At 71.1% G+C, this 45,057-nt stretch carries 45 protein-coding genes; 26 read left to right on the forward strand and 19 right to left on the reverse strand.

Features of this window, described 5'->3' with window-relative positions; translation table 11 throughout:
• On the reverse strand, positions 1 to 777 hold a 777-nt coding region (locus tag ACFVYN_RS09440), incomplete at its 3' end, for a hypothetical protein (protein WP_389994879.1).
• Positions 770 to 1,330, reverse strand: a complete 561-nt coding sequence (locus tag ACFVYN_RS09445) for an RNA polymerase sigma factor (RefSeq protein WP_389994882.1) — start codon at positions 1,328 to 1,330, stop codon at positions 770 to 772. The genes ACFVYN_RS09440 and ACFVYN_RS09445, both read right to left, overlap by 8 nt.
• Positions 1,331 to 1,472: 142 nt before the next feature.
• Here ACFVYN_RS09445 and trpS point away from each other — a divergent pair, with 142 nt between their 5' ends.
• Both trpS and ACFVYN_RS09455 read left to right on the forward strand, forming a co-directional pair.
• Positions 1,473 to 2,486 (forward strand): tryptophan--tRNA ligase, encoded by a 1,014-nt coding sequence (trpS, locus tag ACFVYN_RS09450; RefSeq protein WP_389994885.1) that lies wholly within the window; start codon positions 1,473 to 1,475, stop codon positions 2,484 to 2,486.
• Between the two features lie 187 nt (positions 2,487 to 2,673).
• Entirely contained in the window at positions 2,674 to 3,258 is a 585-nt protein-coding gene (locus tag ACFVYN_RS09455; RefSeq protein ID WP_389994888.1) for a 2'-5' RNA ligase family protein, read from the forward strand.
• Positions 3,259 to 3,297: 39 nt separating this feature from the next.
• Here ACFVYN_RS09455 and ACFVYN_RS09460 read toward each other — a convergent pair whose 3' ends face one another.
• Both ACFVYN_RS09460 and ACFVYN_RS09465 read right to left on the reverse strand, forming a co-directional pair.
• Entirely contained in the window at positions 3,298 to 4,053 is a 756-nt protein-coding gene (locus ACFVYN_RS09460; protein ID WP_389994891.1) for a decaprenylphospho-beta-D-erythro-pentofuranosid-2-ulose 2-reductase, read from the reverse strand.
• 37 nt (positions 4,054 to 4,090) lie between these two features.
• Positions 4,091 to 5,464, reverse strand: coding sequence for an FAD-binding protein (locus ACFVYN_RS09465; protein WP_389994894.1), 1,374 nt, complete (start codon positions 5,462 to 5,464; stop codon positions 4,091 to 4,093).
• A 216-nt stretch (positions 5,465 to 5,680) separates the two neighbouring features.
• On the opposite strand from ACFVYN_RS09465, the gene ACFVYN_RS09470 reads away from it, so the two are divergent.
• A complete protein-coding gene (locus ACFVYN_RS09470; RefSeq protein WP_389994897.1) occupies positions 5,681 to 6,592 on the forward strand; it encodes a YihY/virulence factor BrkB family protein in 912 nt (303 codons plus the stop codon).
• Here ACFVYN_RS09470 and ACFVYN_RS09475 read toward each other — a convergent pair.
• Positions 6,537 to 7,832 carry a D-alanyl-D-alanine carboxypeptidase family protein gene (locus ACFVYN_RS09475; RefSeq protein WP_389994900.1) on the reverse strand — a complete coding sequence of 432 codons (1,296 nt, stop codon included), beginning with the start codon at positions 7,830 to 7,832 and terminating at the stop codon, positions 6,537 to 6,539. The genes ACFVYN_RS09470 and ACFVYN_RS09475 overlap by 56 nt on opposite strands.
• Before the next feature lie 91 nt (positions 7,833 to 7,923).
• On the opposite strand from ACFVYN_RS09475, the gene ACFVYN_RS09480 reads away from it, so the two are divergent.
• The 4 genes from ACFVYN_RS09480 (at position 7,924) to ACFVYN_RS09495 (ending at position 11,530) form a co-directional block, all read left to right on the forward strand.
• Positions 7,924 to 8,184 (forward strand): SCO4848 family membrane protein, encoded by a 261-nt coding sequence (locus ACFVYN_RS09480; RefSeq protein ID WP_389994902.1) that lies wholly within the window; start codon positions 7,924 to 7,926, stop codon positions 8,182 to 8,184.
• Positions 8,185 to 8,190: 6 nt separating this feature from the next.
• On the forward strand, positions 8,191 to 9,477 hold the full coding sequence (locus ACFVYN_RS09485; RefSeq protein WP_389994905.1) for a metallophosphoesterase: 1,287 nt from the start codon (positions 8,191 to 8,193) through the stop codon (positions 9,475 to 9,477).
• Positions 9,478 to 9,671: 194 nt separating this feature from the next.
• A complete protein-coding gene (locus ACFVYN_RS09490) occupies positions 9,672 to 11,228 on the forward strand; it encodes an ABC transporter substrate-binding protein (RefSeq protein WP_389994907.1) in 1,557 nt (518 codons plus the stop codon).
• Positions 11,229 to 11,266: 38 nt separating this feature from the next.
• The gene (locus ACFVYN_RS09495) at positions 11,267 to 11,530 is read left to right on the forward strand and encodes a hypothetical protein (protein WP_389994910.1); all 264 of its coding nucleotides are present in this window, start codon (positions 11,267 to 11,269) and stop codon (positions 11,528 to 11,530) included.
• A gap of 25 nt (positions 11,531 to 11,555) precedes the next feature.
• Here the strand turns inward: ACFVYN_RS09495 and ACFVYN_RS09500 are convergent, their stop codons facing one another.
• Together ACFVYN_RS09500 and ACFVYN_RS09505 are read right to left on the reverse strand one after the other, a co-directional pair.
• Complete coding sequence (locus ACFVYN_RS09500; protein WP_389994912.1) at positions 11,556 to 13,010, reverse strand: ATP-binding protein; 1,455 nt, start codon at positions 13,008 to 13,010, stop codon at positions 11,556 to 11,558.
• Positions 13,007 to 13,732, reverse strand: coding sequence for a response regulator transcription factor (locus tag ACFVYN_RS09505; protein WP_389994915.1), 726 nt, complete (start codon positions 13,730 to 13,732; stop codon positions 13,007 to 13,009). Before ACFVYN_RS09505 ends, ACFVYN_RS09500 begins: the two co-directional genes overlap by 4 nt.
• 165 nt (positions 13,733 to 13,897) lie before the next feature.
• Here ACFVYN_RS09505 and ACFVYN_RS09510 point away from each other — a divergent pair, with 165 nt between their 5' ends.
• Positions 13,898 to 16,306, forward strand: a complete 2,409-nt coding sequence (locus ACFVYN_RS09510; protein ID WP_389995130.1) for an MMPL family transporter — start codon at positions 13,898 to 13,900, stop codon at positions 16,304 to 16,306.
• 5 nt (positions 16,307 to 16,311) lie between these two features.
• On the opposite strand, the gene ACFVYN_RS09515 is transcribed toward ACFVYN_RS09510, so the two are convergent.
• Together ACFVYN_RS09515 and ACFVYN_RS09520 are read right to left on the reverse strand one after the other, a co-directional pair.
• The gene (locus ACFVYN_RS09515) at positions 16,312 to 17,064 is read right to left on the reverse strand and encodes a TetR family transcriptional regulator (RefSeq protein WP_389994918.1); all 753 of its coding nucleotides are present in this window, start codon (positions 17,062 to 17,064) and stop codon (positions 16,312 to 16,314) included.
• Positions 17,065 to 17,091: 27 nt separating this feature from the next.
• A complete protein-coding gene (locus ACFVYN_RS09520) occupies positions 17,092 to 17,502 on the reverse strand; it encodes a VOC family protein (protein WP_389994920.1) in 411 nt (136 codons plus the stop codon).
• A 125-nt stretch (positions 17,503 to 17,627) separates the two neighbouring features.
• Between ACFVYN_RS09520 and ACFVYN_RS09525 the strand changes: the two genes are divergently transcribed.
• Both ACFVYN_RS09525 and ACFVYN_RS09530 read left to right on the forward strand, forming a co-directional pair.
• On the forward strand, positions 17,628 to 18,071 hold the full coding sequence (locus ACFVYN_RS09525) for a TM2 domain-containing protein (RefSeq protein ID WP_389994923.1): 444 nt from the start codon (positions 17,628 to 17,630) through the stop codon (positions 18,069 to 18,071).
• Complete coding sequence (locus tag ACFVYN_RS09530) at positions 18,043 to 18,495, forward strand: DUF2752 domain-containing protein (RefSeq protein WP_389994926.1); 453 nt, start codon at positions 18,043 to 18,045, stop codon at positions 18,493 to 18,495. The genes ACFVYN_RS09525 and ACFVYN_RS09530 overlap by 29 nt, the downstream gene beginning before the upstream one ends.
• 172 nt (positions 18,496 to 18,667) lie before the next feature.
• On the opposite strand, the gene ACFVYN_RS09535 is transcribed toward ACFVYN_RS09530, so the two are convergent.
• The gene (locus ACFVYN_RS09535) at positions 18,668 to 19,453 is read right to left on the reverse strand and encodes a hypothetical protein (RefSeq protein ID WP_389994928.1); all 786 of its coding nucleotides are present in this window, start codon (positions 19,451 to 19,453) and stop codon (positions 18,668 to 18,670) included.
• 123 nt (positions 19,454 to 19,576) lie between these two features.
• Between ACFVYN_RS09535 and ACFVYN_RS09540 the strand changes: the two genes are divergently transcribed.
• Positions 19,577 to 19,759, forward strand: a complete 183-nt coding sequence (locus ACFVYN_RS09540) for a hypothetical protein (RefSeq protein WP_389994931.1) — start codon at positions 19,577 to 19,579, stop codon at positions 19,757 to 19,759.
• A gap of 63 nt (positions 19,760 to 19,822) precedes the next feature.
• Here ACFVYN_RS09540 and ACFVYN_RS09545 read toward each other — a convergent pair whose 3' ends face one another.
• The 5 genes from ACFVYN_RS09545 to ACFVYN_RS09565 all read right to left on the reverse strand — a co-directional run bounded on the left by ACFVYN_RS09545 (position 19,823) and on the right by ACFVYN_RS09565 (position 24,002).
• Positions 19,823 to 20,602 carry a succinate dehydrogenase iron-sulfur subunit gene (locus ACFVYN_RS09545; protein ID WP_389994934.1) on the reverse strand — a complete coding sequence of 260 codons (780 nt, stop codon included), beginning with the start codon at positions 20,600 to 20,602 and terminating at the stop codon, positions 19,823 to 19,825.
• Positions 20,602 to 22,356 (reverse strand): succinate dehydrogenase flavoprotein subunit, encoded by a 1,755-nt coding sequence (sdhA, locus tag ACFVYN_RS09550; protein WP_389994937.1) that lies wholly within the window; start codon positions 22,354 to 22,356, stop codon positions 20,602 to 20,604. The genes ACFVYN_RS09545 and sdhA overlap by 1 nt, the downstream gene beginning before the upstream one ends.
• 19 nt (positions 22,357 to 22,375) lie before the next feature.
• Entirely contained in the window at positions 22,376 to 22,858 is a 483-nt protein-coding gene (locus ACFVYN_RS09555) for a succinate dehydrogenase hydrophobic membrane anchor subunit (RefSeq protein WP_389994940.1), read from the reverse strand.
• A gap of 5 nt (positions 22,859 to 22,863) precedes the next feature.
• Entirely contained in the window at positions 22,864 to 23,244 is a 381-nt protein-coding gene (sdhC, locus tag ACFVYN_RS09560; protein ID WP_389994943.1) for a succinate dehydrogenase, cytochrome b556 subunit, read from the reverse strand.
• 245 nt (positions 23,245 to 23,489) lie between these two features.
• Entirely contained in the window at positions 23,490 to 24,002 is a 513-nt protein-coding gene (locus ACFVYN_RS09565) for a 2-oxo-4-hydroxy-4-carboxy-5-ureidoimidazoline decarboxylase (protein ID WP_389994946.1), read from the reverse strand.
• A gap of 155 nt (positions 24,003 to 24,157) precedes the next feature.
• Here ACFVYN_RS09565 and ACFVYN_RS09570 point away from each other — a divergent pair, with 155 nt between their 5' ends.
• The 6 genes from ACFVYN_RS09570 to ACFVYN_RS09595 all read left to right on the forward strand — a co-directional run bounded on the left by ACFVYN_RS09570 (position 24,158) and on the right by ACFVYN_RS09595 (position 30,208).
• Positions 24,158 to 25,810 carry a family 20 glycosylhydrolase gene (locus tag ACFVYN_RS09570; RefSeq protein WP_389994949.1) on the forward strand — a complete coding sequence of 551 codons (1,653 nt, stop codon included), beginning with the start codon at positions 24,158 to 24,160 and terminating at the stop codon, positions 25,808 to 25,810.
• 140 nt (positions 25,811 to 25,950) lie between these two features.
• Positions 25,951 to 26,715 carry a DUF4328 domain-containing protein gene (locus tag ACFVYN_RS09575; RefSeq protein ID WP_389994952.1) on the forward strand — a complete coding sequence of 255 codons (765 nt, stop codon included), beginning with the start codon at positions 25,951 to 25,953 and terminating at the stop codon, positions 26,713 to 26,715.
• Between the two features lie 86 nt (positions 26,716 to 26,801).
• The gene (locus ACFVYN_RS09580; protein ID WP_389994955.1) at positions 26,802 to 27,314 is read left to right on the forward strand and encodes a hypothetical protein; all 513 of its coding nucleotides are present in this window, start codon (positions 26,802 to 26,804) and stop codon (positions 27,312 to 27,314) included.
• A 76-nt stretch (positions 27,315 to 27,390) separates the two neighbouring features.
• The gene (locus ACFVYN_RS09585) at positions 27,391 to 27,996 is read left to right on the forward strand and encodes a hypothetical protein (protein WP_389994958.1); all 606 of its coding nucleotides are present in this window, start codon (positions 27,391 to 27,393) and stop codon (positions 27,994 to 27,996) included.
• A 212-nt stretch (positions 27,997 to 28,208) separates the two neighbouring features.
• Entirely contained in the window at positions 28,209 to 28,646 is a 438-nt protein-coding gene (locus tag ACFVYN_RS09590; RefSeq protein ID WP_389994961.1) for a hypothetical protein, read from the forward strand.
• 89 nt (positions 28,647 to 28,735) lie between these two features.
• Complete coding sequence (locus ACFVYN_RS09595) at positions 28,736 to 30,208, forward strand: MFS transporter (protein ID WP_389994963.1); 1,473 nt, start codon at positions 28,736 to 28,738, stop codon at positions 30,206 to 30,208.
• Positions 30,209 to 30,212: 4 nt separating this feature from the next.
• On the opposite strand, the gene ACFVYN_RS09600 is transcribed toward ACFVYN_RS09595, so the two are convergent.
• Positions 30,213 to 32,462, reverse strand: a complete 2,250-nt coding sequence (locus ACFVYN_RS09600) for a peptidoglycan recognition protein (protein ID WP_389994966.1) — start codon at positions 32,460 to 32,462, stop codon at positions 30,213 to 30,215.
• A 270-nt stretch (positions 32,463 to 32,732) separates the two neighbouring features.
• Between ACFVYN_RS09600 and ACFVYN_RS09605 the strand changes: the two genes are divergently transcribed.
• From ACFVYN_RS09605 to ACFVYN_RS09615, 3 genes are all read left to right on the forward strand, one after another.
• Entirely contained in the window at positions 32,733 to 33,350 is a 618-nt protein-coding gene (locus ACFVYN_RS09605) for an RNA polymerase sigma factor (RefSeq protein ID WP_389994969.1), read from the forward strand.
• The gene (locus tag ACFVYN_RS09610; protein WP_389994972.1) at positions 33,347 to 34,228 is read left to right on the forward strand and encodes a hypothetical protein; all 882 of its coding nucleotides are present in this window, start codon (positions 33,347 to 33,349) and stop codon (positions 34,226 to 34,228) included. The genes ACFVYN_RS09605 and ACFVYN_RS09610 overlap by 4 nt, the downstream gene beginning before the upstream one ends.
• A 245-nt stretch (positions 34,229 to 34,473) precedes the next feature.
• Positions 34,474 to 37,407, forward strand: coding sequence for a BTAD domain-containing putative transcriptional regulator (locus ACFVYN_RS09615; RefSeq protein ID WP_389994975.1), 2,934 nt, complete (start codon positions 34,474 to 34,476; stop codon positions 37,405 to 37,407).
• A gap of 25 nt (positions 37,408 to 37,432) precedes the next feature.
• Here the strand turns inward: ACFVYN_RS09615 and ACFVYN_RS09620 are convergent, their stop codons facing one another.
• From ACFVYN_RS09620 to ACFVYN_RS09630, 3 genes are all read right to left on the reverse strand, one after another.
• Complete coding sequence (locus ACFVYN_RS09620) at positions 37,433 to 38,017, reverse strand: sigma-70 family RNA polymerase sigma factor (protein ID WP_389994978.1); 585 nt, start codon at positions 38,015 to 38,017, stop codon at positions 37,433 to 37,435.
• Positions 38,018 to 38,198: 181 nt separating this feature from the next.
• The gene (locus tag ACFVYN_RS09625; protein ID WP_389994981.1) at positions 38,199 to 39,077 is read right to left on the reverse strand and encodes a hypothetical protein; all 879 of its coding nucleotides are present in this window, start codon (positions 39,075 to 39,077) and stop codon (positions 38,199 to 38,201) included.
• A gap of 11 nt (positions 39,078 to 39,088) precedes the next feature.
• Positions 39,089 to 39,925 (reverse strand): lytic transglycosylase domain-containing protein, encoded by an 837-nt coding sequence (locus ACFVYN_RS09630; protein ID WP_389994983.1) that lies wholly within the window; start codon positions 39,923 to 39,925, stop codon positions 39,089 to 39,091.
• Positions 39,926 to 40,358: 433 nt separating this feature from the next.
• Here ACFVYN_RS09630 and ACFVYN_RS09635 point away from each other — a divergent pair, with 433 nt between their 5' ends.
• The 6 genes from ACFVYN_RS09635 to ACFVYN_RS09660 form a co-directional block, all read left to right on the forward strand.
• A complete protein-coding gene (locus ACFVYN_RS09635) occupies positions 40,359 to 41,009 on the forward strand; it encodes a hypothetical protein (RefSeq protein WP_389994986.1) in 651 nt (216 codons plus the stop codon).
• Positions 41,006 to 41,287, forward strand: coding sequence for a hypothetical protein (locus tag ACFVYN_RS09640; protein ID WP_389994989.1), 282 nt, complete (start codon positions 41,006 to 41,008; stop codon positions 41,285 to 41,287). Before ACFVYN_RS09635 ends, ACFVYN_RS09640 begins: the two co-directional genes overlap by 4 nt.
• An 80-nt stretch (positions 41,288 to 41,367) precedes the next feature.
• Positions 41,368 to 41,649: a hypothetical protein gene (locus tag ACFVYN_RS09645; protein WP_351990107.1), complete on the forward strand. Its 282-nt coding sequence runs from the start codon at positions 41,368 to 41,370 to the stop codon at positions 41,647 to 41,649.
• Positions 41,649 to 42,419, forward strand: a complete 771-nt coding sequence (locus ACFVYN_RS09650; protein WP_389994992.1) for a hypothetical protein — start codon at positions 41,649 to 41,651, stop codon at positions 42,417 to 42,419. The genes ACFVYN_RS09645 and ACFVYN_RS09650 overlap by 1 nt, the downstream gene beginning before the upstream one ends.
• A gap of 1 nt (position 42,420) precedes the next feature.
• Positions 42,421 to 43,659, forward strand: coding sequence for a hypothetical protein (locus tag ACFVYN_RS09655; protein ID WP_389994994.1), 1,239 nt, complete (start codon positions 42,421 to 42,423; stop codon positions 43,657 to 43,659).
• A gap of 157 nt (positions 43,660 to 43,816) precedes the next feature.
• Positions 43,817 to 45,057 (forward strand): SCO6880 family protein (locus ACFVYN_RS09660; RefSeq protein ID WP_389994997.1); only part of this gene is annotated, 1,241 nt, incomplete at its 3' end.

Raw genomic sequence — 45,057 nt, forward strand, 5'->3', positions numbered from 1 at the left:
CGTCGGCCCGGCGGTGCGCTGCTCACGGGTGTAGTGGGAGCCGGCCGCGTCCACCAGCCAGAAGCTCAGCAGGTGGGGCCGCGGAAACCACAGAGCGGTGTCATTGACCGCCCCGGTGTCCGAGGGGTCCGAGGAGGCCCTGTGCAGCGAGAGCCACTCCGGCTGCTCCCGCACGCTCTTGGTGAAGCCGATGTCCAGACGGGCCGGATACTCGTCCAGCCGGACGGCGCGCCCCCGCTCACGCCAGCACAGGCTCACCAGGGACCGCCCCCGCGGCTCGGCCGTCACCGTCACCACGTCCGGAGCGCCGAGCGCCACCGGCACCAGCGGCTCGAACCCCGCCTGCCGCCCGGCCTGTCCCAGCGACACCGAGCGCCCGCAACCGGGCACCTCGGCCCCCGGCGAGGGCACCGCCGACGGGTCGTACCGCACCTCGACCCCGCCGAAGTCGAACCAGTCCAGGACCGCCGCCCGCACCGGAGGCGTGAGCGCGAGGACCGCCAGCAGCCCGCACAGCGTCGCGGTCAGCGAGCGCCACCGCGCCCGCGTCCACCGCCGCACCGCCCGCAACCGCTCACCGGGGCGCGGCGCCTGGGCCACCGGGACCGGCAGCCGCTCGGCGAGTATCTGCTCCAGCACCCGCTCCACCATCGACTCCGACCCGCCCGCACCCGACGCGTCCAGCGAACGCCCGAACGCCCGCAGCTCCTCGGGCAGCCGGGACGCACGCTTACGCGCGCTTCCGTCGGCGCCCGCACCGTCGTAGGGCTCACTCACGCTCATCACCCCCTTCCCGGGGTTCGGCATCGGGCAGCAGCTTGCCGAGCTTGCGCAGCGCGCGGTTCAGCCGGGACTTCACCGTCCCCCGGGGCCAGCCCAGGGCCTGGGCGGTCTCGGACTCGTCCATCTCCAGCAGATAGCGGTAGGTGACGACCAGACGGTGTTCCTCGCTCAGCCTCTCCAGCGCGGACTCCAGTGCGGCGCGGCGCTCTGTCTCCACGGCCGCGACCGCCGGGTCCGCCGATTCCGGTATCAGCGGCTCCGCCTCCGCGAAGGCCGCCTCGCGACCGGCGAGGGTGCGCTGGCGTGCCGCCGCGCGCACTGTGTTCCTCGTCTCATTGGCCACGATCGACATGAACCACGGCTTGAACGCCGAGCCCTCCCTGAAACGGCCCAGCGAGCAGTACGCCTTGACGAAGGCCTGCTGCACCACGTCCTCCGCGTCCGCACCCGCCCCGAGCGCGGTGGCCGCTCGCATCGCCAGGCCCGTATGGGCCCGCACCAGCTCCGCGTACGCCTCCGGATCCCCGGCGCGTACGCGTGCGATCACCGCGGCCTCATCGACGATGCGGCCCCCCTCCCGCGTCCTCACACGATGGATACACCACCCGGACCGAATCGGTTCCCACCCGTGGCACATCTGTTTCCGACTGGTTCCGGATCGCCCCCCGGCACCTGAGAGAATGGTGAGCATGGCCTCTGATCGACCCCGCGTGCTCTCCGGAATCCAGCCCACCGCCGGCTCGTTCCACCTCGGCAACTACCTCGGCGCCGTCCGCCAGTGGGTGGCCCTGCAGGAGACCCACGACGCGTTCTACATGGTCGTCGACCTGCACGCGATCACGATTCCGCAGGACCCGAAGGAGCTCACGGCCAACACCCGCCTGGCCGCCGCGCAACTCCTCGCCGCGGGCCTCGACCCGGAGCGCTGCACGCTCTTCGTCCAGAGCCACGTCCCCGAGCACGCCCAGCTCGCCTGGGTCATGAACTGCCTCACCGGCTTCGGCGAGGCCTCCCGCATGACCCAGTTCAAGGACAAGTCCGCCCGGCAGGGCGCCGACAGCGCGAGCGTCGGCCTGTTCACTTACCCGATCCTCCAGGTCGCGGACATCCTGCTCTACCAGGCCAACGAGGTCCCGGTCGGCGAGGACCAGCGTCAGCACGTCGAGCTGACCCGCGACCTCGCCACCCGCTTCAACGGCCGCTTCGGCGAGACCTTCACCATCCCGAAGCCGTACATCCTCAAGGAGACGGCGAAGATCTACGACCTCCAGGACCCGTCGATCAAGATGAGCAAGTCGGCCTCCACGCCGAAGGGCCTCATCAACCTCCTCGACGAGCCGAAGGCCACCGCCAAGAAGGTCAGGAGCGCGGTCACGGACACCGACACCGTCATCCGCTACGACGCCGAGAACAAGCCGGGCGTCAGCAACCTGCTCACCATCTACTCGACCCTGACCGGCACCGGCGTCCCGGAGCTGGAGCAGCAGTACGAGGGCAAGCTCTACGGCGCGCTCAAGACGGACCTGGCCGAGATCGTCGTCGACTTCGTCACGCCGTTCCGGGAGCGGACCCAGCAGTACCTGGACGACCCGGAGACGCTGGACTCGATCCTGGCCAAGGGCGCCGAGAAGGCCCGCGCGGTCGCCGCGGAGACCCTCTCCCAGACGTACGAGAAGGTCGGCTTCCTGCCCGCCAAGCACTGAACGCCGCCCCGGCCCGTCGGCACCTGCGGCGGGACACCGGGCGTACCACCGCACACCAGCACCACCGGACAGAGCGCTGCACATCACTATGCCTGCGCCTGCCCACAGCACAGCCGTGGCCGTACAGTCGATAGGCGGACGGCCGGGAACGAATCCGACAGGGCGACAGGGACGAACAGGAGACGACGTGGGGACCGTAACGATCGGTGTGTCGATCGCGGTCCCGGAGCCTCACGGCAGCCTGCTCCAGGAGCGGCGCGCGGGCTTCGGCGACGCCGCGGCTCACGGCATCCCCACCCATGTCACCCTGCTGCCGCCCACAGAGGTCGCGGACACCGCGCTGACCGCCATCGAGGCGCACCTCACCGAGGTCGCCGCGGCGGGCCGGCCGTTCCCGATGAAGCTGTCCGGCACCGGCACCTTCCGGCCGCTGTCCCCCGTCGTCTTCGTCCAGGTCGCCCAGGGCGCCGAGGCCTGCACCTGGCTCCAGAAGCAGGTCCGTGACGCCTCGGGGCCGGTCGCGCGGGAACTCCAGTTCCCGTACCACCCGCACGTCACGGTGGCCCACGGCATCGACGAGGCGGCCATGGACCGCGCCTTCGAGGAGCTCGCCGACTTCGAGGCCGAGTGGCCGTGCACCGGCTTCGCGCTCTACGAGCAGGGCGCCGACGGGGTGTGGCGCAAGCTGCGCGAGTTCACCTTCGGGAGATCGGCCGTACCGCCTCAGGCGGGGCACGTGGAGCGCGGTTCCCTGCCCACGAGTCAGCTGTAACTCCTGGTACAGCCGCAGATCCACCAGCCATACCAGCAGTTACAGCGGCAGCCGCCGGAACACCGCCCGCGGCACATGCCGCATCGCCGACATCACCATCCGCAGCGCCCCGGGCACCCACACCGTCTCCGAGTGGCGCCTCAGACCCAGTTCGATCGCCGTCGCGACGGCCTCCGGAGTAGTCGCGAGGGGCGCCTCCGCGAGACCGGCCGTCATCCTCGACCGCACGAATCCCGGCCGTACGACCATCACGTGCACGCCCGTGCCGTGCAGGGCGTCGCCGAGCCCCTGTGCGAACACGTCGAGGCCGGCCTTGCTGGAGCCGTAGATGAAGTCGGCGCGGCGGGCACGCTCGCCGGCGACCGAGGAGAGCACGACGAGCGAGCCGTGCCCCTGGGACTGCAAGGCGCGCGCGGACACCAGACCGGCCGAGACGGCGCCCGTGTAGTTGGTCTGCGCCACCCGCACCGCGGCGACCGGCTCCCGCTCGTCGTGGGCCTGGTCGCCGAGGATCCCGAAGGCGAGCAGCACCATGTCGATGTCGCCCTCGGCGAACACCTTCCCGAGCACCGCCTCGTGGGACTCGGGGTCCAGTGCGTCGAAGGCGACGGTGCGGACCTCGGCCCCCAGCGTGCGCAGTTCGGCGGCGGCCGACTCCAGGCCGGGGGAGGGGCGTCCCGCGAGCCACACCGTGCGGGTACGGCGGACGACGAGACGGCGGGCGGTGGCCAGCGCGATCTCGGACGTACCGCCGAGGACGAGCAGGGACTGAGGGAGGCCGAAGGCGTCCTTCACGAGCAGCTCCTTGGGAGGGCCGGGGATCTTCACGGACTCAGAGGGCGAGACGGCGGGACAGGTCGGAGGTGAACACCCCGCGCGGATCGAGCTCGGCGCGCAGCGCACGGAAGTCGTCGAGGCGCGGGTACATCGCGGCGAGCAGCTCCGGCCGCAGCCGGGAGTCCTTGGCGAGGCAGACCCGCCCGCCGGCCGCGGCCACCTCCTCGTCGAGTTCGTCGAGGAGGGCGCCGAGGCCCGGCAGCCCGGCCGGGATGTCCAGGGCCAGGGTCCAGCCGGGCACCGGGAAGGAGAGCCATCCGGGATCGGCGTCCCCGAACCGCTTGAGGACAGCGAGGAAGGACGGGCACCGCTGCCCGCAGACCCGCCGCACGATCCGGCGCAGCGACTCCTCCTGGCCGTCTCCCACGACGAACTGGTACTGCACGAGGCCGCCGCGGCCGTAGACCCGGTTCCAGTGGGGCACGCCGTCCAGGGGGTGGAAGAAGGCGGAGATCCTCTGCAGCCGGCCGGTACGCGCGCGGGGTGCCCTGCGGTACCAGAACTCGTTGAACAGCCCCACGGTCGTGCGGTTGACGAGCCCCTCGGGCAGGAAGGCGGGCGGGGCCGGGAAGCGCGCGGGCCGAAAGGCCAGCGGGTCTCTACGCGCGCGCGTGCCCCCGCCGAGAAGGCCCGGCGTCCGCAGCGCCTTGAGCGGCGCGTGGTTGCCCCGGGTCAGCACCGCCCGCCCCGTCGCGGCCCCGCGGGCCAGCAGGTCGATCCAGGCGGCCGAGTAGCGGTAACCGCGATCCCCGGTCGTCAGACGGACCATCAGGTCGTCGAGGTCCCGGGCGCGTTCCGTGTCGACCGACATCAGCGAGGTCTCGACCGGCTGGAGCTGGACCGTCGCGGTGAGGATCATCCCGGTCAGGCCCATGCCGCCGGTGGTCGCGTCGAACAGGGGCGTGCCGCGGCGCACGGTGCGGATCCCGCCGTCGGCGGTGAGGAGTTCGAACGACAGCACATGGCGGGAGAAGGAGCCGGACACATGGTGGTTCCCGCCGTGGATGTCCGCGCCGATCGCCCCGCCGACCGTGACGTAGCGGGTGCCGGGCGTCACCGGCACGAACCAGCCGAGCGGCAGCAGCACCTCCATGAGCCGGTGCAGGGAGACGCCCGCGTCGCACAGCACGGTGCCGCCCTCGGCGTCGATCGCGTGGACACGGTTCAGAGCGGTCATGTCGAACACCGCGCCGCCGGCGTTCTGCGCCGCGTCCCCGTAGGCCCGCCCCAGGCCCCTCGGGATGCCGCCGCGGGCCCCGCAGCCCCGGACGGCGGCCACGGCCTCCTCGTAGCTCCGCAGGCGGATCGAGCGGGCCGCGGTGGGGGCGGTGCGGCCCCATCCCGTGACGGGAACGGTGTCGGCAGACATGCCGGTGACCGTATCGCCGCTATAGGGGCGATCAGCTCATAAACCCTGTCTCTCTACCCGCAATGGGTGATTAATGGGATGTCACTCCATATGGTCGGAGTTCCGAACGGGGGACATGACGCGTGCGGGACGGCAGGGAACGCGGCACACCCGCCGGCCCGACTTCCGAAGCGGTACTCACACATCGGTCATCCACACGGAGGGCAAGATCCGCTCATGGACTGGCTGAAGAGACTCCCCGTCGTCGGGCCGCTCTGGGTGCGCCTGACGGCCACGCACGCGTGGCGGTCGTACGAGCGGCTGGACCGGGTGAAGTGGACCCGGCTGGCCGCGGCGATGACGTTCTCCAGCTTCGTCGCGCTGTTCCCGCTGCTCACCGTGGCCGCCGCGATCGCCGCCGCGACGCTCAGCACGAAGCAGCAGAACGACCTCCAGGACAAGATCGCCGACCAGGTCCCCGGCATCTCCGACCAGCTGAACATCGGCGACCTGGTGCAGAACGCCGGCACCGTCGGGCTCATCGCCGCGGCCGCCCTGCTGTTCACCGGCATCGGCTGGGCCGGGTGGATGCGCGAGTGTCTGCGCGCGGTGTGGGAGCTGCCCGACGAGGACGAGAACCCGATCCTGCGCAAGGGCAAGGACCTGGGCATCCTGGTCGGGCTCGGCGGCGCCGTCCTGGTCACGCTCGCCATCTCCACCGTCGCCTCCGCGCTGGTCGACTGGATCGGCGGTGAACTGGGCCTCCAGGAGGGCGGTGCGGGCCGGTTCCTGCTGCGCATCGCCGCGTTCGTCATCGCCGTACTCGCCGACTTCCTGCTCCTGCTGTACGTCCTGACCCTGCTGCCCGGGGTCGAGCCGGCGCGCCGCCGGCTGTCCGTGGCCGCACTGACCGGCGCGGTCGGCTTCGAACTGCTGAAGCTGCTGCTGAGCGGCTATATGCAGGGCGTGGCGACGAAGAGCATGTACGGCGCGTTCGGCGTCCCCGTCGCCCTGCTGCTGTGGATCAACTTCACGGCGAAACTGGTGCTGTTCTGCGCCGCGTGGACGGCGACGGGGAGCAAGGAGCAGGAGCTCACGGACGAGGCGAGCGACGACGTACCAGATCCGGCAGCGGCCAGCGGCGGTTGACGAGGAACGCGGCGCCCGCGAGCAGCACGACGAGCCCCCCGGCGATCGCGAAGGCGGTCTCCATGCCGCGGGAGCCGCCGTCGGCCGTGGCGGACGCGACGTGCTTCGCCGAAGCCCCCTGACCCGCGGACTGTCCGGAGCCGCCGGACCCGCCCCCGGCCTGACCGGAGGTCCCCGGCTGCGCGGCGCCCTTCGGCGGCACCAGCTCACCCACCGGCTGCACCTTGCCGGCCGCCTTGAAGCCCCAGTCGAAGAGCTTCGCGGTCTCCTTGTAGACCTCGTTGTGCTCTTCCTTCGACGGGTTCATGACGGTGACGAGCAGCACCCTGCCATTGCGCTCGGCCACACCCGTGAAGGTGGCGCCGGCATTGGTGGTGTTGCCGTTCTTCACACCTGCGATGCCCTGGTACTGCGCGATGTCGTAGTCGCCGCTCAGCAGCCGGTTGGTGTTCTGGATCGCGAAGGGCTTGCGGACGATCTTGCCCTTCTTGTCCTTCTCCGTCTCGCCCGGGAACTTCGCGGTGACCGTCGAGCAGTACTCGCGGAAGTCCTTCTTCTGCAGCCCGGAGCGGGCGAACAGGGTCAGGTCGTAGGCGGAGGACACCTGGCCGGGGGCGTCGTAGCCGTCGGGGCTGACCACATGCGTGTCGAGGGCCTGGAGCTCCTCGGCGTGCTCGTTCATCTCCTGGACGGTCTTGGCGACGCCCTTGTTCATCGCCGACAGGACATGCACCGCGTCGTTGCCGGAGCGAAGGAAAACGCCGAGCCACAGATCGTGGACCGTGTAGGTCTCGCCCTCCTTTATCCCGACCAGGCTGGAGCCGGCGCCCATGCCCGCGAGGTCGGAGGGGACGACCTTGTGCTTCTCGGTCCTGGCGAACTTCGGCAGCACGGTGTCCGCGAAGAGCATCTTCATGGTGCTCGCGGGAGGCAGCCGCCAGTGCGCGTTGTGCGAGGCGAGCACATCGCCGGACTCGGCGTCGGTGACGATCCAGGAGCGCGCGGTGATGTCCTTCGGCAGCACCGGGACGCCGCTCGCGAGATTGACCTGTGTGCCCGCCTGTCCGAGCCGCGCGCCGCCCACGTGCGACATGGTCGCCGGGGGAGTGGCGCTCGGGGACGCGCTCGGTGACGGATGGAGAGCCGCGAGGGCGACGGGCGCGCTCAGCGCGAGGGACGACAGGGCGGCGGAGGTGACCAGCAGGGATCGCCCGGCGGTCTTCTTGTGGGGAGCGGACACGCTCAGGAACGTACATGGCGCGGACGGTGAAGTCCCACCACGCGCCCCACCCCGGCCGCCGAACGGGGCGACGGCCCGCGATACTGGACCCATGAAGCTCAGCCGCCCCGTCTCCTGGTTCCTGCTCGCCTTCGGGGTGTGGAGCTGGATCATCTGGATCACTTTCGTCAAGAACCTCGTCAAGGACGCCAGCGGGCTCGCGTTCGACGACGCGGGCGACCCTACGGGCTACTTCTGGGTGCACCTGCTGCTGGCCGTCGTCTCCTTCGTACTGGGGACGGTCGTCGGGCTCATCGGGTTGCGTTCGGTGCGCACACTGCGCCGGAACTCACAGCCGACCCCCGAGAGTTAGCAGACCGTGGTCATCGTCTTCGCACTGCTCGCCCTGGCCGTCCTCGTGACGGCCAACTGGTACCTGTGGCGCCGCCTGTTCCGCGACACCACCGGCCGCCCCGGCCGGGTCCGCCGCGCGGGCGCGGTGCTCATCGGGGGCGGCTGGGTGCTGGCGATCGCCGCCCTGGTCGCGGAGCGCACCGGCGCCCCCTTCTGGCTCCAGCGCGTGCTCGCGTGGCCGGGCTTCCTGTGGCTGGCGCTGTCGATCTACCTGCTGCTCGCGGTCGTGGCCGGAGAGGTCGTACGGCCCCTGCTACGACGTCTCCTCGAACGCCGGGACCGGCGCGGGGAGCCGGCCGTGGCCGCCGTACCGCGTCCGGAGCGGGTGCCGGCGGGAGCGCCGGGCGAGAAGCCGCAGGAGCCGGGGGAGGGCGGGCCGGCGTCAGAGGAGCCGCGGGAACCCGGTGGCGCCACCCAGGCCACCGCCCCCTCCCGCCGCCTGATCGTCTCCCGGGTCGTCGCCGGAGCCGCCGCCGCGGCCGCCGTGGGGACCGTCGGCCAGGGCACCTACGGCGTCCTGCGCGGCCCCAGGGTCAAGCGGGTCACCGTGCCGCTGGCGAAGCTCCCGCGCGCGGCGCACGGCTACCGGATCGCGGTGGTCAGCGACATCCATCTGAGCCCGGTGCTCGGCCGCGGTTTCGCCCAGAAGGTCGTCGACACCATCAACTCCACCCGGCCCGACCTGATCGCGGTCGTCGGCGACCTGGTCGACGGCAGCGTGAAGGACCTGGGCCCGGCGGCCGCGCCCCTCGCCCAGCTGGAGGCACGGCACGGCTCGTTCTTCGTCACCGGCAACCACGAGTACTTCTCCGGCGCCGAGCAGTGGGTCGAGGAGGTACGGCGGCTCGGTCTGCGCCCGCTGGAGAACGACCGTACGGAACTGGCCTGGTTCGACCTCGCCGGCGTCAACGACATCGCGGGCGAGAGCGAGGGCCAGGGCCCCGACTTCGCCAAGGCCCTAGGCGACCGGGACACGGCACGCGCGTGCGTGCTCCTGGCCCACCAGCCGGTCCAGATCCACGACGCGGTCGACCACGGTGTCGACCTCCAGCTCTCCGGCCACACCCACGGCGGCCAGCTCTGGCCCGGCAACCTCGTCGCGGAGCTCGCGAACCCGACGGTCGCCGGCCTGGAGCGCTACGGCGACACACAGCTCTACGTCAGCCGCGGCGCCGGTGCCTGGGGCCCGCCCACGCGCGTAGGCGCCCCGTCGGACATCACCGTGATCGAACTGGCGTCGAAGCAGGCCTGAGCAACGCCGGGAGGATCTTCACCGGGAGACTCTGTGAGAGCCCTGTGAAACATGATCGAAACGCCTTGCGGTAACGTCTTGCCCAACTCCACAAATCCCTCTTCCCCCAGGTGAAACACCTGTGATTAGGTGATCCGCGCCACTAGGGGTGGCATGTGCACTGGGACCCAGAGGGGTCCGGGGAGGGCAAACCGATGCGGTCGGTTCGCATGCGGATTCTCGCGACGCTGCTCGTTCTGGGGGTTGTGGGGGTAGGGGGCTGGCAGTTGCTCCCGGCAGAGGGGAGCACGGGCAGGGCGATCAAGGTGGGGACGACCGACGAGGTCACCTCGCTCGATCCGGCCGGCGCCTACGACGCCGGTTCCTGGGCGCTGTTCAACAACGTCTTCCAGTCACTGCTGGCCTTCGAGCCGGGCAGTGTCACACCCGTGCCCGACGCGGCCGAGAGCTGTGCCTTCGAGGGCAGTGATCTGCGCACCTACCGCTGTGTGCTGCGCAAGGGGCTCACGTTCCCGAGCGGCCGCGAGATGACCGCGAAGGACGTCAAGTACTCCTTCGACCGGGTCAAGAAGATCAACTCCGACGTCGGTCCGGCCTCCCTGCTGGACACCCTGGAGTCGGTCGGTGCCAGCGGCCGGACGGTCACCTTCCGGCTGTCCTCGCCCGACGCCACCTTCCCGTTCAAGGTGGCCACGGGAGCCGGCGCCATCGTCGACAGCACCAAGTACCCCGCGAACTCCCTGCGCAAGGACTACGGCGTCGACGGCACCGGGCCGTACGAGCTGACGTCGTACACCAAGGGGAAGAAGGCGGTCCTCGCGCCCAACGGCGACTACAAGGGCGAGATCAGCGGCACCGGGCGCCCCGTGGAACTCGACTACTACGGCGACTCGGCCAAGTTGAACAGTGCCTGGAAGGCGAAGCAGGTCGACGTCGCCTACCGCCAGCTGCCGCCCGACGTGCTCGCCGCGCTGAACCCGAGCGACCCCGGCCAGCGCGTCTCGGAGGCCGACAGCTCCGAGGTCCGCAACCTCTACCTCAACACCCGCGCGGGCAAGCCGCTGCACGACGTCAAGGTGCGTCAGGCCATGGCCTGGCTGATCAACCGCGAGCAGCTGGCCGCCTCGGTGTACGAGGGGACCGTCGACCCGCTCTACTCTCTGATCCCGGCCGGCATCACCGGCCACACCACGTCGTTCTTCGACGCCTACCCGGAGCCGAGCGTCAAGAAGGCCCGCGCCCTGCTCACCGAGGCCGGCGTGAGCACCCCGGTCAGCTTCACCTACGGCTACGGCCTGAACAGCGGTTCCGCCGTCGCGGAGGCCAAGGCGCTCAAGAAGCAGCTGGAGGCCGGCGGCCTGTTCAAGGTGACCCTCAAGGGTTACGAGTGGACCGACTTCCAAAAGCGCTGGGCGACCGGGAAGCTGGACGCCTACGCGGTCGGCTGGGTGGCCGACTACCCCGACCCGGACACCTACGGCTCCCCGCTGGTCGGCACCGACGGCACCATGAACACCGGCTACAGCAGCAACGAGGTCGACCACCTGATTCAGGACAGCCGGCGCTACGCCGACCGCGGCGAGGCCGAGCAGGACTTCCGCGACGTCCAGGCGTCGATCGCCCACGACATCCCGGTCATCCCGTTGTGGCAGGCCAAGGAGTACGTCGTGACCACCGAGGACGTCGGTGGCGGCCAGTACCTCTCGGACGGCACCGGGGTCTTCCGGCTCTGGCGCCTCAGCTGGATCTGACCCCGACGTCATCGCGCCGTATCCGACACGTTCGCGGGGTGAGGAGCGGACGTGCCGAGACGCAACTCCTTCCGGCTGAGGTCGCGGTGACCGCCCTCGCGGACGGCTCCTGCCTCATAGAGGTCTCCGACGAGGGCCGGCTGGAAGACGAGGGCCGGCTGGAACCCCGGCTGCGGGTGGTCGGCCAGTCCGAGGAGACCGGCCGGGGCCTGCACCTGGTGGAGAACGTCGCCACCGCGTGGAGGGTGTGGAGCCGGGGCCGGCACGGCAGGACCGTGTGGGCCCTGGTGACGGCCGACTGAGCGGACGGCGGACGTACGCGTCGAGTCACTGCCCCGCGGGCGCCCGCACCGGCAGGGTGACCGTCACCGCAAGACCCTCGCCCGGTGCCGTGCGCACCGCCACCTCGCCGCCGTGGGCCCGGACCACCCCCTGCACGATCGCGAGGCCCAGGCCGCTGCCCGCGCCGCCGCCGACGCGGAAGAACCGGTCGAAGACGCGGGCCGCGTCGTCCGCCGACAGCCCCGGACCCTTGTCCGCGACACACAGCCGTACGACCCCGTCCTCGCGCTCCACGCCCAGCCGCACCGGCACCTCGGCGGGCGTGTGCGTGCGCACGTTGCCCACCAGGTTGCCCAGGACCTGTCTGAGCCCCGACTCGTCGGCCCGCACCAGCACCGAGCCCTCGGCGGCGACCTCGACCGGCCGGTCGGGCTGCTGCACCCGCAGATCCTCGGCCGCGTCCCGCACCAGCCGGCTCAGGTCGACGTTCCTGAACCGCAGCTCGGGCTGCTGGTCGAGGCGGGCGAGGGTGAGCAGCTCGTCGACGAGCCGCCCCATCCGGTCGGTCTCCGCGAGCACCCGGGCCCAGGCGCGCTTGCGGTCGTCCGGGTCGGAGAGCATGCCCTTGTCGTACAGCTGGAGGTAGCCGCGTATCGCGGACAGCGGGGTGCGCAGCTCGTGCGAGGCGTCGGCGACGAAGCTGCGCAGCTGGGCCGCGCTGCGCTCGCGCGTGCGGTACGCCGACTCGACCTGGTGGAGCATCGAGTTGAGCGCGACCCGCAGCTGCTCGACCTCCAGGGTGGTCTCGCAGCTGGAGGGGATGCGCCGGGTCAGATCGCCCTCGGCGATCGCCGAGGAGGTCTCCACCATGTCCTCCAGCGGCCGCATCCGGCGCCGGACGCTGAACATCGTCAGACAGGCCAGCAGGGCGAGCAGCAGGCTGCCGATCGCGAGATCGAGCTTGACGGCCTTGGCGACGCCCTGGTGCAGGACGTCGGTGGGCGCGGCGAGCAGCGCGTAGGTGCCGTCGCCGAGCCGGGCCGCCGTGGCGCGGTAGGTGGAGCCGTCCAGGGTGACGTCGTGCGGCCCGGAGTCGTCGGCGAGCACGCGCGGATCGCCCGCCGCCTTCGCCAGCCCCCGCTGGGACTCGGTCGGATCGAAGCCGAGGATCCCGATCGGCTCACCGCGGCCGTCGACGGCCGCGAAGACGGTCTCGGCCGAGTGGTCGTCGTCCTCCTGGGCGGGTATGAGCCGGTCGCGGACGAAGCTCAGCATGGTCAGCGAGTCGATCTCCCGCAGGGTGAGCTCCGAACCCGCCAGGGAGTCACGGGTCTTGATGAGCTGGCTGTCGATCTGGTCGAGCAGGTAGTACCGCATGCCCATCACGCTCACGGCGGTCGCCGCGACGATGCCGATCGCGAGCAGCACCACATTGGCCAGCGTCAGCTTGGCGCGCAGCGAGTGGATGCCGGGTCGGGGACGAAGCGGGCGCAACCTCATGCGAGCCCGTACCCGACACCCCGCCGGGTGGTGATCACCGGCGGTCCCAGGGTGTCCAGCTTGCGCCGCAGATAGCTGATGTAGGTCTCCACGACGGTCGACTCGGGCGGCGTGTGCTCGTACTGCCAGACGTGGCGCAGGAGTTGCTCCTTGGGGACGATCCGGCCGCCGTTGCGCACCAGGAAGCGCAGCAGTGCGTACTCGGTGGGGGTGAGCTGGACCGTGCGGCCGTCGCGGTGCACCGAGTACGTCGTCTCGTCCAGCTCCAGGTCGCCGTAGCGCAGCGGCGGGCGCTGCGGCAGGACGTCGGCGGGGCGGGTGCGGCGCAGCACCGCGGTGATCCGGGCGACGACCTCGTCGATGTTGAACGGCTTGGTGATGTAGTCGTCGCCGAACCCGAGGGCGCCGACGATCTCGGCGGGGGAGTCCCGCGCGGTGAGGAAGACCACGGCCAGGTCGGGCCGCCGCTCGCGCAGTTCACGGCCGAGGGCGCGGCCGTCGCCGTCGGGCAGCATGACGTCGAGCAGGGCCGCGTCCGGGCGGGTGCGGTCGGTGAGCGCGAGCGCCTCGCGGACGGAGCCCGCGACCATCACCTCGAACCGGTGGTAGCGCAGGGCGATGGCGAGGACGTCGGCGATGCTCTCCTCGTCCTCCACCACCAGCACGGTGCCCGGACTCTTCGTCTCTCCCCCGGCGCTGCCCTCGGCCATTCCCCCAGTCATGCCCCCAGTATCGACGGGCCCACTGACAACCGGGCGGCTTCGCTGCTTTGGAGTTCCTTGTGAGTCATGGCGTGCGGCCCCCACGCGAGCGCGGCGCCACCGAATCTGTTGCGCAGGACCTGGGGGACCAACCGACCGAGTGAGGAGCTGTTGAGCGTGGCGGCATTGGCACGGTGGTGTTACCGGCACCGGCTGGTGGTCCTGTTGCTGTGGGTGGGGGCGTTGTTCGGCCTGGGCTTTTCGGCCTCGACGGCGGGCACGGACTACGCGAACGTCTTCTCCCTCCCGAACACGGACTCCAAGCGGGCGTACGACCTGATGGAGAAGGCCTTCCCGCAGAGCGCGGGCGACACCGACACGGTGGTGTGGAAGGTCGACGAGGGCTCGGCACGGGACCAGGCCGTACGGTCCCGGATCCAGCCCGCACTCGACAAGATCGCCGGCATGAAGGGCGTCGGCGGCGTGACCAGCCCCTACAAGGCGGGCGCGGCGCAGATCAGCGGCGACGGGCGGATCGCGTACGCCCAGATCACCTTCACCGACCAGGCGAACGCCGTACCCAAGGAACTGGTCCAGGACGTCGTCGACACCGCACAGGGCGCCGAACGCGCCGGGCTGCAGGTCGAGTTGGGCGGTCAAGCGATCCAGCGAGTGCAGGAACCGCCCACCGGTCTCGCCGAGATGGTCGGTATCGTGGCGGCGGCCGTCGTGCTGTTCCTGGCCTTCGGCTCGTTCTTCGCGATGCTGCTGCCGCTCGCCGTCGCCGTCTTCGGTGTCGGCATGGGTCTGTTCTCGACGCAGCTGCTCAGCCACGGCACCGACATCCCCGACCTGGCCCCCCTGCTGGCCACCTTGATAGGCCTCGGCGTCGGCATCGACTACGCCCTGTTCATCGTCACCCGGCACCGCAAGGGCGTTCTGCGCGGCATGGACCCGGAGGAGTCGGTGGTCACCGCCCTCAACACCTCGGGCCGTGCCGTGCTGTTCGCGGGCGGCACCGTGTGCATCGCGCTCGCCGGAATGCTGGTGACCAACCTGCGCTTCCTGGACGGTGTGGTCATCGGCACCTCGCTGACCGTGGTGCTGAGCGTCCTCGCGGCCACCACCCTGCTGCCGGCGCTGCTCGGCTTCCTGGGCAAGCGGGTGCTCAGCCGCCGGCAGCGGCGCAGGCTCGCCGCCACCGGACCCGAGCCGGAGCGCACGAGCGGACTGGCCGCCCGCTGGTCGGCGGGCGTGCAGAAGCGCCCGCGCCGGACCGCCGTGCTCGCCCTCGCCGTCATGGCCGTCCTCGCGCTGCCGGTGCTGTCGCTGCGCCTGGGCGCGACCGACCAGGGCAACGACGACACCACGACGACCACCAGGAAGGCGTACGACCTGCTCGCCGAGGGCTTCGGCCCCGGCTTCAACGGACCGCTCCAGGTGGTCACCGACGGCGGCGACGGCACCGCCCTGGTCAAGGGCATCCAGGGCACCGACGGGGTCGCCCGGGTCGCCGCGCTGCCGGCCGCGCGGGGCGTGACGGTGATCCAGGTCGTCCCGACCACGTCACCGCAGTCCGAGGAGACCGACCGGCTCATCGACACCCTGCGGGACGAGGTGATCCCGCAGGCCGGGGCGCAGGCCCACGTGGGCGGCGTCACGGCGGTCTCCAAGGACTTCGCGACGGTCACCGGCGACCGCCTGCCGCTCTTCATCGCGACCATCATCGGCCTCGGCTTCCTGCTCCTCCTGATCGCCTTCCGCTCCCTGGTGGTGCCGCTGACGGCCGCGGTGATGAACCTGATCGCGGCGGCCGCCTCCTTCGGCGTCCTCGTGGCGGTCTTCCAGTGGGGCTGGGGACTGGACCTGCTGAGCCTCGGCAAGGAGGGCCCGATCAACGCCTTCCTGCCGGTCATCATGCTGTCCCTGCTGTTCGGCCTCTCGATGGACTACCAGGTGTTCCTGGTCAGCCGGATGCACGAGGAATGGGTCCACACCAAGGACAACGCCCGCGCGGTCCGCGTCGGCCTGGCCGAGACCAGCCGCGTGATCAACTCCGCGGCCCTGATCATGGTCTGCGTGTTCCTGGCGTTCGTCCTGAGCGGCGACTCCGGGGCGGCGATGGCGGGTGTGGGCCTCGCGGCCGCCGTGGCCCTGGACGCCTTCATCCTGCGCACGGCCCTGGTGCCGGCCGCGATGCATCTGCTCGGCGACTCCAACTGGTGGCTGCCCAAGGGGCTGGAGAAGCGGCTGCCGCACCTGGCGGTGGAGCCGAAGGAGGAGGCGGCCGCGCCGGCCGGGGCTCCCGCGCCCGGCGGCCCGGCATCGGCCGTGCACGGCTTCGTCCGTACGACGGAGGGGGAGCCGCTGGAGGGCGCCGCGGTGACGCTGCTGTCGGCCGGGGGCCGGCAACTGGACCGGGTGGAGTCACTGGCCGACGGCTCGTACATCGTCTCGGTGCCGGCGCCGGGAACCTATCTGCTGGCGGCCACCGCCGCGTCGTACGGCTCGCGCGCCCGGCACGTCGACGTGGGCGAGGGACCGCTGGTGTACGACGTGGAGCTGGCCGACGGCGAGGTGGACGCCGTCAACTGATGTGGCTAAGCCTTCCTGCCGGGGTCCGGCATCGCCTTCGTCATCCCCGGCAGGAAGTCCGTGAACAGCTCGTGCACCTCCCGTACGAGCGGCCTGAGCACCCGGAACCGGGCCAGCGACACGCCCCTCGCGGTGAGCTTGGCACCGCGCTCCGCGAGCCGGTAACTGCGCTCACGTCCTGCCGTGCGGTCGAAGATCCAGTACAGGACGAGCCCCATCTGGGACAACCACATCAACTCGGGGAGGATGTCCCGCAGTTCCTCGGGCACCTTCGTCCTCGTCGCGCCCCGGAGCACCTCGCGGTGTACGGCGATCGCCTCCACGCGCGCGTGCTCCGACTCGGGCGAGAAGGGACTGAGCGGGCTGTCGGGGTCGGCGGCGTTCTTGAAGAACTGCACCGCGAACTCGTGGTACGGCTGGGCGATGTCCAGCCAGATCTTCAGGACCGCCGCGAGACGCGCCTCCAGGTCGCTCTCCCGGGCCAGGACCTCCCGGACCGCCACCTGGTGCTCGGCGGCGATCCGGTCGTAGAAGCCCTGGATCAGGTGTTCCTTGCCCGCGAAGTAGTAGTACGCGTTGCCGACGGAGACGCCGGCCTCCTGGGCGATGGCCCGCATGGTGGTCTTGTCGTACCCCCGCTCCCGGAACAGCCGCATGGCCGTCTCCAGGATCAGCGCGCGCGTCTGTTCGGACTTGCTCGTCGGCTCGGACTTGCCGGTGGTACCGCCCTCGTCGGGCCCTTCGTTGTTCGCAGGCACGGAGAGAGAGCCTAACCATGCCTGGCCTCAGGCTCGTCGGCCGAGCTCCGGACGCTTGGTGTAGTCGGTGAACCCGAGGACGTTCCCCCACGGGTCGGCGACCTCCATGGTCCAGCCGGTGACCGTGGAGAAGGGCTCGTCGAGCAGTTCGACGCCGGCCGTGCGCAGCTCCCGGGCGGCGGTCCTGGCGTCCGGTACCTCCAGCCACACGCGTGTGGCGGGCCACGGCGGCGGCCGGTGCCCCAGCCCCTCCTCCTGCCGGAGCAGGATCCCGGGCGTCTCGCCGCCCACCTTCAGCAGCGCGATCCCGGCCTCGTCGAGCCGGAAGCCCACCGTGAAGCCCGCGCGCTCGTAGAAGGAGAGCGCCTCGCCGAGGTCCCCGACGGGCAGCAGCACGTTGTCGAATCCGAGCAGTTCGTACGACTGGTCATCTGACATGTCGTCAGATTAAGCCGGGGGTGCCGTAACGGGCTTCTGCGACGCGGTGTCGTCGGGCATGATGACCGGGCGCATTGTCGTCTTTTCGCGGGTCCTCCCGCTTCGGTCCCCAGGAGCAGTCTCCCTTGAGCGAACAGCAGGGTCAGGAACAGCAGGACCCCCAGCAGGGCCCCCAGCAGCCGGGGTATCCGCCGCCGGGCCCCCAGCCGGGCTACCCGCCGCAGGGCCCCCCGCCGGGCTATCAGCAGCCGGGCTACCCGCCCCTCGGATTCCCGCCGCCGGGCTACTACCCGCCGCCCCCGGGGACGTACACCGGAGACCCCAACGCCCCCTACGGCTACGACCCGTACGGACGGCCGTACTCCGACAAGTCGAAGGTCATCGCGGGCATCCTCCAGCTCACCCTGGGCACCCTCGGCGTGGGACGCTTCTACCTGGGCAACGTCGGGATGGGGCTCGCACAACTCTTCACCTGCGGCGGCCTGGGCGTCTGGTCGCTGATCGACGGCATCCTCCTGCTCACCGGGAACGACCACACCGATGAACACGGCCGGATCCTCCGCAGCTAGGGCGCCGGGGGCCGAGACGCCGGTGCCCGTACGGCGCTCCCCCCTCCGCCACCCCGCGACGGCACCCTCGGCGGTGCTCGCCGCGGGGGCCGCCGGTGCCGGGTACCTCTACCGCACCGACCCGCACGAGCCCGGCCACGTCCTGCCGCAGTGTCCGTTCCGGATGCTCACCGGCCTGCTCTGCCCGGCCTGCGGCGGCACCCGCATGGTGTACGACCTGATGCACGGCCACCTCGCCGAGGCCTGGCTGGACAACCGGGCCCTGCTGCTCGCCTCGCCGTACGCCCTCGTCCTGCTGGGCCGCTGGGCGTGGGCGGGCCTGCACGGCCGCCGCTGGCGCCCCACGCTGAGCCCCCGGGCGCAGGTGGCCGTCCTCGCGGTGGCCGTGGCCTGGACGGTGGCCCGCAACATCGTCGGGCCATGACGCCGACGGGACCGTCACAGGTTCCCGTAGCCGTCCCTGCGACCCTCCCGGGCCGGCGTCCGGCGTACGGCCGCCGGCTCACCCGCGAGGCGCTCGGACCGGGTGGCGTCCGCCGTCACCACGGCGGGCACCGGCGTACCGCCCCGCAGGACCCACGGACGCGATCCCGGATTCAGCCCCCGTTCCCGCAGCCGCCCACTCGCCGGGTGCCGAGTGCGATGTCGTCCATGCGGAGGTCGTACGACGAAGGCGTCGGGTTCGCCTGGTAGAGCTGCCAGCCCAGCTTCAGCTTGTCGAAGGCAGGGAACACGAAGTCGTCCCCGGTGCCCCCGTGCTCCTCGGTGGACACGGTCAGGTCGGACCGCTCCACGCCGTCGAGGTACACGGTGACCCGGTTGTCGGTGGCATCGAGGTGGAACTCGACGCACTGCCACGCCCCGGCGACCGCCGGCGAGGAGGTCTTCCAGGAGGTCCAGTCCCCGGTGGGCCCGAGGTCGGATCCGACGCCCCAGAAGTTGCCGCCGTCGGTCGGCGCGAACTGCCCGCCCAGCGGCCGCACGAGCGTCGGCGAGTCCGACCCGGACGCCTCGGCGACGGTCCAGTGGGCCCAGTCCGGCGCCGTGGGAAACCCGGCGACCCGCAGCCGCACCCGCCCCCAGAAGCTGTTGCCGGGCGCGGAGAGCCCCTCGAACACGAGGAAGGCCCGACCATTGCCCTCGGTACGGATCCGCAGCTCACGCCCGTGCCCCGGGGCGCCGCGGACGACGGTCAGCGTGCCGTCGTCCGTGTCGGTGGTCCAGCCCCGTCCACCGGTGACGGGACCGAGGGGGAGCCGGTCGAAGTCCTCCCGGGCCAAGGTTCCGTAGGGAGCGGGAGTCGCGGAGGCAGTGGGGGGTATCGCGAGGAGTACCGCCGCGGCGGCACACAGTGCGGCGGCGGTTTTTCTCAGGAGTGCCATGCGGCCAGTCTGCAACCTGAGCACCACAAGTCACAGGAATGACAGGGGGGTTGGCCGACGCTGACTCCCTCGGTGTCCTGATCGTGCGCGAGGGGTGGGAATCACGCCATCGCCGCGGGCGTCGTGGACAAGCGCGGCACGGTCTCCTTCAGCGCCCGCAACCTGAAGCAGATGAAGAAGTCCCTGGTGGGCCAACGGGCCTTCATCGAGCCCGTCCATCCCCGGCTCTCCGGTGACCTCGAGTCGGCCGTACGGCTGATGCGTGCGGCCGGTGCCAGGGAATGGAGGCGGGCGTCCGAGAAATGAGCGAGGGCCCCGCCCCGGCGCGAACCGGGGGACGGGGCCCAACTCACCGTAGGAGAACGGAGATCAGAAGCGGCGCGTGATCAGCGCTCGCTTCACCTCCTGGATCGCCTTCGTGACCTCGATGCCGCGCGGGCAGGCGTCCGTGCAGTTGAAGGTCGTGCGGCAGCGCCACACGCCGTCGCGGTCGTTGAGGATCTCCAGCCGCTGCTCGCCCGCCTCGTCACGCGAGTCGAAGATGAAGCGGTGCGCGTTGACGATGGCGGCCGGGCCGAAGTACTGGCCGTCGTTCCAGAAGACCGGGCAGGAGGAGGTGCAGGCCGCGCACAGGATGCACTTCGTGGTGTCGTCGAAGCGCTCGCGGTCCTCGGCGGTCTGGAGACGTTCCCGGGTCGGCTCGTTGGTGTCCTTCGTGATCAGGAAGGGCATCACGTCGCGGTACGCCTGGAAGAACGGCTCCATGTCGACCACGAGGTCCTTCAGGACCGTCAGGCCCTTGATGGGCTCGACCGTGATCGGCTTCTCGGGGTTGATGTCCTTGATGAGGGTCTTGCAGGCAAGACGGTTCTTGCCGTTGATCCGCATCGCGTCCGAGCCGCAGATGCCGTGCGCGCAGGAGCGGCGGAAGGTCAGCGTGCCGTCCAGTTCCCACTTGATCTTGTGCAGGGCGTCGAGGACACGTTCCTTCGGGTCGATCTCCAGCTGGAAGTCTTCCCAGGTCGCCTCCCCCGAGACCTCCGAGTTGAAGCGGCGGACACGGAAGGTGGCCGTGATGTACGGGGAGTCGGCGAAGCCGGGCTCGGGCGTGCCGGCCGCGTCCGCCTTGTCCAGGGTCGGGGTTGCCATCAGTACTTACGCTCCATCGGCTGGTAGCGGGTCTGGACGACCGGCTTGTAGTCGAGACGGATGGACTCGGTGCCGTCGTCGCCCACCTCGCGGTACGCCATGGTGTGGCGCATGAAGTTGACGTCGTCGCGGTTCGGGTAGTCCTCGCGGTAGTGACCGCCGCGGGACTCCTTGCGGGCCAGCGCCGACACCGCCATGACCTCGGCCAGGTCGAGCAGGTTGCCCAGCTCGATGGCCTCCAGCAGGTCGGTGTTGAACCGCTTGCCCTTGTCCTGGATCGAGACGTTCAGGTAGCGCTCGCGCAGCTCGGCGATCTTCTCGACCGCCGTCTTGATCGTCTGCTCGGTGCGGAACACCATGACGTTCGCGTCCATGGTCTCCTGCAGCTCGCGGCGGATGACCGACACGCGCTCGGTGCCCGTCGCGTCGCGCAGGCGCTCGACCTGGGCGACGACCAGCTCCGCCGGGTTCTCCGGCAGCTCGACGAAGTCGGCCTTCTGGGAGTACTCGGCGGCGGCGATGCCGGCCCGCTTGCCGAACACGTTGATGTCCAGGAGGGAGTTCGTGCCGAGGCGGTTGGCGCCGTGGACCGAGACGCACGCGACCTCGCCGGCCGCGTACAGGCCCGGGACGACCGTGGTGTTGTCCGCCAGGACCTCACCCTTGACGTTGGTCGGGATGCCGCCCATCGCGTAGTGCGCGGTGGGCTGGATCGGAATCGGGTCCGTGTACGGCTCGATACCGAGGTAGGTGCGCGCGAACTCGGTGATGTCCGGCAGCTTGGCGTCCAGCTGCTCCGGCGGCAGGTGCGTGAGGTCCAGGTAGACGTGGTCGCCCTCGGGACCGCAGCCGCGGCCCTCACGGATCTCCGTGTAGATGGAGCGCGAGACGACGTCACGGGACGCGAGGTCCTTCATGACCGGCGCGTACTTCTCCATGAAGCGCTCGCCGTCCTTGTTGCGCAGGATGCCGCCCTCACCGCGGGCGCCCTCCGTCAGCAGGATGCCCATGCGCCAGATGCCGGTCGGGTGGAACTGGAAGAACTCCATGTCCTCCAGCGGCAGACCCCGGCGGTAGACGGCCGCCTGGCCGTCACCGGTCAGGGTGTGCGCGTTCGATGTCACCTTGAAGAACTTGCCGCAGCCACCGGACGCGTAGATCACGGCCTTCGCCTGGAAGACGTGGATCTCACCGGTCGCCAGCTCGTACGCCACCACACCGGCCGAGCGCTTGACGCCGTCGACCTCGGTGATCAGCTGGTCCAGGACGTAGAACTCGTTGAAGAACTCCACGCCCTCCTTGACGCAGTTCTGGTACAGCGTCTGGAGGATCATGTGGCCGGTGCGGTCGGCCGCGTAGCAGGAGCGGCGGACCGGGGCCTCGCCGTGGTTCCTGGAGTGACCGCCGAAGCGGCGCTGGTCGATCGTGCCGTTCGGGGTGCGGTTGAACGGCAGGCCCATCTTCTCCAGGTCGAGGACCGAGTCGATGGCCTCCTTCGCCAGGATCTCGGCGGCGTCCTGGTCGACCAGGTAGTCACCGCCCTTGACCGTGTCGAAGGTGTGCCACTCCCAGTTGTCCTCCTCCACGTTGGCCAGCGCCGCGGCCATGCCGCCCTGCGCGGCGCCCGTGTGGGAGCGGGTGGGGTACAGCTTGGTCAGGACCGCGGTGCGGCTGCGCTTCGTCGACTCGATGGCCGCGCGCATGCCCGCGCCACCGGCGCCGACGATGACGGTGTCGTACTTGTGGATCTTCATGATTCTCGCAGCCCCGTGCCTAGCGGATGTTCGGGTCGAAGGTGAAGATCACCAGCGTGCCCAGCAGGATGGTGAACACCGTGGCGGTGTAGAGCAGGCCCTTGAGCCACAGCCGGGTGCCCGGCCGCTCCGCGTAGTCGTTGATGATTGTGCGCAGGCCGTTGGCGCCGTGCAGCATCGCGAGCCAGAGCATCAGCAGGTCCCAGACCTGCCAGAACGGGGACGCCCAGCGGCCCGCGACGAACGCGAAGCCGACCTTGGAGACGCCGCCGTCCAGCACGAGCTGGATCAGCAGGTGGCCGATGACCAGGACGACCAGCACGATGCCGGACAGGCGCATGAACAGCCAGGCGGCCATCTCGAAGTTGCCCCGCGTGGACTTCGGGGACTTCTTGGTGCGCTTGCGCGGGGCCTCGATGAGGGGCGCCGGGTTGTCGACGCCGTAACCGGAGGGGCCCTCGACGGGGCCGATACCGGAAGGGGTGGTTTCAGTGGTCGCCATCGGTATCAGCTCCCGAACAGTTCACGAGCGGCGTGGCCGAGGACGGGGTAGATCGCCCCGAGCATCAGCACGACCCAGACGCCGGCCACGGCCCAGAACATCTGCTTCTGGTAGCGCGGGCCCTTCGACCAGAAGTCGACGGCGATGACGCGCAGGCCGTTGAGCGCGTGGAAGAGGATGGCGGCCACGAGGCCGTACTCCAGACACGCGACGATCGGGGTCTTGTATGTGGCTACGACCTTGTCGTAGTCCTCGGGTGAGACACGGACGAGAGCGGTGTCCAGCACGTGAACGAACAGGAAGAAGAAGATGAGGACGCCGGTGACTCGATGAGCCACCCAGGACCACATTCCTTCCCGGCCGCGGTACAGCGTTCCAGCCGGCACGGAAGTCCCTCCGGGAGCGGGGTATCGGGGCCAGCCGGCTTGTGCTGTCGGTCGGGCCCGGCCGGGTACGGTCCACCGGCCCCCAGCATCGTAGCGATGCGCTGCCGCTGGGCTTAGCCCGGGCCTACCTGTGTGATCAAAGTGGCACGCAGATGGGGGAACTCGATGGCTGATGGGGTGGTCTGAGCCGTTATGTGCCGGGCGCGGTGCCATAGAGGCTGGTCGCACCCCGCGCGGCACAGCGACTACAGCCCGGCGCCCCTGAGGGCGGACATCAGCCGGCCCCTGGCGATACGCCGGAGTTCCTCCGCCGCCACCATCCGTTCTTCCTCCGGATCGTTTGTCAATCGTGACCGGATGCCCGCCAGGACGTGGTCCAGGGCCTCCGCCGGGGGCAGGCCGTCCAGGCAGATGACGAAGGCGTGGCCGAACCGGGCCTCGTACGCCGCGTGGGCCGCGTCCATCGCCATGTGGGCGGCCGAGTAGGCGCCCTCCGGCAGAACGGGGAGCGTCTCGCCCGCCAGGGCCTCGGAGAGATCCGACACCGTCAGGTCGTACGCCGCCTCGTCCGCGGCCGCGAGCAGCGCGTCCACGGTCGGGTAGGGACGGTGGGCCACGACCCGCTCCGCCCAGCGCAGGCTGCGCAGACACTCCAGGAGCAGGGGCCGTGCCTCGTCGGCGGGCGCGCTGTTGAAGGCGTCCAGGACGGTGGGCAGGGACGGTACGGCCAGTCGGCCGGGAGAATGTGTGGGCGTCACGTGTGTTTCGGCAGGGGAAGCTGTGAGCGATGTGACCTCACGTTATCGAGAGTGGACATGACCTGTCCGACGGATGCCCGAATTTCACCCGCACGGGAGAGTTTCGGAACGTGTGGTGGACACGGCTCCCTCCCTCGAGGCCCTAGGTTGAAAATGTGAGCCAGCACAGGAAGCGACCGGAGAAGCAGGCACGGGGGCTGATCGTGGGGGCGGTGGCCGTCACCGTCGCGGCCGGGGTGAGCCTCGGGCTGTGGGCGGGCGGCGACAGCGGCCCGGCCGGATCGGCCATGTCCCAGGCCCAGTCCCCCTCGGGCGGCGCAGCGGAAGGCGCCCCCACCCCTTCGAGATCCCCGAGCCCGGCCCCCCGCCCCACTCGGTCCTACCCCCTGTCCACCACGCCCCGCACCATCCCCGCCGTCCGCGCCCACACCCCGGCGCGCGGCCCCGGCTGGCGTCCCGCCCGCGGGCTGCGCGTGGTCGTGAACGACGCCGACCTCGCCGACGAGGGGCGCCTTCTCGCCGGCGAGCTGGGGCTGACGTACGCCGGGCAGAAGGAGGACGTACGTGCCGGGGACGTACGCCTCACGCTCAATGACGACGAAGGGGCGGACCCGGAGTCGTACCGCATGACCGTGCGCGGCGGGCGGGTCGCCATCAGCGGGCCGGGCGACGCGGGCGTGTTCTACGGCACCCGCACGCTCAAGCAGGAGGTGCACGGCGGCGCCACGGCACCGGAGGGCGTCGTGCGCGACGAGCCCGCCAAGCCGGTACGCGGGTTCTCCCTGGACATCGCGCGCAAGAACTTCACGGCCGGCTGGATCGAGGACCGGGTCCGGGAGCTGGGCGACCTGAAGTTCAACCGGCTCCAGCTGCACTTCTCCGACGACCAGGCGTTCCGGATCGAGTCCGTCTCGCACCCGGAGATCGTGTCGAAGCAGCACCTGACCAAGGCGCAGGTGAAGAGGATCGTCGCCCTCGCGGCCCAGCGGCACATCACCGTCGTACCGGAGATCGACTCGCCCGGGCATCTGGGGGCCGTCATCGCCGCGCACCCCGAGCTTCAGCTGCGCAGTGCGGCGGGGAACGCGGCGAGCGGGGCCGTCGACATCTCCAACCCCGCCTCCGCCAAGATCGTCGACGACCTGCTGAACGAGTACGCGGGCCTGTTCCCCGGCGCCGACTGGCACCTCGGCGGTGACGAGTACCGCGCGCTGATGGTGTCCGACCCGGAGGCGACCTACCCGCAGCTCGCCACCGCCGCCAGGAAGGCCTACGGTGCCGGCGCCGGCGTCGAGGACCTGACCACGGGCTGGCTCAACGACCGCGCCGCCACCGTCCGGAAGCACGGCAAGGCCCCGCTCGCGTGGAACGACGGATTCTTCCGGGGGACGTCCGTCCGGGCCGCCGGCGACATCCGGGTGGGGTACTGGACGGGCAAGGAGATCGGCGCCCGGCAGCCGGTGGAGTACCTGAGCGCGGGACGCAAGGTCGTCAACTACAACGACGAGTTCCTCTACTACGTCCTCGGACAGCCCAACCAGTTCTACTACCCGACCGGACAGCGGATCTTCGAGCAGTGGACCCCGAGAGTCGTACGCGGCACGGTGGCCGTCCCCGCGAAGTACGACGCCCAGATCCTCGGCGGCTACTTCGCGGTCTGGTGCGACTTCTCGAACGCGCAGACGCAGGACCAGGTCGCGGCGGGCATCCGGATGCCGCTGCGGGCGACCGTGCAGAAGCTGTGGGACCCGGGGAAGCCCGCCCTGACCTGGTCCCGGTTCAAGGCACTGGGGGACCGGCTGGGCTGAGGAACCGGGGATTCCTGTGGACGTACGGGCCTCGCAAACCGTATGTTCCGCAAGCCGCGCGTGAGGCTCTGGGGAGAACCCGCGCGGCCTGTGGAACATCCACAGCTCGCTGATCGGCCATGTCTCGGGGGGACCCCACCATGCTCTGCACGCGCTGCCATCACTTCGAAGCGGCACCGGACGGCGTCCTGTGCACACAGTGCGCCGTCCCGTCCGGGTTCCAGGCTCCGCCGGTCGGCGCGCCGAAGCTCTGGCTGCGCTCGCCGGTCGGGCTCGGGCGGGCCACCGCGGCGCTGCTCGCGGTGGCCGCGGCCGTCGACGGATTGAACCTCGGCGCGCACCTCCTCGTGTACGACGTCTCCGGCGACCTCGCCGGCGGCGACTCCGGGGCCGGCGTACGGGACCGGTCCGACCTGGCGGACACGCTCACCGACGTGGCCGGTGCCGCACAGGCGCTCGTGCTGGTGGTCTGCGCCGTCGTCTTCGTCGTCTGGCTGTGGCGGGTCCGGCGCAACGCCGAGGTGTTCGCCCCGGACGGACACCGCAAGGCGCGCGGCTGGGTGATCGCCGGCTGGGTCGTGCCGATCGTGAGCCTGTGGTACCCGCGCCGGGTCGTGGCCGACATCTGGGACGCGAGCGGCACGGGGGACAAGCCCGACGGGCATGGCCTGATCAACGCCTGGTGGACGCTGTGGCTCCTCACGATCCCCCTCGGGGAGTTCCTGTACACCGCGTTCGACCGCGCCGACACCTTCCAGGAGATCCACGACGCCGTGCCGCAGGCGATGCTCGCCGACGGTCTCGACCTCGTGGCCGCCCTGCTCGCCGCCGCCGTCGTGCTGCGGCTGACCCGGATGCAGAACGAGAAGGCCCACCGGGGACCCGAGGCACCCGTCGCCGGGTGACGGATTTGGTCCATCCTGCTGCGAACTGCCGTACGAATGTGGTGTATTCGGGCCGGAACCGTACCGAGCAGTCAAGGGGGGCCGGGATGGGCTACTGGGGTTATTTCGTCGTGGGCCGCGCGGCACGGCCGCTGGCCGAGCTGGACGCGCTGGCCGGCGCCCAGGGCATGGTCCTGCGCGAGTCGGCGCCCGGCGGATGGCAGGTCTGGGAGTACGCGAGCGGCGAGGGCGACGTCGGGAACATGAACGCCCTCGCCCTGGAGACCGGTTCACCCGCGCTCTTCGGATACGTCATGGACAGCGCCTCGGTGGTCCTGGAGGCGGCGGGGCCCGAGAGCGGGGCCTGGTCGACCTGTCTGGCCCGGGCCGCCATGGCGAGGTACCTCGGGGCCGGCGCCTCCGACGAGGAGGGGCCGACCCTGGAGGACTACTTCCTCGAACCCCGGGACGCGGCCGCACGGGCCGTCGCCTGGGCCGCGGAGGCGGGCCACCAGGTGGCCGAGGAGCCCCTGCTCGACGTACTGAGCGCCGAACCGGACCCGTTGGCCGAAAACCTCTTCTTCCGTATGCTCGACCGGCTCGGTGTGGTGCCCCTGTGACACTCCCGGGCAATCGCGCGCAGTAAGGGGAAGTGCGGGTTCCGTGAGGGAATGCCGCTCGGCGAGGGAGGCGTGCATGAGTCTGGTGGAGCTGATCGGCCAGGCCGACGAACGCGGACTGGCCGCCAGCGGGTTGGCTTGTTTGGATCGGTGCGTACCGCTGCTCGGCGGCGACGACGAGGTCCTGCGGCCCCTGTGGGCGGGGCTCGCGGACGACGCCGGCGCCGAGGAGTGGGGCGAACGGCTGGAGCAGGTGCGGGGAAAGCTGGGCGGGGAGTTCGGGACGGGTGGCTCAGGTGGCTCAGGTGGCTCAGGTGGCTCGGGTGGCTCCGGTGACGACGAGGCCGTGTCGCTGGCCCGCCGGATGCTCGCCGCCGCGCCGGCCGAGCGGTCCGCCGCCGGGCTACGGGCGTGGGCCGACGCCTGCTCGGTCGCCGCGCTGCGGATCCACCGGCTGCTCGACCCCCTGAAGGACGCCGGCGACTCGGTCGACGCCCGCCGTGAGGGCCGTACGGAGGGCATGTCCCCCCTCGTCGCCGCCGAACTGCGCCGTCAGATCACCGTCCTGGAACTCCTCGCCGGCCACGGCCCGGCAGGACTGCGCCCCGCTCTGGAGGTCTCGACGGAGGGCCGCCGGGTGCTGCGCGCGGTGGTGTCCCGCAGGAGCCGGCGGCGGGGCTGAGCACCGGCGGCCCACTGGGCGAATCGCTTACCGGAGGAGCCACTTGACCGCGGGAGGGACGAATCGTCGCCCCGGCGTCAACCTCGGTGCCGAGAGGGTCCTGTGACCGTCCGGGGAGGGTTGCGGTGACGGTGCGCCGGTCCTGTACCGGTCCGGGGGAAGGCCCCTGATCCGGGTGACGAAACACCCTGCCGAAACGCTTTTCCCTTGTGATGACTGATGTGACGAGTGATCTGACGAGTGATGTGACGGCCCGCCGGACATCCGCTCCCGCCCCCAGGCCCTCCGCCGCGGCCAGACCCATGAGGTGGGCCGCCGACGCGGTGTCGGCCCTGCGCGAGGGCGCACGCGTCCGGCTCGACTACTCGGCGCAGAGCCTGTGGCGCGTGGACCGACTGATCGAGGAGATACGGCGGGAGGGGGCACCGTACGCCGCCGTGGAGACCGTGCTGCGCGGGCTCGGCGCCTACGCCGGTGAGGTCGTCGTCCGCCAGACCGGTGCCGAGTGGTGGACGAGCGGCGGCGAGCACTGGATCCGTACGCCCGACGGACGGCTGTGGGACCCGGTGGACGAGGCCCGCCGCTGCTTCGCCGGGGACGGCTCGCTGCGGCTGCTGTGCCGCGATGCGACGGACGGTGTGCGGCGCTGACCGCGCGGACGAAGACGGGCGAGGCAAAAACACCGTAATAAGAGACGCTGCCGTTCCCAAGGGAGCGGTGGCGGGCGCACGATGGGGTCATGGCCGACAACCGTCGTTGGTGGGCGCTGGTGGTCATCGCGCTCGCCCAGTTGATGGTCGTGCTGGACATGACCATCGTCAACATCGCCCTGCCGTCCGCCCAGGCCGACCTGGACATGTCGGACGCGAACAGACAGTGGGTCATCACCGCCTACACCCTCGCCTTCGGGGGCCTGCTGTTGCTCGGCGGGCGGATCGCCGACCTCGCCGGGCGCAAGACCGCCTTCATGATCGGGCTCCTCGGGTTCGCCGCCGCCTCCGCGCTCGGCGGGGCCGCGACGGGCCAGGGGATGCTGTTCGGGGCGCGGGCCCTGCAGGGCGTGTTCGCCGCGCTGCTCGCGCCGTCCGCGCTGTCCCTGCTCGCGACGACGTTCACCGAACCCAAGGAACGGGCCAAGGCCTTCGGGGTGTTCGGCGCGATCGTCGGGGCGGGCGCCGCGATCGGGCTGCTCGCGGGCGGGCTGCTCACCGAGTATCTGGACTGGCGCTGGTGCCTGTACGTCAACGTGCCCATCGCGCTGGTCGCGTTCGCGGGCGCGTGGGCGATCCTCGCGCCCGGCGGACGGCATCCCGACGCCCACCTCGACGTGCCGGGCGCGCTGCTCGGCTCGGGCGGGATGCTGTCGCTGGTGTACGGCTTCTCCGAGGCGGCGTCCCGGGGTTGGGGCGACGGGCTCGTGGTGGGCCTGCTGGTCGCCGGAGTCGTCCTGCTCGCCGCCTTCGGGGTGTGGCAGACCCGGGCGCGGGTGCCGTTGCTGCCGATGTCGGTGGTCAAGGACAGGCAGCGCGTCGGCGCCTTCCTGACCGTCCTGTTCGTCACCGTCGGGATGTTCGGCGTCTTCCTCTTCCTGACCTACTACCTCCAGGGCGTCCTCGGATGGTCGCCGCTGAAGACCGGGCTCGCGTATCTGCCGATGACCGCCGCGATGATCGTCGGCTCCACGCAGATCGCCGCGCGGCTGCTGAGCAAGGTCCCGCCGAGGACGCTGATCGTGCCCGGACTGCTCGTGGCCGCGGGAGGACTGGCGATCATCGCGCAGGTCGGCGTGGAACCGGCCTACGCCTCCCACGTCCTGCCCGGGATGCTGATGCTGGGCCTCGGCATGAGTACGGCGATGATGACCTCCATCTCGCTGGCCACCGGAAGTGTCGCGCCGCGCGACTCGGGGGCGGCCTCGGCGACCTTCAACACGGCCCAGCAGGTGGGCGGTTCGATCGGTACGGCCCTGCTGAACACGATCGCCGCGAGCGTCACCGCGACCTACCTGACCGCGCACGCCGGACCCGGCGTCGACAAGCGGCTGCTGCAGGCCGAGGCCACGGTGCACGGCTTCAACGTGGCCACCTGGTGGGCGTTCGGCGCGCTGCTGCTGGCCGCACTGATCGCGGGAGTCGTGGTGAACGCGGAACGGGCGCCCACTCCCCAGGGTGCGGGGGAGCGGACGCCCGAGCCGGTGGATTCGGCGCTGTAGCGGGCTACTTGATGTAGACCAGGCCGTCCGTCGTGACCGTCGGGCGGCCACTGGTGCCGACCACCACGATCTTCACGGTGTGCTTGGCGCTGCCGGCCCAGGACCTGGTCCAGATCGCGTCACGGTACTTCGTGGTCGAGGACTTCAGGTCCACGGTGGCGACCTTGGTGCCGTCCACGTACACGTACGCCTGCCCGGAGGTGGTCGCCCGCGAGACCGTCCACGCGGCGGACTTGCCGGTGAAGGTCCAGGTCAGGCTCGCGTTCTTGGAACCGCTGGAGTACGACTTCCCGCCGAGGTAGCTGGTGGAGGACCGGCTCGTCCAGCTGCCGGACTTCGTGGCCGAGGTCTCCTGCAGGATCATCGGCGTGTACGAGGGCGAGGAGGTGCGGGTGTTGCCCGCCACGTCGGACGCCTGCATCGACCAGACGCTCGCGGTACCGGACTTGGCGGTACGGCTGGAGCTGGTGGTGGTCGGGCCGAAGGTGGCCGTCGTCGGGGACAGCAGGCTCACCGACTTCAGGGTCTGGGAGTCGGCGGCCTTCCAGCCGAGGGTGACCGGAACGGCGGTGGGGTTCACCGTGCCGGTGCGCAGGGTGATCTTCGGCGTGGTGGAGAAGGTCGGCGCGGTGGTGTCGGTGACGACGGTCAGCGCGCCGGTCGCGGGAGTGGCCTTGCCGGACTGGTGCACGGCACGTACGGCGACCTTGTGGCTGCCCGCGGTCAGGGTGGTGCCCGCCGAGGTGGCCGTACCGGACGCGGTGGCGACGACCTTGCCGTCGACGAGCAGCTCGAACTTCGAGATCAGCGAACCCGGCGTGGTGGCCGTCCACTTCGCCGTGATCGCGCCCTTCGTGTAGTACGTCGAGCCGGACAGGGTCGCGCCGCTCAGCGAGGTGAGCTTGAGGCCCTGCACCGGGCCGGACGCCCAGGCGCGGATGGTCGGCAGCTGGGTGTAGAGGGTGTTGCCAGGGCACTCGGTGGCGTAGCCGTCGCGGTGGCCGGAGACCCGGTTGAAGGTGTAGGGCCGGCCCGCGGTGAAGCTCGTGCCGGCGAGGTTCTGCTGGGTCGCACCGGCCGTCAGCTGGACCGTGGAGTCGGGGTCGACGCCGTACTGGCCGAGCTTCCAGGCGGTGATCCGGGCGACCGAGGTGAGGGCGGCGTTCGAGGCGCCCGCGTCGGTGTAGTTGCCGAGGATCGCGATGCCGGTGGACTCACGGTTCCAGCCGTAGGTGTGCGCGCCGAGGACCGGCAGGTCCACACCGCCCTTGCGGCCCTCGAAGATGGTGCCGCACTTGTCGACGAGGAAGTTGTAGCCGATGTCGTTCCAGCCGTTGCTCTGCGTGTGGTACGCGTAGATGCCCCGGACGATCGCGGCCGAGTCGGTGCATGAGTAGTCGTTGGAGTCGGCCGTGTGGTGCACGAAGACGGCCTTCACATCGGCGTTGTACTCCGACGGGTCAGGGCTGAGCGACTCGTCGGCGCCCCAGCCGGCGCGGGAGACGATCGTCGGTTCGGGGGCCGTGGACGGAGGCGCGGTGGGGATGGTGGCGGTGGGGGTGGGCGTGGACGTGGCCGTGTCGGTCGGGGTCGCGGTCGCGGTCGCTGACGTGCTGTCACTCACCGTCGGAGTCGGAGTCGGAGTCGGAGTCGGAGTCGGAGTCGGCGTGGGTGTGGGTGTGGGTGTCGGAGTCGGCGTGGGTGTCTCGTCCACGGCGAACGCCGCCGGGTCGGTGTCTTCGCCCGCGTCCCGCTGCTCCGCGGCGGTCGCGATGCCCGGGTCCACGAGGTTGACCTCAAGTCCCTTGGGCAGTCCGGCACTTGTGCTGCCGTCCTCGTGGACGACCTGCACCTGCACGCCGTCCGAGGGGCCGACCCACAGCGGTTCGGACGCGCCGCGCGCGCCGCTGCGCTCGTCGGGGTCCTCCGGCGGGTCGATGTTCGTCTCCAGGTCCTGCCAGGCGGACCACTCGCCCGTCTCGCTGTCGCGGGTGCGCACCTGCGCCTTGCCCTCCAGCGGCTTGGTCAGCCCCGTCCACGAGACACCGAGCAGCGAGAACTGCTTGGTCTCGGTGCGCGGCAGTTCCCGCTTGCCGGTCGCGGTGCCCTTCAGCGTCAAGTCGTAGACCTTCACCGGCCGTTTGGGCTGAAGGTCCCCCGCGGCGTCGGTGGACGGACTGGCGGCGGCGTAGGTCACGATGCCGCCGCCCCCCAGAACCACCGCACCGAGCGTCAGCCACGCCCGCCGCTTCATGCTGAGCGGTCTGTACGCACGGCTTTTACGACGACTCACTACCCCACCCCTGAATTTGGTCACAGAAACACCACCTGGCACACAGGTGGCACTTACACAGCGTTCGAACAATGCCAGGTGTTACTGGTGTTCGAAGCGGGGTGCCCGGGATGTCCGGCCCGCTGTGACACTTCTGTGAAGTCCGGCGCTGTTGACCATGGGGGACATGGGCAAGGGCGACCGTGCCGTACGGTGCGGAGTCGCCACGAACCGGTACGGACGGGAAAGTTCTTGGGCCAGGGAGGGGAACCCCGCCGCGTGCAGGCGTACGACGGGGAACTGGGCACGGCCGTCGCGCGGGCCCAGGAGGGCGACGAGAGTGCCTTCGCGGTCGCCTACCGGCTGGTGCAGCCCGGACTGCTCGGCTATCTGCGCGGGCTGGTCGGGGAGGACGCGGAGGACGTGGCGTCGGACGCCTGGCTGGAGATCGCCCGGGACCTGGGCCGGTTCCGGGGCGACGGGGCGGGCTTCCGCGGCTGGACCGCGACCATCGCCCGGCACCGGGCCCTGGACCATCTGCGCCGGCAGAAGGTGCGGCCCCGGTCGGCGGCGCTGGAGCAGGACATGCTCGACCTGCCCGGCCCGTACAGCACCCACGACCAGGCGCTGGAGTCCCTCTCCACCGAGTACGCCCTGGAACTGGTCCGGGGACTGCCGCGGGACCAGGCCGAGGCGGTGCTGCTGCGGGTGGTGGTCGGACTGGACGGCCCCGCCGCCGCCCGCGTCCTCGGCAAGCGCCCCGGCGCGGTGCGCACCGCGGCGTACCGGGGGCTGAAGCGGCTGGCGCAGCAGCTGGGCGCCGAGAGAGTGACGGATGACGGCCCCAGGACGCTGGGGGAGTCGACATGACAGGTGGGGACGCCACCTCGGACAGAGACGGACACGGCATGGGTGACGAGCGGAGCGGCGACGCGGCGGGCCGCCGGTCTGCGCACCCGCACGAGCCCGTGCGGGGCCGGACCCCAGGGGAGGGACGGCAGCCGTACGACGACAGCCCCCTTGAGGCGCTGCTCGCCGCGGCCCTGCGTGGGGAGAAGTCCGACGGCGAGGCGGAGCGGCGGGCCGTGGCCGCCTTCCGGGCGGCGCGGGACGCCGGGGCGCACCGCGCGCGGACCCGGCGCCGGGACGACTGGCGGCCCCGTGCCCAGGGCCGGAGGGCACGTTCCCTGAAGGCGACGCTCTCCGTGCTCCTCGCGAGCCTCACGCTCGGCGGTGTCGCCTACGCGGCGATCGGCTCGGCGGGCGGGGGTCCGGACGGGGGCGCGCCCGACGGCAAGGACGTACGCCCGAGCGTCCCGGCGAGCACCCCGGCCGAGTCGCACAGCAGCGCGCTGCCTACCGCGCCCTCCCCCGCCGAACGCCCGTCCACCGCGAAGGACACCCTGGCGCACTGCCGTGTCTACGAGAAGCTCCGGGGCCGGGGCAAGGCGCTGGACTCGACGGCGTTCCAGCGGCTCGTGACGGCGGCCGGCGGCGAGGCGCACGTGAGCGCCTACTGCACCGCGCTGACGGACCCGGCCGACGCGAAGGGCGCGGCCGACGCGAAGCGCGCGGACGGGGCCGCCAACGGCGCGGCGAACGCGAACGGCGGAGGCAACGCCGAGGACACGGGGAACGGCGGCGACGCGGGCAACGCCGATGACGCGGGCGGCGCGAACCCGGGGAAGCAGAAGGGCGAGGCGAGCGGCGGGCAGAACACGGACGGGAACACGTCCGGCAAGCAGTGACCCGGCGCGGCCGAATCGACGGCCGGGGCCGCCACCCCTGGTCCGTTGAGCCATAAAGGGTCCCTTGTCAGGCGCCGCTGTCGGTTGGGCCCCTGCGGGCTGTCGCGCCAGAGATCGATATCCCGAAGCCGAGGCATCGGCGTGGTGATCCGGCAGATGGCCGGAGGGCCGGCTCTGTGGCACACCTGGCCGGAATCACCCTTTCGATCTGACGTTCGGCATATCGGCGGCTACTGTCCTGGACCGTGGAGGAAAGTGGATCAGAGACCCTCCGGTTCTCCCTGCTCGGCCCGCTGCGTGCCTGGCGGGGGCTTGCTGAACTGGCACTCGGCTCCCCCCAGCAGCGTGCCGTGCTCGCGGCCCTGCTGCTGAGCCGGGGGCGGGCGGTCGCCTTGGCCGATCTCGTGGACGGGATCTGGGGCGCAAAGCCGCCTCAGGGCGCTGTCGCGATGGTGCGCACCTACATCTCCCGCCTGCGCAGGTTGCTTGAGCCCGAGCGGACACCGGGACAGCCGTCCGGGCTGCTGGTCTTCATCGGAGACGGATACGTCTTGCGGACCGACAGGGTCTCCAGTGACCTGGCCGCGTTCGAGGAGGCGGTGGCGCGGGCCGAGCGGCGCCGGGCGGTCGGCGACAGACCCGGCGCGGTCGGTTTGTTGCGTACCGTACTGGCCACCGGGGAGGGTACGGCGCTGGCCGGAGTACCCGGTCCCCGCGCCGAAGCCGCGCGGACCGATCTGGCCGAACGGCGGCTGGGCGCCTTGGAGTTGCGGCTGTCCATGGAACTGGAGCTGGGTCGGCACGAGGCGGTGGTGCCGGAACTGCTGGCGTTGCGCGACGAGCATCCACTGCGTGAGGCCGTGAGCGAGCTGCTGCTGACCGCCCTGTACCGGTGCGGGCGGCAGGCCGAAGCGATGGAGGCCTACGCCAGGACGCGCCGCCTCCTGGTCGACGAGCTGGGCATCGAGCCGGGCCCGTCCTTACGTGCCGTACACGCACGACTTCTGGCCGGTGACCTCGCGCTCGCCCAGCCGAAGCTCCACACACCGGCCGACGGCACCCATGCCCCGGACGGTCCCGGTGCGGGGCCTCACCAGGAACCGGTCGCTTCGTCGGCGGCCCGCCGGACCGGGGCCGTAGGCCCTGCCCAACTTCCCGCCGACCTGACCCTGTTCACCGGCCGCCGCGCCGAACTCGACCGTGTATCGACCCTGTTGCCCGAGGGTGATGGCCCGCCCGGCAGCGCGGTCATCGGCGTCGTCGACGGAATGGCCGGGACGGGCAAGACCACTCTCGCCGTGCACTGGGCCCACCGGATCGCCCACCGCTTCCCCGACGGCAGTCTCTACGTCAACCTCCGCGGCTACGACCCGCACGGCTCCCGGATGCTTCCCGGCTCCGCGATCGAGATGTTCCTCGTCGCGCTCGGTGTGGCTCCACAGGCTGTCCCCGAGGGACTCGACGCGCAGGCCGCCCTCTACCGCAGCGTCCTCGCCGACCGGCGCGTCCTGATCGTGCTGGACAACGCCCGTGACACCGAGCAGGTACGGCCGCTGCTGCCCGGCACACCCGGCAGCCTCGTGATCGTCACCAGCCGCAGCCGGCTCAGCGGCCTGGTCGCCGGGCACGGCGCACATCCGATCACGCTGGGCGTGCTGAGCACCGAGGAAGCGTTCGAGTTGCTGACCCGGCGGCTCGGCAGCGCCCGCGTCGACGCCGAACCGGAGGCCGTCGCCGCCATCGCCGATCTGTGCGCGCGGCTGCCGCTGGCCCTGGCCATCGTGGCGGCCCGCGCCGCCCACCATCCACACTTCCGGCTCGCCGCCATCGCCGAGGAGCTCCGGCATGACCACGGCAGCCTCGACGCGTTCGTCGGCGACGTCGTCGGCAGCGATGCCCGTGCCGTGTTCTCCTGGTCGTACCAGGCCCTGTCGCCCGGGGCGGCCGGGCTCTTCCGCCGCCTCGCCCTGCATCCCGGTCCCGACATCACCACCGCCGCGGCCACCGCGCTGACCGGCGCACCACCACGTGAGGTCCGCGCTCTGCTGACCGAGCTCACCGGGGCGAGCCTGCTCATCGAACGCGCCCCCGGCCGGTTCGTCTTCCACGACCTGCTGCGCGCCTACGCCGACGAACTCGCCGAGACCGAGGACAGTGAGAGCGCCCGCGGCGCGGCGCTGCTGAGGATGCACGACCACTTCCTGCACACCGCCCACAACGCCTCCTCGGTCCTCGATCCGTTCCGCGAGACCATCGCCTTGCTGCCGAGCACAACGGGCAGCGAGCCCCTTGGGTTCAACGACCGGGCACAGGCGACCGCCTGGCTGCGCACGGAGCGGTACGTCCTGCGCGCGATCGTTGAACACGCCGCCGCCCACGGCTACGACCAACATGCCTGGCGCACCGCCGCCGCCCTGGACGTCTACTTCAACCGGCTCGGTTTCTGGCACGACCTCCTGGAGATCAACAGCGTGGCGCTGGGAGCGGCTCAGAAGCTCGGTGATCCCAACGGCCAGGCGTACTCCCTGTGCGGTCTGGGCGTGGCCCACTCCCAGCTCGACCACGCGAAGCCCTCGTTGCGGTACTTCGAACGTGCGCTGGACCTGTTCCGGGACACCGACGACCCGTTCGGTCAAGCCCGTGTCCATCGTGGCCTCGCCTATCTGGCCAACCGGACGGACCGGCCCCTCGCCGCCCTCGACCACTACGCACAGGCCCGCGCGCTGTTCCGGGCCGAGGGCGACCTCAACGGCGAAGCCGGGGTGCTCAACCAGGTCGCGTGGACGTACATCCTGATCGGCGACCACGACAAGGCACTCGACTGCGGTCGGGAAGGCATCCTCCTGTACGAGGAGATGGGCGACCCCTACGGCGCGGCGGCGACGCGGGACACCATCGGTTACGCCTATCACCACCTCGGCCGGCACGAAACGGCCATCGAGCACTTCGAGGTGTCGGCGCGGCTCTTTCACGGGATCGGCGACCGCTTTCTCGAAGCCGAGGTCCTGCGCCACCTCGGCGCCGCCCGCCGTGCCATCGGCGACCGGGACGCGGCCCGCGAGGCGCTGCGCTCGGCACTCGAGCTGCTGGAGGAGATGGGCCACGCGGACGCCGAGGACGTGCGCGTGGACCTGCGCGGCCTGGACGCCGATGAGCCGGACGCAGCGGCCGGTCACTGACGCCTTCACCGGCCCTGCCCATCGGTCAGCAAGCCACGTCGGTCTCCTCCTCCCACACCTCTTCCACCACGATCCCCTTTTCCCGCAGGGCGAGGCGAAGGCTGCGCAGCGCGTAGTACACGCGGGACTTCACGGTGCCCCGCGGAATCCCGAGTTCGTCCGCGGCCTGCTGGGTGGTGCGGTCCGCGAAGAACGTCGCCAGGAGCACCTCACGGTGTGCCGGCGTGAGCTTCTGCAGGGCCTCGTGCAGCACCAGGGACGACAGCATTTGTTCGATGTCGTCGACCTCGGCGCACATGTCGCCCAGCCAGCTGGTGCCGCTGATCTCCAACGGTCGCGCCATCCGGGTCCGGTGCGCGTCGATGACGAGGTTGCGGGCGACCCGGAACATCCACGGGCGTACGGCCATTCCCTCGTCGTCGGTCAGGTTTCGGCTGTTCCAGCAGCGCAGCAGCGTCTCCTGGAGGACGTCCTCCGCGCGGTGCGTGTCCCCGTCCAGCATGCGCAGTACGTACGAGTAGAGGGCCGGCCCGTGCTCCAGATAGAGGTCGCGCAGCGCCCGTTCCTCGGGAGAGACCGCGCTCGCCGATCCGATGGCCGTCACGTTCATGGATTACTCCTGCTCCTTGGGTCGACCTGCCCCGGCCGATCGCGGGCCGGAGCGGGGTCTCCTGGGGGAAGGGAGTGTTCCGAGGGACGTTCCACGTCCGTTTGACGCTCGTTGTACGAGCCGATTGACGGGCCGGTCAGCGGTGGTGCGCGGAGGGAGTGCGCGGGGTGGCCCGCGGGATTCAGGCGTACACCTCCTCCAGCGCCTCAACGTGCCTGTGGACCAGTTGGGCGAGTTCGGTGTGGCCGGGGGGCAGCGGACCGCGACGCTTCAACATGCCCCACATGTGCAGCAGCTCGCGTCCGTGGGCGACGGCGGCCCGTTCGTCGTCGAGCCGCTGCCAGGACGCCGCCGCCCGGGTCACCTCCGTCGGCGCCCGCTCGTCTCCGGCCCTGCACCGGATGCGGGCCACGGCCAGCGCCAGCACAACGGCCTCGCGGTAGTCGCCACGCAGGTGCGCGAGGTACGCCTCCAGAGCCCGCGCCTCCACCGCGTGCGGATGCTCGGCGCCCACCGAACCGGTCAGGCTCTCGCGCAGTGCGGTCGCGTCGGCGAACGCCTCGTCGAGTCGGCCGGTGGTCGCCAACGCGTTGATACAGCCGATTTGTTCGGCGAGTTCGGCGGGCGGCAGGTCGACGGCGGGGACGGGTTCCCGCGCGGCGGTACGGGCGGCGGCCGTGGCGCGGGCACGGGCGACCGCGGTGGCGATGGCGGAGGCGGCGACCGAGGTGGCCGAGGGCGGGGGAGCGACGTCGGGGGACGACTCGAAGACCGGCTCGGGTTCCGGCCGGGATGTCGGCTGCGGTTCGGGTTCCGGTGCTTCCTCGGCGTCGTACCCGAGGATGTGGCTGGAGCCGTCGGGCAGCACCTGGAGGACGAAGTGGGCGGCGCCGGGGCCGCTCTCGACCGTCGCCTCGACGGCGGCGTCGCGCTCCTCCGCGTGCCGCTGCAACTGGTCCAGCACGGCCTCGTGCACGGACTGGCCCGGCGCGGGGACCAGTGGGGCGCCGTCGATCTCGGCGAGGCCCTCGTCGCAGATGTACACCTCGAAGTGGTCCATTGCTGTCCTCCTCATGCGGCGGGTTCGGCGGTGTCGGTGGAGCTGGGGGTGACGCCGGGGGTGGCGCCCGTGGGCGGGGCGGCGATGCCCTTGTACTTGGCGAACTGGGCGCGGATGGACAGGACGTAGCTCAGGGCGTCGTTCGACTGCGGGACTCCCTTGGCCGTCTTAACGGCGTCCATCCCGATGGCGTAGCCGGTCAGAGCGAGGTCCAGGACGCTGTTGGTGGTGGTGCCGTTCTCGTCTGTGGACTTCACGATCGTGCCGTCGTCGAGCAACTTCTGGCCCTGGTCGGCCAGGTCACACATGTAGCGGCCCTGGGCCATGATCGAGTCCGCGTTGTCCGTCGCCTGCGTCTTGCCGTTGTCGTCGTCGTCCTTGCCGTACTGCTTGAAAACGTCCGGCGGCAGCTGCGAGATGCCCACCTCGCCCCTGGGGCCGATCAGGGTCGCGTTGAAGCCGGACGCCTTCTCCACCTGGGAGGCGATGACGATCGGGCCGATGGCGTCGCACAGCTTGCCGGCCTTCTCGATGGGGTCCACCAGGTCCTCGGGGACGGTGGAGGTGTCCAACTCGCCTTTTCCGTCGCCCTGGAGGACGGTCAGCATCCGGTTCGCGGTGTCGTTGTCGCTGCTGTAGTTGTCGGCGCTGCCGCCACCTCCTCCGAAGAGCAGGATCAGCGCGATGAGCGGGGCCAGCAGGACACCGAAGCCGCCGAAGATGATGATGAGCGGCACGGCGCCCGCTATGGAGAGCGGGATCATCATGCAGCCGCCCGCGCCGGCGCCGGCTATCCCGTACATGACGGCCTTCGAGCCGCCGCCCTCCTCGCTCTCTCCCGCACCCATCTCTGTCCGCCTTCTTCCTTCTTCTCATCTCGTCTTGAACCGCTGTGGCCGCATGGCCCGTTGTGCTGTCGGACGGCCCCGGTAGATCGAAACGGGCCGCACAGTCAAAAAGTTCAAACCAGTGGAAAACCGGATGAGTCAGAGCAGCGGAAGTGCGAGCAGCCAAGAGGGAGGCGGGAAGAACATCATGGGCACTCCTTCGGCGACACCGCCGGGCCCGCAGTCATGGGTACGGGGACCGAAATCCACACAGTCGGCGGCGCCGGCACCGCCGGCGAAGGACGGCGCCGCGCCCGCATCCGTCGGGCCTTCCGCACCGGCCGGACCCCAGGCCCCTGTCGGTCAGTCGGCGTACTCCCCGCAGAACCGCTCCGGCGGCGGGCTGCCGTCGGCACCCGTGCGGCAGGCGGCTCCGGCACCTCGGGCGCAGGCCGTGGTTCAGCCCGCGCCGCGGCCTGCGGCGCCTGTCGGCTTCCGGCCCGCGGCCCCCGACGTGCCGTCGGCCGCCGCCCCTCGGACCACGGCGCCCGCCCCGCGGCAGGCCGCCCCCCGCTCCGCCACCCCCGCACGCAAGGCCCCTCCGGCCCGCGCGGCGGAGGCCGGCTGGGGTCGGCCGAAGCGGCCCAGGACGGCAGCGCGGGGCAGGTCGCGGGAGGACGTCGGATGGGTCAAGGCGCACGGCGGGTCCGGCGCGACCTCGCTGGTCGAGGCCCTCGGTGGAGTGGACCTGGGCGCCCGTTGGCCGGAGCCCGCCCGCGGCGAGCCGTACCGGATCGTGCTGGTCGGCAGGACCAGCGCGGCCGGACTGCGGGCCGTCTCCCAGGCGCTCGGCGCGCTCAAGGACGGCAAGGCCCCGCAAGGGCTCGAACTGCTGGCCGTGGTCCTCCTCGCCGACGCCCCCGGACGGCTTCCGCTCAGTCTGCTGCGCCGGATCCGGGTCCTGCGTTCCGTCGCCCGAGTGCACCGCGTGCCGTGGATCCCGGCGTGGCGCACGGGCGACCACCCGAAGTACGTACCCAGGCAACTCGTCACGCTCTCCAAGCTGGTGGGCGGCGAGCTCTACGGCGAGGGAGCCGTGTCGTGAGCCAACTCCTTTCCGGCGCAGAGTACTTGGCTGCCTGGGATCCGGGCGGCGACGGCCAGACGATCCTCAACGTCCTCTGCTGGGGCGCCTCGGCCTGTGGCGTCGCCGGACTGATCATCGTCGGCATGCAGATGGCGCTCCAGCTGCGCCGCGGCGACCCGGGCGAGGGCGGCGAGCACTTCCGCGGTGTCTTCTACGTCGTCCTCGCCTGCGTGATCGCCACCACGGCCGGTCCGCTCGTCCTGTTCCTCGGCGACCTGACCCTTCAAGGCCCCTAGGGCCAACACGCCTTCCAGAACCGCAAGTTCACCTTCTCGCCCACCGCCCAGGCCGGGCGCCGACTCCTCGGAGAATCCCCATGTCCGCACTGCTCGAAGCCACCAACGTCCTTGCCGCGGGAGTTCCCCAGCCGAAGGGCAACGCCCCCGCCGAACTGACCGACAAGGTCGACCTCGTCCTCGGCATCCTCGCCTGGGCCGGCACCGCGGCCGGCGTCTGCGGCGTGCTGGTCACCGGCGCGATGATGGCCATCTCCGTCAAGCGGGGTGAGAGTTCGGAGCACATGAGCCGCCTCGGCATGGTGCTCGGCGGCTGTGTCCTGGTGGCCACGGCCGGCCCGCTCGTCAAGTTCGTCTTCTGATGGGACGGGCAGTTGGTCTGTTCCGGCGCGGAGAACGGCGGTCCGAGGAGGCCGGGCCGTACTGGAAGCAGCGCAGCTGGCAGGCATCGGCGGGGTTCCTCGGGCTGGTCGTCGTACTGGGCGGGGTCACCGCGCTGACGTCCGGCTCGGGCACCGGCGGTGACCGTGTCAGGGCGTCGGCGTCCAACGGCCCGCTCTCCGGTATCTCCACCAAGAAGGACGGCCGCCCGTCCGGCTGCCGTACCGACGACAGCGCGGGCGACGCGATCCCCACATCCGTACCCAAGGACATCAGTTGGCGCCCGCTCGACGTCGGGCGGGTACCGGTCTCCGCCTCGGCGGGGCCGACCAGAATCCAGGGTGCCGTGTGGTGGTGCTTCGCGCACACACCCATGGGCGCCGCGCTGGCCGCCACCGTGATCCCCACCCAGATGAGCGGATCCCAGTGGCGCACCGTCACCGACCAGCAGGTCGTCGCCGGGCAGGGACGTGACCTGTTCGTGTTCCAGCGCACCGCCGTGCCGGACACGGACGGTACGAACAGCGCCCCGGCCACCTCGTCGTACGCCGGGTTCCAGGTGACCTCGTACACGAGCAGGGCGGCGAGCGTCGGACTGTTGATCAAGAGCGCGCAAGGCTATGCCAGGACCAGCGTCGACGTGCGCTGGAGCGGTGGCGACTGGAAGATCCAGCCCGACGGAAGCGGCGGACTGTACTCGCAGTTGGCCTCCGAGCAGAGCGCGATCGGCTACACACTTTGGGGGGTCTGACGTGGCGGCCTGCAGCAACGGGAATCCGCTCGCCGACGCGATCACCGGTTTCTTCAGCTTTCTCGGCGACCCCGTCGGGACGGTCATCGGTCTGATCGCGAAGAGCATCCTCGCCGCCGCGATCGCGGTGTTCGCGGGGCTGGCCGAGAGCGTTCCGACCCTGGACGACACGACCACCTCGCACGACCTCAGCGACAAGACATCGTGGATCGTGGTCTATCTGGCCGTCGGTTCGCTGTTGTTCGCGGCCGGCAAGATGGCGATCGAGCGCAAGGGCACCGCGGGCGTCACCGCGCTCAAGGGCATCATGCGCGTCGTCCTCGTCTCGGGCGCCGCCACCACCATCTGCCTGGCCGCCGCGAGGATCGCGGACAACTACTCCACCTACCTGTTCGACGACTCCGTGCAGAAAGCGCTGGACAACATCGGCGCCTGCGGCGACAACAGCAACATCCAGTCCTTCCTGCTGCTGGTTCTCGCCTTCCTGCTGCTGCTCGCGGGCATCCTGCACACGATCCTGATGTACATCCGGCTCGGCGTCATGATCATCATGCTCGGCACCCTTCCGATCGCCGCCGCGGCCTCGATGACGGACTGGGGCGCCGGCTGGTGGCGCAAGCACATCGGCTGGATGATCTCCTGGCTGCTCTACAAGCCCGCGGTCGCTCTCGTGCTGAACGCCGGGATGGCGATGATCGCCGTGGGCCAGAACAGCAACACGGGCGCCAGCGTCAACACCCGCATCGCCGGTATCGGCGTGATGCTCCTCTCCGCCATCGCGCTTCCCGCGCTGCTGAAACTCATCGTGCCCGCCGCCGCGGCCATGGGCACGGGCAACCCGATGGCCGCCACGGGCCAGGCGGGCAGCCAACTGGCAACCGGTGCCGTGCAGGTCGGCGCCATGAGCGGCGGGTCCGGCGGTGGCGGACAGGCGGGCCCGAGCGGAGCGAGCGGCAGCGGCGGTGCCAGCGGCTCGTCCGGGTCCGGTGGTTCATCCGGTTCCAGCGGCTCGGACGGTGCCAACGGTTCATCCGGTTCCAGTGGGTCGGACGGTGCCAACGGTTCATCCGGTTCGCGCGGTGGGGGCGAGGTCGCGACGGGCGCGGGCAAGGAAGCCGCCGCGATGGGCGGCCCTGTCGGTATCGCGGTCCTCGCGGCCGTGGCCGCGGCCCAGGTCGCCGGCTCGACCGTCTCCGGTGCCGTCGAGGGCGCCGACGGCGAACTCGGCAACAACAAGTGAGCCCGGGGGAGGCGACGACACCCAGGCCGTACGCCCGTCGCCGCCTCCCCTGACGAACGGCCGTCGGGCTCCCCTTCCCCCACGGAGCCCGGCAGTCACCCCCATCGCCCCCCAACTCGAGCAGTGCTCCCGTCACTTCACGAAAGGAACCGGTCACATGTCCACGGAAGCCGTCTCCCATCCGACCTACGGGAACTGGCGCAGGCCGAGGCGGGCGGGGCTCGGCCCGCTCGGACTCCTCGGTACCTTCGTGATCTTCGGCGGACTCGTCGCCACGCTGCTGGCGTCGCTGATCTCGCTCTACGCGGCGGTGATCGTGTTCGTGCCCGTCGTCCTGTTCCTCATCCCGCTCGCCATCCGCACCCAGGACGGCCGCAACGTCTACCAGTTGTTCGCCCTGCGTGTCGGCTGGTGGCGCCGGAAGGCCGCGGGCGCGCACCTCTACGTCTCGGGCCCGCTGTCCGCGCGGCCCGGGGGCCGGTTCCGCCCACCGGGGCTGCTCAACAAGGTCACCGCGACCGAGGGGCGTGACGCCTACGACCGCCCCTTCGGCATCCTGCACCATCCCCAGCGCGACCTGTACACGATCGTCCTGGGCTGCGACCCCGACGGCGGTTCGCTCATCGACCCCGACCAGGTCGACGTCTGGGTCGCGCTGTGGGGCGAGTGGCTGGCCCGGCTCTCCCACGAACCCGGGCTGAAGGGTGCCACCGTGATCGTGGAGACCGCCCCCGACCCCGGCACCCGGCTCGCCCACGAGGTGCTGCCCCGCATCCGCCCCGACGCGCCGCCCGCCGCCCGCGCCGTCATGGAGGAGGTCGTCGAGCGCTACCCGAGCGCCTCCTCCGAGATGCACACCTACGTCACCCTCACCTACGGCAACCCGGCGGGCCAGAAGCGCAAGAAGGAGGACGTGATCACCGAACTCGCCATCCGTATCCCGGGCCTGCTCAGCGGCCTGGTGGCGGCCGGCGGCGGCGCCGCCTACCCGCTGTCGTCCGAACGGATCGCCGAGGTCGTCCGGGTCGCCTACGACCCCGCGGTCGCCGCCGACGTCCTCAACGCCCGTGCCCTGGAAGGCGGAACGGGACTGGAGTGGGACGACGCGGGACCCGCCGCCGCCGTGGAGACGGTGAACGCCTACCAGCACGACTCGGGTGTCTCCCGCACCTGGATGCTGACCCTGGCGCCGCGTGGCACCATCCGCTCCTCGGTGCTGCGCGGCATGCTGGAGGCGGCCCCCGGGACCCGGCGCAAGCGGGTCGCCCTGGTCTACCGGGCCATCGACCCCGCCACCTCGGCCCGGATCGTCGAGGCCGACCGGCGCAGCGCGCAGTTCATGGCCACGTCCGGCAAGGGCATGGTGCAGGCACGCGCGGCCTCCGAGGTGCGGGCGGC

The organism is Streptomyces sp. NPDC058307 (assembly GCF_042880295.1).
Lineage (GTDB): Bacteria > Actinomycetota > Actinomycetes > Streptomycetales > Streptomycetaceae > Streptomyces.

Bases quoted from the DNA above. Each gene is read 5' to 3' on its own strand.
- ACFVYN_RS09580 (WP_389994955.1), top strand. From the start codon at position 26,802: ATGGGCTACTGGGGTTATTTCGTCGTGGGCCGCGCGGCACGGCCGCTG.
- ACFVYN_RS09650 (WP_389994992.1), top strand. From the start codon at position 41,649: ATGGGACGGGCAGTTGGTCTGTTCCGGCGCGGAGAACGGCGGTCCGAG.
- ACFVYN_RS09620 (WP_389994978.1), bottom strand. From the start codon at position 38,017: ATGAACGTGACGGCCATCGGATCGGCGAGCGCGGTCTCTCCCGAGGAA.
- sdhA (WP_389994937.1), bottom strand. From the start codon at position 22,356: ATGAAGATCCACAAGTACGACACCGTCATCGTCGGCGCCGGTGGCGCG.
- ACFVYN_RS09625 (WP_389994981.1), bottom strand. From the start codon at position 39,077: ATGGACCACTTCGAGGTGTACATCTGCGACGAGGGCCTCGCCGAGATC.
- ACFVYN_RS09630 (WP_389994983.1), bottom strand. From the start codon at position 39,925: ATGGGTGCGGGAGAGAGCGAGGAGGGCGGCGGCTCGAAGGCCGTCATG.
- ACFVYN_RS09535 (WP_389994928.1), bottom strand. From the start codon at position 19,453: ATGGCACTCCTGAGAAAAACCGCCGCCGCACTGTGTGCCGCCGCGGCG.
- ACFVYN_RS09610 (WP_389994972.1), top strand. From the start codon at position 33,347: ATGACAGGTGGGGACGCCACCTCGGACAGAGACGGACACGGCATGGGT.
- ACFVYN_RS09555 (WP_389994940.1), bottom strand. From the start codon at position 22,858: ATGGCGACCACTGAAACCACCCCTTCCGGTATCGGCCCCGTCGAGGGC.
- ACFVYN_RS09480 (WP_389994902.1), top strand. From the start codon at position 7,924: ATGAAGCTCAGCCGCCCCGTCTCCTGGTTCCTGCTCGCCTTCGGGGTG.
- ACFVYN_RS09520 (WP_389994920.1), bottom strand. From the start codon at position 17,502: ATGTCAGATGACCAGTCGTACGAACTGCTCGGATTCGACAACGTGCTG.
- trpS (WP_389994885.1), top strand. From the start codon at position 1,473: ATGGCCTCTGATCGACCCCGCGTGCTCTCCGGAATCCAGCCCACCGCC.
- ACFVYN_RS09505 (WP_389994915.1), bottom strand. From the start codon at position 13,732: ATGACTGGGGGAATGGCCGAGGGCAGCGCCGGGGGAGAGACGAAGAGT.
- ACFVYN_RS09545 (WP_389994934.1), bottom strand. From the start codon at position 20,602: ATGGCAACCCCGACCCTGGACAAGGCGGACGCGGCCGGCACGCCCGAG.
- ACFVYN_RS09470 (WP_389994897.1), top strand. From the start codon at position 5,681: ATGGACTGGCTGAAGAGACTCCCCGTCGTCGGGCCGCTCTGGGTGCGC.
- ACFVYN_RS09575 (WP_389994952.1), top strand. From the start codon at position 25,951: ATGCTCTGCACGCGCTGCCATCACTTCGAAGCGGCACCGGACGGCGTC.
- ACFVYN_RS09590 (WP_389994961.1), top strand. From the start codon at position 28,209: ATGACTGATGTGACGAGTGATCTGACGAGTGATGTGACGGCCCGCCGG.
- ACFVYN_RS09465 (WP_389994894.1), bottom strand. From the start codon at position 5,464: ATGTCTGCCGACACCGTTCCCGTCACGGGATGGGGCCGCACCGCCCCC.
- ACFVYN_RS09490 (WP_389994907.1), top strand. From the start codon at position 9,672: ATGCGGTCGGTTCGCATGCGGATTCTCGCGACGCTGCTCGTTCTGGGG.
- ACFVYN_RS09530 (WP_389994926.1), top strand. From the start codon at position 18,043: ATGAACACGGCCGGATCCTCCGCAGCTAGGGCGCCGGGGGCCGAGACG.
- ACFVYN_RS09600 (WP_389994966.1), bottom strand. From the start codon at position 32,462: ATGAAGCGGCGGGCGTGGCTGACGCTCGGTGCGGTGGTTCTGGGGGGC.
- ACFVYN_RS09645 (WP_351990107.1), top strand. From the start codon at position 41,368: ATGTCCGCACTGCTCGAAGCCACCAACGTCCTTGCCGCGGGAGTTCCC.
- ACFVYN_RS09595 (WP_389994963.1), top strand. From the start codon at position 28,736: ATGGCCGACAACCGTCGTTGGTGGGCGCTGGTGGTCATCGCGCTCGCC.
- ACFVYN_RS09585 (WP_389994958.1), top strand. From the start codon at position 27,391: ATGAGTCTGGTGGAGCTGATCGGCCAGGCCGACGAACGCGGACTGGCC.
- ACFVYN_RS09500 (WP_389994912.1), bottom strand. From the start codon at position 13,010: ATGAGGTTGCGCCCGCTTCGTCCCCGACCCGGCATCCACTCGCTGCGC.